Origin of the sequence: Actinoplanes auranticolor (assembly GCF_018332655.1) — a bacterium.
Taxonomy (GTDB): Bacteria; Actinomycetota; Actinomycetes; order Mycobacteriales; family Micromonosporaceae; genus Actinoplanes; species Actinoplanes auranticolor.
In genome coordinates, this window is sequence record NZ_BOQL01000024.1 from 53,959 (window position 1) to 108,950 (window position 54,992).

The following is a 54,992-nucleotide window of genomic DNA, read 5'->3' on the forward strand; positions in this document are numbered from 1 at the left end:
GGAAGAACTCCTCGATCTGCGCGGCGGGCGGCGGCTCCGGAATCAGCGGTGGCGCTGTCGCACTCTCCACGTCGGGCGTGTCGTGCGTGCCGTGCGCGTCGGGCACCGATGTCTCCGTTCGCCGTTGAACTCCCACCTAGTTAGGTCCGTGGGAGCCGGTCGGCGTGACATCGACGATCAAGATTCTTTTCAGCGGCGGGCGCGGGCCTCCCGCATCGCCGGGCAGAGCCGGACGGTGGCCGCGAGGTCGGTGCGCCCGTCAGCCGCGGCGGCCGCCACCCCGAGCCGGTAGGTGACCCGTTCGCGCGCGGTCATGGTGCCCCGACGATGTTCGAGCACCGGCACGGCGGCGAGCACCTCGGGCACGACAGCCGGGCCGGCGGCCCCGGCCAGGCGCAACGCGGTCAGTTCCCGGTCGAAGCGGCCGGCCGCGCCGGCGCCTCCGACGAGCTGTTCGACGACGGCGGGCGTACCGGCGAACCCGGCCCGCGAGCGCGGGCTGCCGGCGATGCTCCGCGGCCGGCCCAGCCGGTCGCGCAGCGCGGGCCCCAGCGGCAGGGCCCGCGGAAGATCATTCGGCGATCATCCGGATGATCGCGTTGCCGCCGAGCATGAGCACGTCGGCCCCGGCGACCAGGGCCATGGCCAGGTGCATCCGGCGGCTGGTCAGCTCGGGATCGGAGCCGGTCAGCCCGAGCCCGGCGATGACCAGGGCCAGCAGCACCAGCGGGATGCCGAAGATGAGCAGCACCCCGACCGAGCCGGGGGTCCGGCCCTGCACGACGAGCAGCGTGAGCATCACCGCCGGCCCGATGCCGAAGAAGAGCACGGCGAGCCCGCCGTACCACCGCAGCGACCGCGTCGCGTCCGTCACCATGCACCTCCGATGCGGGGGTCATGGTATCGAGTGCCGATCACCGTCCGGGCCGCCACCACGGCCGGTGGCCGCGGCGGGTCAGTGGGTGCGAGTGCGGAACATCGACCGGTATGCCTGCGGGGTCGTGTCCAGCCGGTGTCCGAAGTGGTGCCGCAGGGTCGCGGCGCTGCCGAAGCCGGCCCGGACCGCGATCGTGTCGACGCCCAGGTCGGACTCCTCCAGCAGCCGGCGGGCCAGCAGCACGCGCTGGCCGGTGAGCCAGTCGTGCGGGGTCGCGCCGGTCTCGGCCCGGAACTTGCGGGCGAAGGTGCGCGGTGCCATGTGGGCCTGCGCCGCCAGGGTGTCCACCGTGTGCGGCTGGTCCAGGGTCGCCAGTACGTGGGTGAGCAGGGGCTGCAACGTCTCGCAGTCGATCGGCTGCACCGGCGTCTCGATGAACTGGGCCTGGCCACCGTCGCGGTGCGGCGGCACGACCATCCGGCGGGCGAGCTGGGTCGCCACCGCCGAGCCCTGTTCCTCGCGGATCAGGTGCAGGCCGCAGTCGACCGCCGAGGCCGTGCCGGCGCTGGTGACGATGTTGCCGTCGGCCACGTACAGCACGTCCGGGTCGACCTTGGCCAGCGGGAAGCGGGCGGCCAGCGCGTCGGCGTGGCGCCAGTGGGTGGTGCAGCGGCGGTCGTCGAGCAACCCGGCCGCGCCGAGCGTGAACGCGCCGGTACAGACGCTCATCACCCAGGCGCCGCGGGCGTGGGCGCGGCGCAGTGCGTCGAGGACCGCGGCCGGCGGTTCCCGGTCGTTGGTGCCGGGCACGACCGCGACCAGGTCGGCCTGGTCGGCCGGGCCCAGGTCGTGGGCGGGCGAGATGGAGAAGCCGGCATGGGTACGGACCGGAGCGCCGTCGACGCTGCAGACGGCGAACTCGTAGCTCGGCAGTCCCTCGGCGGTGCGGTCGTAGCCGAACAGCTCACAGAGCACGCCGAGCTCGAAGACGGCCACGTCGGGAAGGGCGATCACAGCGACACTGCGCAACATGCGGACAGCCTACGGCGCACTGGCAGGATTTTGAAGATGTATGGCATCCCTGCCACTGTCCGGGACTCCGGCGCGGGTCCATGCTGGTAACAAGCAACCCGGTGCGCACCGGCAAACGAACCGCCGGAACAAGGGTGTGAACGTCATGGGAATCGCCATCCTCCTCTTCTTCGTCGCCATCGCCATCGCCTCGGGCGCCGGGCTCACCTTCGACAGCCGGGACAGCGGCGACTGGAAGCCCACCACCGACGGTGTGCGTACGCCGGACAGATTTTGAAACTCGGCAGTGACGGCACCGGCCCGCCCGCGGGATGACCGCGGAACGGGCCGGTAGCCGTTCGGTGCTCAGACGTCAGTTCTTCTTCTCGGCGCCCTGCTCCTCGGCGCCCTGCTCCTCAGCGCCCTGCTGCTCCTCGGCACCGGCTTCGTCCCCGGCACCGGCCTCCTCGCCGGCACCCGCGTCACCGGCGGCCTCGCCCGCGGCGGCCTTGGCGGCGGAGAGGTCCAGGCAGGCGACCAGCAGAGCCGCACGAGCGTCCGTGACAGCGGCGTCGAGCTCCTCGGCGCCGGCACCCTCCTCGGCAGCGCCCTCTTCGGCAGCGCCTTCCTCAGCGGCGGCGCCCTTCTTCTTGCCGGCTGCCTTCTCCTCGCCCATGCCCTTGGCGTACTTCTTGGCCACGGCCTTCTTGGCCTTCTTGGACATCTCGGCCGGAGCGGCCTCGTCCCCGGCGGCGCCCTCTTCGGCAGCGTCGTCCTCGGCGGCGCCGGCGGCTTCGGAATCGGCCGCGGCCTGATCGATCGCGAACTGGTCGCATGAATCCTCGAGCGCCTGCGCCGATGCGGCGGCCGCCTCGGCGGCACCGATCTCTTCCTCCGGCGCCAATGGTTCGCCGTCACAGACAACGGCGCCCACGTTGATTTCCAGCTTCTCGCAGCCGGCGACGTCGAAGTCCTGGCCGTCGACCACCACGATCTCCGACGCCTGCGCCTGCTCGCCCGCCGAGGCCAGCTGCAGTCCGGTGACACCGCCCACCACCAGCACGCCAGCGATGACCGCGCCGCCGATCGCCTTACGGTTGATCCCGGTCCTGCCGGTTCCGATGCGTCGTCGCTGTCGCAGTCTCATCAGCACTCCTCGTCGTCGGACATCAATGTCGTTCCGGCAGCAAGTACGCGACCGCACCGCGATCGGGTTCAGATCTTCGGCGAATTCAGCCGGTTCAAAATATCGGCGACTTTTTTCGGCACAATCTGCGCACGCGTCCGGCGTCACACCCGCGATACGCCGATCCGCGATTAGCCGGGCCCCGAACGGTGAATGCTCAGACCATGGCGACGAAGACCGTGTTCGTACTGTTCGGGGCCACCGGCGACCTGGCGAAGCGGATGGTGCTGCCCGCCTTCTACACCCTGGCCATCGAGGGGCTGCTGCCCGCCGACTGGGTGCTGGTGGGCAACGGGCGCGGCGACGTCGCCCACGAGGACTTCCGCAAGCACGTGCACGACGTGCTGGTCGAGTTCGGACCGCACCCGGACAAGGGCCCGTGGCGCGAGTTCGAGCGGCGGCTGCTCTTCGCCGGCGGCGGCTTCTCCACCGACTCCCCCGGCAGCCTGCTCGACGTGATCGACGGCGCCCGCAGGAAGCTGGGCCCGAAGGCGGAGCTCGTGCACTACCTGGCCGTGCCGCCGCAGACCTTCCCCGAGCTGACCCGGGCGCTCGGCCGGCACGGCCTGGCCGAGGGGGCTCGGGTGGTCTACGAGAAGCCGTTCGGCACCTCGCCGCGCGACTTCCGGTCGCTCAACCGGACCGTGCACAGCGTGCTGGACGAGTCGCAGGTCTACCGGATCGACCACTTCCTCGGCAAGGAGGCCACGCAGAACCTGCACGTGCTGCGCTTCGCCAACGAGCTGTTCGCGGCGATGTGGAACCGCGAGCACATCGAGAGCGTGCAGATCGACGTGCCGGAGGACCTCGGGGTGGACGACCGGGCCGGCTTCTACGACGCGACCGGCGCCGTGCTCGACATGCTCGTCACCCACCTGTTCCAGGTCGCCGCCGAGGTCGCCATGGAGCCGCCGGCCAGTCTCGCCGCCGGCGACCTGCAGTCCGCCCGGGAACGGGTGATCCGCTCGTTCCGGCCGCTGGACCCGGCCGAGGTGGTGCTGGGCCAGTTCGACGGCTACCGCGACATCGAGGGCATCGATCGCCGGTCGAAGACCGACACCTTCGTCGCCGCCAAGCTGTGGATCGACAACGCGCGCTGGAAGGGCGTGCCGTTCCTGCTGCGCACCGGCAAGCGGATGGCCGCGAGCGAGCAGCGGGTCACCATCGTGCTGCGGACCCCCGACCGGCCGCTGCCGGGGCTGCCGGCCCAGGCGAACGCGCTGACCTTCGCGCTGTCCGGTGACGGGCAGATCGAGCTGCGGCTGCTGGCCAAGAAGCCGGGCACCGAGCTGCGGGTCGAGCCGGCGACCATCAAGCTGCCGCTGGCCGAGCTGCCGGACGCCGAGCCGCTGCCGCCGTACGTGCGGCTGATCCACGACGTGCTGCTCGGCGACCGGTCATTGTTCACCCGGCCCGACGGACTGTCGGCGGCGTGGCGGGCGGTGCAGCCGGTCCTGGACACGCCGCCCCGGCTGGCGAAGTACCCGCAGGGCTCGTGGGGACCGCCGGCGGCCAAGAAGCTGGCGGCGCCGTACCGGTGGCTGTCAGGTCAGTGAGGCCGCCGAGCGGAGGTCGAGCGCCACGAGGATCGCGCCGCCGACCCGGTTGATCACCCGCCGGGCCCGGTCGGTGCGCAGCAAGCGCGCACCGGCCGACGAGACGGCGACCCAGGCGCCGAGCCAGCGGACGATGAACAGCGCGTGCGCGGTGACCAGGACGATCATCGGCGCCCGCACCGGGCGCTCTGGCACCGGGAACTGCGGCGCGAGGGTCAGGTAGACGGCGGCGACCTTCGGATTGAGCACGTTGCCGAGCAGCGCCTGGCTGTACGGGTGGCGCAGGCCGACGCGCCGCGGCCGGGGCGGCGGTTCCCGGCGGCGGACCGTCGCGCACGGCTCAGATCACGACGCGGTAGTGGGTGGTGAGCCGGCCGGTGTCGTCGTGGACGTGGAAGGCCACGCCGGGCGGCTGGCTGCGGGTGGCGAGCGGGCTCGGGCCCTTCCAGGGCATCCGCAGCGTGGAGATGACCCCGGGCACCACCAGCAACGGCCGGCCCGCGAAGGTGCTCACCGCCGCGGTGTGCGCGTGTCCGGTCAGCACGGCGACGACCTGCGGATGGGCTGCGATCAGGGCGGCCAGCGGCTCGGCGCCGAACAGGCGGATCGAGTCGGGCGACAGCGCGGTCGTGCTGCCGCTAGAGTCCTGCGGCGGCGGGCCGTAGCGCAGAGGTCGTCGCGCCGCACTGCGGATGCGGAGGACGCCGGTTCGATTCCGGCCGGTCCGCCACCTGCGGCAGGCGGGCGGGCGACGGGAGAGATCGGCGTGGAGCGGCGACGGGAACGCCTGCGGTACCGGCGCGAGCTGAACCTCTGCGCGCCGCCCGCGATGATCGCCGCGGCCACCGAGCGGCGGCTCGCCGGCGACTGGCGGGGAGCCTGCGCGGCCGCGCTCGTCGACGTGGATCTCGACCTGCGGAAGGTGGCCTCGGCCTACGGCGCCGGGCACGCCGAGCGGATCGAGGCCGAGCTCCTCGGCTTCGCCCCCGAACTGCTGCGCCGGTTCCTGCCCCGCTCGGAGGGCCGGCTGGTGCCGCGGGCCGCCGTGGTGCTGTCCCGCTTCGACGAGCCCTGCCGCGGCGCCCGGGAGGGCTCCCGCCGGCACGGCCCGGTGCTGGTCGCCACCCAGCCGCAGAGCTGGCAGGTCGTCCGGCAGGGCCTCACCCTGCAGGTGCTGCACAAGCTGCCCACCCACTTCCACGACATGCCGGAGTGGACCTGGCGCGCCGACGCCGTCGCCGACCGGCGCTGGGTGTACGGCGCCGGCCCGGACCGCCTGCCGTGGCACTTCGCCGACGGGTCGCCGTACCCCCAGGGCACCGTGACGCCCCCGGAGCAGGCGGCGGACCGCACGGGTGAGATCGAGCGGATCGCCGCGGCGCTGGTCGCCGGGCGGCCGGTCGAGGCCTTCGAGGTCGCGGGCTTCGAGGTCGACACGACCCCGACCCGCCACTACGGCCCGGAGCTGCCCAAGCTGCTGGCCCGGATGGGCCGGGCCCTGCCGGTCGCCCGGGCCGAGCTGCTCCGGCTGACCCGCCGGTACGAGCAGGAGCGCTTCCGGGCGCAATGGGGCCTCGTCGGCATCTCGCGGTTCACCGTGCGCCGGCAGGACTACTCCCGCGCCGACTCCGGTCCCTGGATGTTCGACGTGCCCGCCCCGGCCGAGGTGAGCCTGCTGCGCTTCGGTGACCTCGGCCCGGACGAGCTGCATCCGCTGGTGCACGAGGCGCTGTTCCCCGATCGCGTCCAGCAGTGGCGGGCGCAGGTCCCGCACGTGCCGGAGCTGATCCAGGTCCGCTGCGGCACCGAGTGGCACACGGTCGTCGCCACCGGCGGGCACCTGCGCACCCCGCACCACGGCGACGCCGCTCCGGACGAGCCCATGCACGGCTGCGCGGCCGCGGTCCGGGGCTGGCGCACCGGCGTCCGGCCGATGCCCAAGGACGTCCGCCGGGACCGGCAGGCGCTCTTCGCCCTGGCCCTGCACGGCGACACCGACGGGCTGCTCGCGCGGCTGGCGGACGGTCTCGACCCCGGCCTGCGCGGCCCGGGCGGCGGCACGCTGCTGCACTGGCTCGCCCACCTGGACCACGCCCGGCTGCTGCCGGTGCTGCTGGGCGCGGGGCTGTCGCTCGAGGACCGCGACCACGAGGGGCGTACGGCGCTGCACGCCGCGGCCGAGTCGTGCGCCGAGGCCACGATGGCGGCGCTGATCGCCGCGGGTGCCGACCCGGATTCCCGTGACCAGCAGGGACGGATCCCGGCGCGGGTGCTGGCCGAGGTACGCGGCCCGTAGCGGCGGTTGGTTATGCTTCCGCGCGGCGAGGCCGTAGCGCAGAGGTCGACGCACCCGCCTCTCAAGCGGGGGGACGCCGGTTCGATTCCGGTCGGTCTCGCCCCCGGCCACAGGAGGGCGCAGTGTCGGTCGACCGTACGGAGCTGGCCGTGTGCCTGTCCGTGCTCTCGCGGCTCGGCGACCCGGGGCTGGACGACGCCACCCGGCTGGAGCTGGAACGCGCCGTCACCGCCGCCGCCCGCGATGTGAAGCGCCGCGCCAAGGCTCGCCGCGTCGGGGAGACCCGGGCCGCGGACCGGGCGGTGCTGGCGGCGGCCACCCGCTTCCACACCGAGATCCCGCCGGTGCTGCCCAGCCCCTCCCCGGCCGCGCCCACCCCCGCCGGCACCCTGCGGCGTGAGCGCCGGTGCTACGTCTGCAAGTCGGCGTACCGGGCGGTCGACGCCGACTATCACCTGCTCTGCCCGCCGTGCGCGGAGGAGAACAGGGTCCGCCGGCACGCCCGCTGCGACCTGTCCGGGCGTACCGCGATCGTCACCGGCGGGCGGGTCAAGATCGGCTTCCACACCGCGCTGAAGCTGCTGCGCGACGGCGCCGAGGTCGTCGTCACCACCCGCTTCCCCCGCGACGCCGCCCGCCGGTACGCCGCCGTGCCCGACTTCGCGTCCTGGGGCCACCGGCTGTCGGTGCACGAGCTGGACCTGCTGGACCTGAACGCCACCCTGGAGTTCGTCGCGCTGGCCGGGCGGCGCTTCGCCGGGCTGGACATCCTGGTCAACAACGCCGCGCAGACGCTGTACCGGCCGGAGGCGTACCACGGTGAGGTGCGCGAGGCCGAGACCGCGGCCCTGTCCGGACCGGCCGCCCGCATCGCGATCACCGCCGGCGACCCGAGCGTGCCGGTGGCCACGGGCGACCCGCTGTTCCCGGCCGGGCACCGTGACGAGACCGGCCAGCAGCTGGACCTGCGCGCGGTCAACTCCTGGGTGCTGCACGACGGTGACGTCAGCCCGCACGAGTGGCTGCAGGTGCACGTCGTGAACGCGTTCGCGCCGTTCCTGCTGACCTCGCGGCTGCGCCCGCTGCTGGCCGCCGCCCGGCAGCCGCAGCGGCACGTCGTGCAGGTGTCGGCGATGGAGGGCAGCTTCTCGCGGCGGGGCAAGACCGTGCGGCACCCGCACACCAACATGGCCAAGGCGTCGCTGAACATGCTGGTCCGCACGGTGGCCGCAGATTACGTGCGGGACGGCATCCACATGAACAGCGTGGACACCGGCTGGGTCACCGACGAGCGCCCGCACCCGGCCAAGGTGACCGTGCGGGAGGCCGGCTTCCGTCCCCCGCTGGACGTCGTGGACGGCGCCGCCCGGGTCTACGACCCGATCGTGCGCGGGGTGCGCGGCACCCCGGTGAGCGGCCAGTTCCTCAAGGACTACCGGAGTGTGCCCTGGTGAGCGACGCGACCCCGGTGCGCTGCCCGGCCATCACGGACCCGGGCACCGGCCTGGCCGATCCCGGGGACTTCACTCCCCTGCTCGCCCGGCTCGCCGACACCGCGGCGGTCGCACAGCCGGAGGAGTTCCCGCGCGGGACGGTCCAGCCCGACGGCCGGCTCGACCTCTGCAAGCAGGGCCTCGGCCCGGCGCAGACAGCCCGGATCCTCGCGGCGGCCGTCGGCTCGCCGCTGGTACGCCACCTGCTGCTCGGCACCAACGGCCTCGGTCCCGACGGCGCCCGCGCGGTCGCCGGCGCTCTGCGGCCCGGCCACCACGTCGAGACGCTCTACCTCGGCTGCAACCTGATCGACCCGGACGGCGTGGACGCGATCGCCACCCGGCTGGCTCAGGACGACACCGTGCGGGCGCTCTGGCTCAAGCGGAACCCGGTCGGTGACGAGGGCGTGGCCCGGCTGGCCGCGGCACTGACCACCAACACCACGATCCGTACGCTCGACCTGGTCAACGTCGGCATGACCGGCCGCGGCCTGCGAGTGCTGGCCGCCGCCCTCGCCGCCCGCCCCGCCCGGTTGCAGCGGCTCTACCTGGGCGGCAACGGCTTCGGGCCGGACGTCGTCCCGGCGCTCGGCACGCTGATCCACGAGGCCGGGGTGCACGAGATCTACCTGGCCGCGAATCACCTCGGTGACGCCGGGGCGGCGGCGCTGGCCGAGCTCGCGGACGGGGTGGCGCTGACCCTCGGGCTGGGCGGCAACGGCCTGAGCCCGGCCGGGACGGCGGCGCTGGCCCGGCACCTGGGCGCCTGGACGGCGCTCGACCTGGCCCGGCCGCCGTCGGAACGCTCGCTGGGCGCGCACGGCAACGTGGTCGGCGACGAGGGCGCGTACGCGCTGGCCGACGCCCTCGCCGGGGCCCGGTTGCAGCGGCTGGACCTGCGGCGGACGGAGATCGGCGGGCGTGGCGCCCGGCGGCTGGTGGCGGCGGTGCAGGGGCATCCGACGCTGGCGTACCTGGGGCTCAACGGCGGGGTGCCGCGCCGGCAGCGGCGTAAGGCGGCGGAGCTGCTCGCGGGGCAGCCGGCGCCGGTGCCGCACGCCGACGTCCGGGCCATCGCGAGCGTCTACCGGTAGTCCGGACGTGGAATAACCGGCCTCCCCCTGCGTTCTACCCGCTGGATCCACTGGGAGGACTGAGACATGAAGACCGGTATCCACCCCACCTACGGTTACGTCGTCTACCGCGACCGCAGCGCCGACTACTCGTTCCTGACCCGGTCCACGGCGACCAGCGACAAGACGGTCGAGTGGAGCGACGGGAAGACCTACCCGGTGCTCGACGTCGACATCTCCAGCGGCAGCCACCCGTTCTGGACCGGCAAGCAGCGGCTGCTCGACACCGCCGGCCGGGTCGAGAAGTTCCGCGCCAAGTACGCCCGGGCCCGCGGCGGCAAGTAGCACGTCACCGGATACCGGCGGCACCCCTCACCGGGTGGCCGCCGGTTCTGCGTCTCCGGCCCGGTACGCCTGCCTGATCTCGGCCAGCTGCCGCTGCTCGGCGGCGTAGTCCCGCGGGCGGGGCTCGTCCGGGTTGGGATCGAGGATCACCTCGCTCGCGCCCAGCTCGGCCAGCGCCTGCACGTCCCCCACGACCTGGTCCAGCGTGCCGACCCCGGCCGGACGCCCGGGTCCGGCCGGTTCGGCCTGCAGCCGCGCCTTCACCCGGACGACCAGCTCCGGCACCGGCCGGTCCTGCTCGGCCGCCTCCTGGCGCAACGCCGGCAGCCCCTTGTCCCGCAGCCAGTCCAGGTCGGGGTTGATGGGATGCCAGGCGCTGCCCGAGCGGACCGCGCGCCGGACGGCCCGGCGCGACGCTCCGCCGACCCAGACCGGCACCCGGCCCTCCGGCGGCCGCGGCCCGGTCTGCACCCCCTCGTATCCGGGCCCGTCCACCCGGGCCGCGGCCCACGCGCCCGTGATGATCTCCAGGTACTCGTCGGTGACCGGGCCGCGCCGGGTGTGGTCGGCGCCCAGCGCGGCGAACTCGGTGGCCGACCAGCCGGCCCCGACGCCGAGCACGAACCGGCCGCCGCTCATCAGGTGCAGCATCGCGCTCATCCGGGCGGTGTGCAGCGGATGCCGGTACGGCAGCAGCACCACCGAGGTGCCCAGCCGCACGGTCGAGGTCTGCCCGGCCAGCCAGGCGAGCAGCACGAACGGGTCGTGGAACGGCTCGGGATAGATCGCGGCGACCTCCGGGGTGAGCACCACATGGTCGGAGACCACCAGGGTGTCGAAGCCGCCGTCCTCGGCGAAGCGGGCCCAGCCGAGCAGCGCGTCGTAGCTGGATTCGGGCCCGAAGTTGGGCACGTTCACGCCGAACCGGATCATCGGGCGACCGCCTGCTCGTAGATCCGGAAGGGGGCGGCGGCGTCGGCGTCGGTGTGCCCGGGGCGGGCGATGCCGGGCAGGACCGCCGTGACGGCGTCGATGAGCCGGGCCGTGGTCGCCGCGTCGCCGTCGATCGCCGCCGGGACCAGGGACTTGTCCGCGGCGTACACGATCTCGCCGATCCCGGCCGCCGCGGCGACCAGCCGGCAGATCGCGCACGGCTCGCAGCTGGAGTAGACGACGGCGCCGGACAGGTCGGCCGTGCCGAGCCGGCGGGTGGCGTCGCGGACGGCGACGACCTCGCCGTGCCCGGACGGGTCGTGGTCGTCCACGACGGTGTTGGCGCCGCCGCCGAGCACGACGCCGCCGCGCACGACGAGCGCGGCGAAGGGCAGCCGGCCGGTGGCCGCCTGGTGCAGAGCCAGTTCGACGGTACGGGCCAGCGCCGCCCCCTCGTCGAGCGGAACGCCGATCAGCGCATTGACATCAACGGTGGTCATCCGATGAGACTAGAAGTTGACATCGGTGTGAGGGGCAAGGGAGTTGTGATGCGGATCGGTGAGCTGTCGGCCCGGACCGGCGCGAGCACCCGTTCGATCCGCTACTACGAGGAGCAGGGTCTGCTGACGTCGGTGCGCTCGGGCAGCGGTCAGCGCACGTACCCGGAGGCCGCGGTCGAGCGGGTGCTGCTGATCCGGCGGCTCTTCGACGCGGGCATCGGCAGCCGTACGATGTCCGACCTGCTGCCCTGCCTGAGCGATCCGGCGATCCGGACGCCGTGGCTCACCGACCGGCTGCGCGCCGAGCGGGAACGGATCGTCGCCGAGATCACCGAGCTGACCGCGACGGTGGCCGCGCTCGATGCCGTCATCGGCGATCTGGCGATGCCGGGAACACCACCTCGGTGATGGTCGCCGTGCCGGTCGTCGCGCCCCGCTCGTGCATGGCGATCCGGTCGCCGGGCTCGAGGTGATGCCAGCGTACGGCGGTCAGCGGCGCCAGCCGGACCGGACCGGCGCCGCCCGGCGGCAGCTCCTGGGCGTACTCGACCCAGATCAGGGCGACGGCGAGGTCCGGCGCACCGGCGGGCGTGACCAGACCGAGGTCCCAGAGGGGCCGCACCCGGGCGTCACCCGGGATCGCCGTGCTCCGGGTGCCGGGGATCAGCCGCAGCTCGGCCCGGATGACGCCGTGCAGCACCTCGCGACGCCGCCACGCGCACCAGGCGGCGCTGCGGGCCAGCCCCATCAGGTGCGCGGCCTCCTCGAGGATCTGGAAGTAGGACGTGGTCGCCGGATGGTCGTCGCCCCGGTCGAGCAGCACGTCCAGGGCGAGCTCCCACTCGTGGTCGGCCAGGTACCCGTCGAGGTCGGCCCGGGGCAGCCCGGCGGGCAGCTCGCCGGCCGCCTGGCGCAGGAGTCCGGGCACATCCACGTCAGCGATTGTGCCCGGGAGACGATCGCCTCCGGTGACCGGACAACCGGGTGGTCCTCCGCGCCCGTCTGAGAGGTGATGACCCGACGGAGGGCGGCACGATGCGGGACGGTTCGCAAGCGGAGTACGTCGACTACGTCACGGCGCGGATACCAACGCTGCGGCGGCTGGCGTTCCTGCTGGCCGGCGACGAGCACCGCGCCGACGACCTGGTGCAACAGACCATCACCACGCTGTACGTGAAATGGCAGCGGGCGTCCGCCGCGACGCACCTGGACGGCTACGTGCGCACCATGCTGGTCCGCACGTTCGTCGACGAGCGGCGGCTGGCTTGGGCCCGGGTCCGGCTGCTGCGCGAGCCACCGGAACCGCTGCCGGTGACCGGGTCCGGCGGCATCGAGGAACGCCAGGTCGTCCGGGTCGCCCTGGCCCGGCTGCCCCGCCGGCAGCAGGCCGTGCTGGTGCTGCGCTTCTTCTACGACCTGCCGGTCGACGAGGTGGCCGCGATCCTCGGCTGCTCCACCGGCACCGTCAAGAGCCACACCTCCCGGGGACTCACCACCCTGCGACGCCTGCTCGGCGAGCGGGAACTGACGGGCTTTTCCACCCAGGAACTGAGGAGCCGATGATGCCGTCCGACTTCGATCTGCTGCGGTCTCTCGACGACGAACCGCGTACCCCGTCCACCGTGGACATCGACCGCGCGATCGCCGACGGGCGCCGCCGGCACCGCACCCGCCGGGCGGCGGGCTACACCGGCGCTGCGGCGGTGACCGCGCTCGCCGTCGCCGGCGCGTCGGTCGCGGCCGGATCGACGACCGGAACCCCGCCGACCGTGGCCGCCCCGACCTCGGCTTCGGCTTCGGCTTCGGCTTCGGCTTCGGCTTCGATGAAGCCCAAGGCGCTGTACACGATTCCGGGGGCGGCCGGCTGGACCGCCCCTCCGGCCACGCCGCCGACGAGCTGCACGCTGCACCGGCTGCCCGTGCCCGACGGGGCACCGATGGCCCTGGTCTCCGGGGCCGATCCCACCGGGCGTTACCTCGTCGGCCGCTCGTACCCCGAGGCCGGCGGCTACCAGGCGGTCATCTGGCACGACGGCCGGGCCCGCAAGGTGATGCTGCCGGGCGACCTGGAGGAGTCCCTGCGCGACGTCAACTCGTCGGGCACCGCGGTGGGGTGGAGCTACGCCGGCAGCGGCCCGGTGCCGTACGCCTACCGCGACGGCAAGGTGACCAAGCTGGCGGGGGTCCGGCGCGGATCGGCGCTGGCGATCAACGAGGCCGGCGCCATCGTGGGCGACGACGACACCGGCAACGCCGCGCTGATGTGGCGGTCGGCGACCGCCGAGGCGGTCCGCCTGCCGGTGCCCGCCGGCACGTCGCGGGCCCAGGCGACGGACATCGACGAGGACGGCACCGCGGTCGGCACCCTCGACAACGAACGGCCGTACGTCTGGTTCCCGGACGGCACCCACCGCGAGCTGCCGATGCCGGACTTCGGCGGGAAGCCGGCCGCCACCGCCCGGGCCTTCAGCATCCGCAACGGCTGGGCGACGGGGGTGGCCACCGACGGCGGCGGCCGCGACGGGAGCAAGCCCTACCCGAAGACCACTGGCGCGGGCGGGAAGACGGCGCCGGACCGCATGACGGCTGTCCGCTGGAACGTCCGCACCGGTGAGGTGCGGCTGATCGACGGCCTGGACATCGGCGCCAACACGGCGAACGCCCACGGCTGGCAGGTCGGCACGGACAAGCAGGGCCGCGCGGTGCTCGTAGCCGACGGGAAGACGGTGGTGCTGCCGGATCTGGCCGCGCACGAGCCGGGCGGCCTGGCCAACATCCCGAACACCCTGAGCGACGACGGCCGCACCATCGGCGGCCAGTCGGACGACGCGACCGGCACGATCCAGGCTGTGGTGTGGCGCTGCCGGTGACCCAGGCATGGTGCAGAGTGCTGGCATGACCGACGACGATCTCCTGGCCCACGCGCGGGGCATCATCGCCAGCAACCGCTACCTCGTGCTCGGCACGACCGGGCCGGACGGGCATCCGTGGACCTCGCCGGTCTACTTCGCCCCGTCCGGTGACCGGGACTTCCTCTGGGTGTCCGAGCGGGACGCCGTCCACTCCGGCCACCTCGCCGGGCATCCGCGGGTGAGCATGGTCGTCTTCGATTCCACCGTCGCGCCCTATCACGGCCGGGCCGTGTACGCGGTCGGGGAGGCGCGCGAGGTGTCCGGTGCGGATCTCGATCACGCGTTGCGCAGCTATCCCCGGCCCGATGGCGACGGTGCCGCACCGGTGACCCGGGAGGACGTGACCGCGCCTTCGGCGTACCGCCTCTACCGGGCGACGGTGTCGGACCTGTGGGTGCTGTGCCCCCGGGAGCCCCGGGAGCCGTGCCCGCGGCACGGCCTGGCCAGGGACCACCGGGCCCGGGTCACGGTGCGGTGAGCCGGCGGTCCGTGTCGGCGATCCGGGCCACGGTGCGGTCCAGCAGGTCGAGCACGTCCTCCCGGGTCCGGTAGGGCCGGTCGTTCCAGGTGGTCAGGTCGCGGACCCGGGCGACGCGCACCGGCGGCGCGGAGAGCGGTCCGACCGGGTCGGCGCCCGGGGTGCCGCCGCCGAGCAGGGTGCACCAGAGCGCATCCACGGCGGGATAGGCGTGCTCGGGCCGGGGACTCTGCTGCCAGGCCGCGTGCACCACGGCACCGACCAGGCAGGCCTCGACGACCCGGGTGCGGTCCAGGCGGCCGGGGAGGACCGACGACATGGTCCGGCGGCGTCCGGCGGGCGTCCGCATGACGTACCAGGTGTGCTGGGTCCAGCCGCGCCGGACCACCGCGCGGGCAGCGGTCAGCACGGCCAGGGCGTCCTGGTGGCGGTGGCTGCCGGGGGCCGGATGCGGTGCCGGGGCGGGCGCCGCGGGTGATCGGGAGGACAGCGCCTCGATCGCGGCGCCGAGCCAGGCCGGCCGGCCCCGCGGCCGGCGGCGGGTGACCGCTTCGTTCATGTCCGCCTCCGGGTGCGAGCAGCGTGACCCCGGCCGATTCTCCCCCGCCCGGGCGCGGCCGGGAAAGACGACCTGTGTGCCATCCCGTACGGGCGCTGCGAAGCTGAATGACGTGACCCTCTTCTCCACGCCGCCCACCATCGTCGCCGGTGCCCTCGCCGCCGGCCCGCAGCCCGTCCTGTCCGCCCCTGGTGACCTGCTGCTCCGGCCCTGGAAGGCGATCGACGCCGGGGTCTTCCTCGACGCCTACAGTGACCCGGAGATCCGGCGCTGGCACACCCGCCGGCCCTCGTCGCCGGACCAGGTCCACGAGTGGTTCGCGCAGTACGGCGAGGACTGGGCGCAGGAGCGGGGCGCGCACTGGGCGGTGACCCGTGCCGGTGGTGTCGTGCTGGGACGTATCGCCCTGCGCGGCTTCGACTTCGCCGACGGTGTGGCCGAGTGCGCGTACTGGGTCCTGCCGGCCGCCCGGGGCGCCAGGGTGGCCTCCCGGGCGCTCACCGCCGCGAGTGACTGGGCTCTCGGCCCGGCCGGGTTCCACCGCCTGGAGCTGGACCACTCGACCGGCAACCGGGCGTCCTGCCGGGTCGCCACCGGGTCCGGCTTCCGGCTGGAGGGCACCAGGCGCAGCGCCGCCGTGCACGACGACGGCCGGCACGACATGCACCTGCACGCTCGCGTGCGGGGCGATTGATCGCAAACGGGAACTGCCCGGCGGATGGCGGTCCGCCGGGCAGTTCACGTGTCACCGCTAGCGGGACCGTCTCGTGACCAGGCGCTGCAGCACGATGAACGCGAACAGCAGGATGCCCACCACGATCCGGGTCCACCAGGAGCTGAGCGTGCCCTGGAAGGTGATGATGGTCTGGATCAGGCCCAGCACCAGCACACCCAGCACGGTGCCGAACAGGTAGCCCGAGCCGCCGGTCAGGATCACGCCGCCGATCACCACGGCGGCGATCGCGTCGAGCTCCATGCCCTGGGCGTGCAGGCTGTACCCGGACAGCATGTAGAAGCTGAGCAGCACACCGCCCAGCGCCGACAGGAAGCCGCTGATTGTGTAGACCGCGATCCGGGTCCGGCCCACCGGCAGACCCATCAGCAGGGCCGAGTCCGCGTTGCCGCCGATCGCGTAGACGGTGCGGCCGAACCGCGTGTACGCCAGCACGAACGCCCCGGCCAGCACCACCACGAGGGCGATCACCACGCTGGTGGAGATGAAGATGCCCGGCCCGAACCGGATCCGCTCCTGGGCCATCGAGGTCCAGAACGGGTCGGTGATCGGGATGGAGTTGCGGTTGATCAGCAGGGACAGCCCGCGGGCCAGGAACATGCCGGCCAGCGTGGCGATGAACGGCTCCACCTTGAAGTAGTGGATGACCGCGCCCATGCCCAGTCCCAGCGTCGTGCCGATCAGCAGCACCAGCGGCAGCACCAGCGCCGCGGGCCAGCCGTCGTTGAGCAGCGTCGCGGCGACCACGGTGGTCAGGGCGACCACCGCGCCCACCGACAGGTCGATGCCGCCGGTGAGGATCACGAACGTCATACCGGCCGCGACGACCAGCAGGAAGGCGTTGTCGACGAAGACGTTGAGCAGGACCTGGGTGTCGGAGAAGTTGTCGTAGTTGGCGACGCCGAGGCCGTACATCAGAGCGAGCAGGGCCAGGGTGGCCAGCACCGGGATGTGCCGCCGGTCGGCCCGGCGCCGCTTGTGCGGCGCGGTCACGGTGACCGCCGGCTGGGGCGGAGCCTTCACGTCGGTCATGCGGGCACCTCGGCTGCGGGAGTGACGGCGGGGGTACGCCGGCGGCGGAACACCGCGGCGCGGAAGGCGGCGGACTGGCTCAGACACAGAATGACGACCACGACGGCTTTGAACAACAGGGTCGTCTCGGCCGGCACGCCGATGGTGTACGTCGTGATGTCCAGCGCCGAGATCAGCACCGCGCCGAGCACGCTGCCGGCGATCGAGAAGCGGCCGCCGGTCAGGGCCGTACCGCCGATCACGACCGCGAGGATGGCGTCCAGCTCGATGAGGTTGCCGGCCGCGTTGCTGTCGGCGCTGGCCACGTTGGAGCTGAAAATCAGACCCGCGATGCCGGCGCAGACCGCGGCGAACACGTACGCCCCGATCGTCAGGCCGCGGGCCCGGATGCCGGCCAGCCGGCTGGCGGTCGGGCTGGCGCCCACGGCCTCCACCAGTACGCCCAGCGCCGAACGGCGGATGAGCAGCACGGCGGCGGCCACCACGACCGCCACGATGATCACCGAGACCGGGATGGCCAGCGCGTAGCCGGCGCCGATCACCCGGAACGGCGGTGAGGACACGTTGATGATCTGGCCGCCGGTCAGCAGCTGGGCGATGCCCCGCCCGGCCACCATCAGGATCAGCGTGGCGATGATGGGCTGGATGCCGATCACCGAGACCAGCACGCCGTTCCAGAGCCCGGCCACGAGCGCCAGGACCAGGGCCAGGCCGACGGCCAGCAGCACGCCTCCGACGCTGCCCTGATTGCTCAGGTCACCGATGAACAGACAGGCCACGGCGCCGGAGATGGCCATCACCGAACCGACCGACAGGTCGATGCCGCCGGTGGCGATGACCATGGTCATCCCGAGGGCGACCAGCGCCAGCGGGGTGGCCGAGCGCAGCACGTCGATCAGCGAGCCGTACAGGTGGCCGTCCTGCAGGGTGATCGTGAAGAAGCGCGGGGCGAAGAAGACGTTGCTGACGAGCAGCAGGACGAGCACGACGGCGGGCCAGAAGAGCCGGTGCTTGACGATGGCGGTCACGGGTTGGCTCCACTCGCGATGGCCTGCATGACGCGGTCGGCATCAACGCCGCCGCCGGTGTTGTCGAGTTCCCCGACCAGGTGCCGCTCGCGCAGCACCTCGATCTTGTGGCTGAGCCGCAGCACCTCCTCGAGCTCGGCGCTGACGAACAGCACGGCCATCCCGCCGTCGGCCAGCTCGACCAGCAGCCGCTGGATCTCGGCCTTGGCGCCGACGTCGATGCCGCGGGTCGGCTCGTCCACGATGAGCAGCCGTGGCTCGGTGATGAGCCAGCGGGCCAGCAGCACCTTCTGCTGGTTGCCGCCGCTGAGGTTGCGCACGGCCACGTCCGGGTCGGCCGGGCGGATGCCCAGGGTCTTGATGTAGCGCTCGACCAGCTCGTCCTGCTTGCGCCGCGGGATCGGCCGGGACCAGCCCCGGGACGCCTGCAGCGCGAGCACGATGTTCTCCCGCACGCTGAGCTCGCCCACGACGCCCTCGGTGCGGCGGTTCTCCGAGGAGAACGCGATGCCGTGGTTCATCGCCACCCGCGGGGTCCGCAGGGTGACCGGCTTGCCGTCGATCTTGATGGTGCCCTGGTCGGGGCGGTCCGCGCCGAACAGCAGCCGGGCCAGCTCGGTCCGCCCGGAGCCCAGCAGCCCGGCCAGCCCGACGATCTCCCCGCCGTGGATGGCCAGGTCGAACGGCTCGATGGCACCCGCCCGGCCCAGCTCGTGGGCCTCGACGACGGGTTCGCGGGGCGCGTCGGCGGCGACCTCGCGCGGCTCCTCCTCGAGGCGCTCCAGCACCGTCAGTTCCTTGCCGATCATCTTGGTGACCAGCTGCATCTGGGTCAGCTCGGCGGTGGCGTACTCACCGATCAGCGTGCCGTTGCGCAGCACGGTCATCCGGTCGGCCACGGCGTAGACCTGGTCCAGGAAGTGCGAGATGAACAGGATGGCCACGCCGTCCCGCTTGAGCCGGCGCATCACCTCGAACAGCCGTTCCACCTCGGAGGCGTCCAGGCTGGAGGTGGGCTCGTCCAGGATGAGCACCTTGGCCGAGACGTCGATCGCCCGGGCGATCGCCACCATCTGCTGGATCGCCAGCGAGTACGTGCTCAGCGGCGCGGCCACGTCCAGGTGCAGGTCCAGCCCGGCCAGCAGAGCGGTCGAGCGGCGGCGCATCTCCGACCAGCGGATCTTGCCGAACCGCCGGGGCTCCCGGCCGATGAAGATGTTCTCCGCCACCGAGAGGTTCGCGCAGAGGTTCACCTCCTGGTAGACCGTGCTGATGCCGGCCTGCTGGGCCTGCAGCGGCCCGCCGAAGCGCACCGGGTCACCGTTGAGCCGGATGTCGCCGGCGTCGATGTCGTACACCCCGGTCAGGACCTTGATCAGGGTCGATTTGCCGGCGCCGTTCTCACCCATCAGGGCGTGGACCTCGCCCGGACGCAGGGAGAAGTCGACGCCGTCGAGCGCGACCACGCCCGGGAAGGCCTTGCGGATGCCGGTCATCTGCAGGATCGGCGGGTCACCCATCGTTTTTGCTCCTTGTCGACGGCGGACCGCCCCGGCTTGCCGGCCGGGGCGGTGCCGCTCGTACGTGCTCAGTACCGACGGACCGCTCAGTACTTGCGGTCCGGCAGAGCGGCCTTGGCCTGCTCCTGGGTGAACGTGGTCTCCTCGGTGACCACACGCTGCTCCACCGTCTCGCCGGCCTTGACCTTCTTGGCCAGGTCCATCAGCTGTGGGCCGAGCAGCGGGCTGCACTCCACGATGTAGTTGATCTTGCCCGCGGCGAGCGCCGTCATGCCGTCCTTGACCGCGTCGACCGTGATGATCTTGATGTCGGTGCCGGGCTTCTTGCCGGCCGCCTCGATCGCCTCGATCGCGCCCAGGCCCATGTCGTCGTTGTGCGCGTACAGCACGTCGATGTCCTGGTGGGCCTTGAGGAAGGCCTCCATGACCTCCTTGCCGTCGGTCCGGGTGAACTGACCGGTCTGCGAGGCGATGACCTTGAACTTCGGGTCGGCCTTGATGACCTCGGCGAAGCCGGCCTTACGGTCGTTGGCCGGGGCCGCGCCGGGCGAGCCCTGCAGCTCCACGATGTTGACCGGCTCGGGCTTGCCCTCGTACTCCTTGACCAGCCACTCGCCGGCCTTCTTGCCCTCGAGCACGAAGTCGGAGCCGATGAAGCTCTTGTACAGCGTCTTGTCCTGCGAGTCCACCGAACGGTCGGTGAGAATCACCGGGATGTTCGCGTCCTTGGCCTCCTTGAGCACGGTGTCCCAGCCGGACTCCACGACCGGCGAGAAGGCGATCACGTCGACGCGCTGGGCGATGAAGGACCGGATCGCCTTGATCTGGTTCTCCTGCTTGCCCTGGGCGTCGGAGAACTTCAGGTCGATACCGGCCGTGGCGGCCGACTCCTGGATCGACTTGGTGTTCGCCGTACGCCAGCCGCTCTCGGCGCCGACCTGGGAGAAGCCCATGGTGATCTTGCCACCGCCGCCGCCGCTGTCGCCGCTACCGGCGTCGTCACCGCCACCGCATCCCGCGAGGGCGCCGACCGCCAGCGCGCCGGCCAGGACCGCAGCGGACCATTTCTTGAGCACAACGTCCTCCAGGTATCTCACTTGTTAGCGTTCACAATCTGAACTTCGCGAAGCTGGTGTTCAATTGACAGGAAGGAGAGCGACCACCCCGCAACGTCCGGGGGTGGGAACGCGCGGAGCAGCCAGACGACAGCCACACCGCTCAATGCAGTGGCTCCCGTCACACGGTGCGTTTCAGGAGTGTTACCGTTCCCAATCCCGGCGTCAAGAGATCGTTCCGTATCGTGACCCAGAAAGCACCGAGCGGTCGCCGACACCGAGGTCAGGGGCACTGTTCGGAAACTTGAAAGAACTACACTGTGGCCGACACCGGTGCGGGAGCGACAAGGGGAACTGCGTGCCATCGAAGAAGCCGGCGGCGGTCATGCGTGACGTCGCCAAGCTCGCGGGCGTCTCTCACCAGACGGTGTCGCGGGTCCTCAACGAGCACCCCAACGTCCGGCAGGAGACCCGCGCCCGGGTGCTGGAGGCGATGGAGTCGCTGGACTACCGGCGCAACCTGGCCGCCCGTACGCTGGTCACCCGCCAGTCGCACACGCTGGGCATCATCGGCTTCGAGACCACTCTGTTCGGGCCGGCCTCCATGCTGTACGGCATCGAGGACGCCGCCCGCACCGCCGGCTACCTGGTCAGCATCGCCACCTTCCGCAACCTGGAACGCCGGCCGGTGCTCGAGGCGGTCGACCGGCTGCGCCAGCACGCCGTGGACGGCATCATCGCCATCGCCCCCAAGCACGCGGTCACCGACGCCCTGACGCAGGCCCCGGCCGGCCTGTCCTGTGTGGCGGTCGGCGGGGCCGGCGGCGGCGACGGGGTCCCGACCGTACGCGTGGACAACGCCGGCGGCGCTCAGCTCGCCACCCGGCACCTGCTGGACCTGGGCCACCGTACGGTGCACCACGTCGCCGGGCCGGGCGACTGGCCCGAGGCGCAGGAGCGCATCGCCGGCTGGCGCGAGACCCTGACCGCGGCCGGCGCCGAGGTGCCGCCGATCCTGCCGCAGTCCTGGAACGCCGAGACCGGCTACGTCCAGGGTCAGGCGCTGGCCCGGGACCCGGCGGTGACGGCGATCTTCTGCGCCAACGACCGGATCGCCCTGGGCGTGCTGCGGGCCCTGCACGAGGCCGGCCGCAAGGTGCCCGAGGAGGTCAGCGTCGTCGGCTTCGACGACATGCCCGACTCGGGATACTTCCTGCCCCCGCTGACCACGGTGCGCCAGGACTTCGCCGAGCTCGGCCGGCTCAGCCTGGCCCTGCTGCTGCAGCACATGGCCGGTCCCGAGTCCCCGGCCCATGTCGTGGTCACCCCCGAGCTGGTCGTGCGGGCCAGCACCGCCGCCCCGCCCAAGCGCCGGTCCCGCCGGTAGGCGCGGCCGGACACGCGGAGGCCCGGAGCGCTTCCGCGCCCCGGGCCCCCTCGTCTCACGCGGTGGTGCAGCTCAGGTTCTGCACCGTGGCCGGCACCGATCCGGTACCGGTGAAACCGAACGTGGTGTGGCTGTTGGCCGCGATCGAGCCGTTCCACGACTCGTTCGACACCGTGGCCAGGGATCCGCTACCGGAGTACTTGCCGCTCCACAGCTGACTGACCGTCTGCCCACCGGGGAACGTCCAAGACACCTTCCATTTGCTCACCGGCGTGGTGCCGGCATGGACCATGACCTCGCCCTGGAAGCCACCGCCCCAGGAGCCCGTGACGTTGTACATCGCGGAGCAGCCGCTGTCGGTGCCCGGCGGCGGGGTGGTCGGGCCGGGCGGCGGGGTCGTCGGGCCCGGCGGCGGGGTCGTGGGGCCCGGCGGCGGGGTGGTCGGGCCAGGCGGCGGGGTCGTCGGGGTGGTCCCGTCACCGATGCCGGTCACCTGTCCGTTGCCACCGTCGAAGTTCACGTCCGAGCAGCCGTAGAAGGTCTCCTGGCTGTCCGACCGCGACCACACCGAGTAGATGATGTGCTTGCCGCTCTTGTTCGAGGGCAGCCGCGCCGTCCACGAGTAGCGGCCGTCGTTGGTGCCCGGGCCACCGATCGACTCGGGGTTGACCACCTGCGAGAACGGGGTGGACTCCAGGTCGCTCCAGGCCAGCGGCCGGGTCGGGCTCCAGCTGTCCTTGGTGACGTACAGCGAGAACGTGCCCGGGTGCTTGGCCCAGTTGTTGTAGTCGAACCGCAAGCTGGCGCCCGCCGTGAGGTGGGTCTCCGGCCAGTCGGTGCGGGCCGCGTTGTAGGCCGTGAAGTTGTACGGGCCCCCGGTGCCGCCGCTGCACAGCTGGCCGTCCGGGATGAAGCCGGTCGTCCGGCCGCCCCCGTCCGAGCGCAGCACGGCGAACCAGTTGTAGAGCGGGGTGGTGCCGCCCTGGGCCACCGCAGCGGCGCAGGCCGGGTTCTTCGGGACGATGCCGCCGTTGGATCCGGACAGGCCGTCCTTCCAGCAGAAGTAGGTGCGGCTACCGGGGACCATCATGGCCCCGTGCGCCTGCGCCTGCGACTGCACCACGGTCACGCCGACGCCGGTGGCGAGCAGCACCGCGGCCGCGTACAGGAGTTTTCTCTTCATCTCGGTCCTCTCAGCCGTTCGGGAAGAGGCGGGCGAAGTCCGCGTAGCCGGTGGCCACGTCGACCTGGGCCCAGAATCGGTGGTAGTTGAAGGTCGGGGCCGGGCCACCGTTGAGGTAGGCCTCGAGCTTCGGGTAGTCCGGGTCGTTCTTGTAGAAGGACCGGATGTCCAGGAAGGACACGCCCGGCTTGATCTCGTCGCCGTTCGGCATCTTGCCGCTCCAGCCCGGCGGGATGTAGATGCCCTGACCGGTGGCCGCGTCGTAGCGGTCGTCCATCCGGTTGTAGTCGGCCCGGGTCTCGGCGACCGAGACACCCTTCGGGTCCTTGTACGCCCAGATCGCGTCCAGCAGGCCCTTGGCGGCCGCCTTGGCCTCGGCGTTGCCCGACTTGGCGGCGTAGTAGGTGAGCAGCTTGGCGTACGAGCCGGCCACACCGAGGTCCTGGCCGTAGCTGGTGACCTCGACGTGCAGGTTGGTGTTGGCGGCCGGGCTGGCCGCGTTCCAGGTGGCCGGCGCGCCGGTCCACTCCATGTCCGACGGGATCCGGAAGCTGGTCGCCGTCAGGGTGGTGTGCGACAGCGCCCACGGCACCCACTTGTCCAGGACCGCCTTGGCCTTGGCGTTGCCGGTCAGGTAGTAGTACTCCGCCAGCCGCTCCAGCGACCAGGTCTGCATGCCGAACCAGCGGTTCGACGGCGGGTCCTCGTACACCGGGGCCTCGACGTAGGCCAGGTCGTAGAAGGTCGGCGTGCCGGCCGGCGGCGCCGAGTAGTTGCCGTTCCAGTTGTTCGTCGCACCGCCGGCGATGGCACCCTCGGACGACTGCAGCCACTGGTAGAACTCGACCTGCCGGTTGAGGCTGGCCGCCCAGTCCGCCTTGGCGGTCGGTGACTTCGGGGTGAACGCCGTGTTGTTGGACAGCACCCACGCGGCCATCGGGTTCTGGTAGCCGAAGTGGTTGTGGCTGGAACCGATGCGCCAGGCCCAGCCGGCCGAGGTGTCGGTCGCGCCGCCCCACGCGTAGTACCAGGACATCAGGTTGTTCGAGCTGTTCTTGCCCGAGCCGGCCGGGCAGGACTTCGAGGTGCAGCCCGGCGTCTTGAAGTACTTGTCGTAGAACGAGTACCGCAGGTAGTCACCCATCTTGGCGGCGTTGGCCACCGCGGTGGAGACCTGCGCCTGCTTGCCCTGCTCGGTCGCCCAGGTCAGCGCCCAGTAGGCGGCCTGCACGGCACGGGCGTCGGCGTCCGGCGCATTGGTGTACTTCCACTGCTTGGCCGGGGCGTTGGTGTCCTTGGTGAACAGGTCCAGGTAACCGTTGGGGCCACCGTGCTTGAACGTGTCGCAGGACGGCTGCGGCACGGTCTCGAAGGTGGACTCCTGCGGGCCCCGCTGGAACGTGTTGATGTAGACGTTCTTGCTGGTGCCGTCACCGCAGCGGCCGAAGCCGTAGACGTTGTCGACGTCTAGCAGCCAGTGCATGCCGTAGATGTCGGAGGTGCCGTACGCGGCCTTCAGCTCATTGGCCAGCGGGTCGCTGCCGACCGTGACGCTGGGCTCCAGCTGCGACGGGTACTGCGACGGCAGCGGGTACTCCGATGCGTACGTGGCCGGCTTGCTGGGGTCGTACTTGTCGTTGGTGGGCTGGTCGGCGTGCGACGGGATGATGTACTTCTCCATCGTCGTCCACGCCGCGTTGAACGGCGCCCAGTCACCGCTGACGCGGCCCTGCTGCGCCTCCAGCCACAGCCAGTAGCTGAACGCCTCCGAGGTGGTCTCGTGACCGTGGTCGGGCGCCTCGTCGATCAGCGTCTCGATCGAGTGGTACGGCACGCCGTCCGGGCTGAAGTAGCCGTTGGCCGGGTTCTTGATGTCGCTGTAGAGCTGCGCGAACCGGGCCTGGGCGTCGCCCGCGCGGGCCACCGTCACCGCGACACCGGCGGCCGTGTGGCCGGTCGCGGTGGCCGAGATGGTGGCGGTCGAGTTGAGAGCCGCTGCGGCGGTCGCCGCGACGGTCACGGTCTGCGCCGTGTTCCAGTTCGCCGGGGTGAACGTCAGCGACGCGGGCGTCGCCGACACCGTGGTGGCTCCGGTGGTGCGGGCGATCGCCACGGTCGTGTCGGCCGTCGGCGCCTTGGAGAGGGCCACCTTGAAGGTCGCGGTCTCACCGGGAGCGACGGTCAGCGAGGTCGCGTCGGCGACGACCGCCGGCGAGGTCGAGGGGTCGACGAACACCGGCACGTCGGCCGTCGCGCTCTTCGCCCCCGTCGAGTCGAAGGAGATGGCCTGCAGGCGGTAGGCCGCCGTCTGGGACGGGACGCTGTCCCAGGTGTACGCGTACGGGGCGGTGGTGTCGGTGCTCAGCAGCAGGCCGTCGTGGTAGAACTCGACCTTGCTGATGGTCCGGCCGCTCGTCGCCGTGGCGGTCGCCGCGATCGGGATCGAGGCCGGCGCGGTGAACCGGGTGTTGGCCGCCGGGCTGCTGATCGACACCGTCGGTACGGCGGCGGTCTGGTTGCAGGCGGTGCCGTTGAGGGTGAACGCCGTCGGGACCGGGTTGGCCGAGCCGAAGGTGCCGTTGAAACCCGTGCTGACCGAGGCGCCGGTGCCCAGCGTGCCGTTCCACGCCACGTTGGAGACCGTCACGTGCTGGCCGCTCTGTGCGTACGTGCCGCTCCAGCCCTGGCTGACCTTCTGCGCCGCGTCCGGGAAGTCGTACTCCAGCTTCCAGCTGCTCAGCGGGTCACCGGAGTTGGTGATGGCGATGTCACCGGTGAAGCCGCCGCTCCATTGGCTCTGGACACGGTAGACGACCGTGCAGCCGGCGGCCGCTTGCGCGGGCGACGACCCGGCGACGACCAGGCCGGCGGCGAGTAACACCGCAGCCGAGGCCGCTAGACCGCGTCGATAACGCGATCGGGTGGACAGGGGGGATCTCATCGCGGGTCCTTCCTGGGGGTGGGGCGGGTCATGACGTGGCCGCACAGGTGATCGGCGACGGAAGGGGGTTGGTGCCGGTGGTGGTGGCGAGGAAGCCGAACGTGGTGGTCGCGTTCGCGGCCAGCGCGCCGTTCCAGCCGGCGTCGCGCACGGTCACGGCCGTGCCGGTCTGACCGCCGGTGCCGCCCCAGACCTGCGACACGACCTGGCCGGAGGAGTAGTTCCAGCCGACGGACCAGTTCTTGGTGGGCGTGCTGCCGCTGTTTCTGACCGTCACCTCGCCTTGGAAGCCACCGCCCCACGAGCCGGTGATCTTGTAAGTGGCGGCGCAACCGGAGGCAGGCGGCGGCGTGGACGGCGGCGGGCTTGCCGAAGCCGAGGCGGACGGGGTCACCGGCGGTGGCGTGGACCCGCCGGTGCGGTCGGCGTAGAGGATGCCGCGGCCGTTGGTGCCGAGGTAGACCCGGCCGTACACCCGGGGGTCACCGGCCAGCGCCTCGCCCGCGTTGCCGTACTGGTGGGCGTCGTCGTTGATCCGGACCCAGGCCGAGCCGCCGTCGTCGGAGCGGAACACCCCGGCCACGCCGCCGACCGTGCCGATCGTGAAGAGCGCGGGGTACCCGGCGCCCGGTGCGGCCTTGCCGGTGGAGACGTTGATCGCCTTGCTGACGCCCGCCACCGCCGTGAACGTCGTCCCGGCGTCGGTGGAGTGCAGCAGGCCCGTCTCGCCGGCCAGCCACACATCTCCGCTACGCCCGGCGACGGTGTGCAGCTTGACGTTCCCGCTGGCCGGTACGGTGGCCGCCGAGGCGGTGAAGGTGGCGCCGCCGTCCTTGCTGACGTAGACCTTGCCGGCCGCGTACCCGTAGAAGCTCTTCGGGTCGGCCCGGTCGCTGACGATCTCGGCGCCGGCCGGGATGCCGGTGGACGCGGTCCAGGAGCTGCCGCGGGTGGTCGAGTAGTGCACGCCGGCCCCGGCCGGAGCCCAGACCACGGCGTTGGCGTCGGCCCCCACGGCCACCTTGCCACCGCCGGTGACGCCCGCCGGTTCCTGGCCGTTGTACCAGGTCTTGCCCCCGTCGTTGGAGACGCCGAGGTGCGGCGCCGCGTCGGCGTTGCCGGCCCGGACGAAGAAGGCCGGGCTCAGCTCGGCGAAGTCCAGGCTGGTGTTGCTGCCCAGGCTCGGGGTGTCGTGGAAGCTCGCCGGCACGGTGTCCAGGTCGGCGTGGTGGAATCCGCCGATGTCACCGAGCGCGCTGACCAGCGGCGCCCCGGACGGCGGGCTGGCCAGGTCGAGCACCGCGGTCTCCTCGAGACCCTCGGCCATCGGCCGGATGGTGAACGTGGTGTTCCGGTCCCAGTTGGTCAGCTGGGTGGTGCCGTAGACGGTGGCACCGGTGCCGTAGAGCAGCCGGTCGGAGTCCAGCGGGTCGATCTCGACCGACTCGTTCATCCAGCCGAGCTTGGGCGTGGCCTCGGGCGGCTGCGGGCTGGCGTTGAAATCCAGCCACGGGTTGGCCGAGATGTCCATGGTGTAGCGCTTGGACTGGCTCGGATAGCTGGTGAAGTCCCAGATCCGGGTCCAGGTGGCGCCACTGTCGGTGCTGCGGAAGAAGATCGCGTCCGGCCACCAGGAGATCTGGGTGGCGACCATCAGCGTGCCGGGCCGCTGCCGGTCGACGGTCAGGCCGGAGTAGCCGAAGTAGAGGTCGTCACCGGCGCTGAGCTTGACCGGGCTGACGTCGGTCCACTCCCCCGTCACCGTGTTGAGCCGCGAGACCTGTCCCTTGCCACCCTCGTACGGGCCGCCGGTGTCGCTGGTGGCCACGTAGAGGTAGTGGTTGACCGAGTCCAGGACCCCCTTGTGCGGGATGTAGCCGGTGGGTTGCCCGGGGACCCGCGCCCAGGTGGCCCCGCCGTCGGTGGAGCGGTAGACGGGGTTCTCCTTGTCCGCCACGCCGACGTAGACGTCGCGGCTGACGTCGTCGAACGTGACCCAGGTCAGGCCCTGGTTCTGGCTCAGGTAGCCGTTGGCGTCGGCCGGGTCCTGCACGTAGTTGCCGGCGTTCGGGAACGCGGTGACCTTGGCCCAGGTGACGCCGTGGTCGGTGCTGCGCCAGAGGCCGTTGCCGCCCTCGGCGGCGTAGTAGACGCGGCTGTGGTCGTGCGGGTCGATGGCCAGCCGCTCGCCCATGCCGCGGCCCGGCATGTTGCCACCGTTCTTGAACGGCAGCGTGGTGATCTGCCAGGTGGCGCCGCGGTCGGCCGAGCGCAGGATCGCGCCGTTGTTCGGATCCCAGCTGTTGGTGTACATGCCGACGGCCGCATAGACCCGGTCAGGATCGACCGGGTCCGTCGCGATGCTCGTGACGCCGTTGTAGCCCCAGTTCTCCTGGCCCACCCAGTCCAGGAGCGGCACCCAGTTCTGCCCGGCCTGGTTCCACCGGTACGCGCCGCCGATGTCGGTGCGCGCGTAGATCAGGTTCTTCTCGGTGCGGTTGAAGATCAGGCCCGGCACGAAGCCGCCGCCGTCGATCCGGACGTTCTTCCAGCTGTACGCGTCGACAGCGACGGCCGCGGTGGCCGGCCGGGGCCGGTCGGCCGCGGTGGCCACGAAGCTCGTCACGCCGATGAGCAGCGCGGCGGCGGCCACCGTGGTGAATCTGCGTCGTCGCAAAGGGGTTCCTCTCCGGGCACGGCTGGGACGCCGCGGATGCGCCATCGACGGTCATGAACATGGGAGCGCTCCCATGAATGTGGGCCGTTGACATTTCGTTGTCAAGAGCCGGAAACAAATGACCCTTCGGTCACGCCATGGTTTCCGCCGTGTTGACAAGCACTGAACCGAGTAGGTAGGAAGATGTCGGTCGATCGATCGTGGGAGCGCTTCCGACATCGATGGAGGACCATATGAGACCCAGATCCACGCGACGCAGACTTCTCGGCGGCCTGGCCGCCTTCCTCATCGCGGTGACCGGCCTGGTCACCGTGGCGGCCCAGCCCGCGCAGGCCGCGGCCGGCTTCACCGTCAGCGGCAGCCGCATCCTGGACGCCAACGGCAACACGTTCGTCATGCGCGGCGTCAACCACGCCCACACCTGGTACCAGGACCGCACCCCGCAGGCGCTGGCCGACATCAAGGCCCTCGGCGCCAACACGGTGCGGGTCGTGCTCGGCAGCGGGCAGCGCTGGGGACCTGACAACGCTGCCAACGTCTCCGCCGTGATCACCCAGTGCAAGGCGAACCGGCTGATCTGCGTGCTGGAGGTGCACGACACCACCGGGTACGGCGAGCAGGCCGGCGCCGCGACCCTGGCCCAGGCGGTCGACTACTGGATCAGCATCAAGAGCGCGCTCGCCGGCCAGGAGCGCTACGTCATCCTCAACATCGGCAACGAGCCGTACGGCAACACCAACGCCGCCGGCTGGGTCGCCGACACCAAGGACGCGATCGTCCGGCTGCGCGCCGCCGGCTTCGAGCACTCGATCATGGTGGACGCCCCGAACTGGGGCCAGGACTGGTCCTTCACCATGCGCGACAACGCGGCCTCGGTGTTCGCCGCCGACCCGCAGCGCAACACCATCTTCTCGGTCCACATGTACGGCGTCTTCGACACCGCCGCCGAGATCAACGACTACCTGGGCCGGTTCATCACCGCCGGGCTGCCCATCGTGGTCGGCGAGTTCGGCCACAACCACTCCGACGGCGACCCGGACGAGGACACCATCCTGGCCACCGCCCAGGCCCGCGGCATCGGCTATCTGGGCTGGTCGTGGAGCGGCAACGGCGGCGGCGTGGAGTACCTGGACATGGTCACCGGCTTCAACGCCGCGGCGCTGACCTCGTGGGGCCAGCGGCTGTTCAACGGCGCCAACGGCATCAAGGCGACCTCCCGGGAGGCGTCGGTCTTCGGCGGCGTGCAGCCCACGACCCCGGCGACCTCACCGCCGACCTCACCGCCGGTCTCGCCCACTCCCAGCGCGTCGACCCCGCCGCCCACGGGCAAGGCGTGCACGGCCACCTACACGGTCGGCGGCCAGTGGGGCGGCGGCTTCCAGGGCGCGGTCACCGTCAAGGCCGGCAACGCCGCGATCGCCTCGTGGACGGTGACGTGGACCTGGCCCAGCGGCCAGCGCTTCACCAACACCTGGAACGCCACGGTCACCACCTCCGGTGACGCGGTGACCGCCCGCAACGCCCCGTACAACGGTGCGCTGGCGGCCGGCGCGAGCACCAGCTGGGGCTTCACCGCCAGCTCCACCGGGACCAACACCGCGCCGACCGTCACCTGCGCGGCTGCCTGACCCCGGCCGGCACCGCCGTTCCCTGACCGCACCAGTCACCACCGCCGCCTGCGCGGCCGCCTGACGCCCCGTGCCAACCGGGGTTCCCACAGCGGCCCGGTCCGTCACCCCCGGACCGGGCCGCTCCTCGTTCGACCACCCCCGCCACGGACGTGCCGCCGGCCATACGGCCACTGTTCCGGACCTGTACGCCATGGGATTTCGCAGTGTCCTCACGCTGGAGGAAGGCGGTCACTGCTGCGGCGTGAAGTTCCCGCTCACCTTCGCGTCCTTGCCGTCCCCGGTGACCTTCGCCCGGTAGCTGTCGGCCGTCGGGGGCCGCTTGCCGGCGGCGTGGTTGAACTGCCCCGCGAACGTGTACTTGCCCGGCGCGAGCGTGGCGCCCGGCCGCAGCGTGAAGCGGAAGACCAGGTGCTTGCTGGTGCGGTTGATGCTGATCGTCAGCAGCTCGGTGGAGACCGTGGTCCACTTGCCGGTCTCGGCGACGCCCGGGGTGAGCGCGACCTCCACGGTCACGTCCAGGGCGGTCAGCTTGCGGGCCGACTCCAGCGTCACGCTGTCCTGCGACCAGCCGTCGCTGGTGTTCGGGTCGAGCTGGCCGGTGGAGCTGAGGTAACCGTCGCGGTCGGTCTCGGCCGGGCGGCTGGACGGCGTGGCCGGGGTGGTCGACGCCGGGGACGACGTGCCCGTGGTGGTACGGGGTGGTTTGGGCGCCGTCGACGTCGCGGTCGCGGTGGACGGCTTGGGCGCGCTCGTGGTGGCCGGCGCCGGAGTCGTGGCCGGTACGGCCGAAGGGGCCGCCACCGGGGCGTCGTCCACCTCAGGCTCCCGGCTGCTCAGCCGTACCCCCGCGACGGCCAGCACCAGCACCACCGCCACGGCCAGCGCCGCCGCGGCCGGACGCACCAGCGCGAACAGCCGGTCGATCGGGCGGCGGGCGTACGCGGCGCGGCCCTGGGCTATCCGGTCCAGCATCGCCTGCCGGTCCGGCCGGTGCCGGTCGGCCTCCTCGCGCAGTGCCGTGCGGAGGTCACGCTCGTCGTGCTGACGCACTCAGTCCTCCCGTCGTCACTGGCAGATCCTTCAGGTACTGGCTGAGCTGGGCCGCTCCCCGCGACGTCAGGCTCTTGACCGCGCCGACCGAGATGCCGAGGATCTCGGCGACCTCACGCTCCGGCACGTCGAACGCGTACCGCAGCACGACGCACTCGCGGCGGCGCAGGGGCAGGTGCCGCAGGGCGGCCCGCACGTCGAGCACCGCGGGGGTGTCCGGTTCCGCCCGGTCCCGGCGCAGCAGGCCGAGCCCGAGCAGCCCCAGCCGCTCCCGGCTCTGCCGCTTGATCCACTGCCGGGCCAGGTTGGCCAGGATGCCCCGGGCGTACGCGATCGGGCTGTCCGCCGCCTGGACCCGCTCCCAGTGCCGCCACACCTCGACGAACGCGTCCGCGGCCAGGTCGTCGGCCACGCCGGACTCCCCCGTCACGAGGTACGCCAGCCGTGAGAGGTCCGCGTGGTGCTGCTCGAAGAAGCGCCGGAAGGCACGCTCGTCGTCCAGGTCCGTCACACGTTCCTTTCCGGTCATCGGTGCGGGTGGAGGCCGGCTGCCCCGGCTGTGGGGGTAAACGGAACCGGAGCAGCCGGGGTTCAGTGGATCGACACGAAATACTCCGAGGTACGGGGGACGGCGTCAAGAAACCCGCGAGGAGGCCGGGTGAGGTCCTGATGGAACGGCCTCCTCGCAGGTCACTTGCCCCCTAGTGGGCGCACGGCGGCAAAAGGTTGCCGGCCCCGGCGAAGTTTTTTCTCCCGCGGCATCCGTCGCTCAGGACGGGCGGCGCAGGACCGTCACGCCGCGGGGTTCCAGCAGGTCAGGGTGGCCGTGCAGGACCTCGCCGGGCAGGCCGGCCAGTTCGACCGGTTCCGCCGTCCGGTTGATCAGGAAGTGGAAGTCGCCGCGGACCGCCAGCTCCACCCGTCCGCGCAGCTCCGCCGGCAGCTCGCTCGGCACGCCGGCCCGGCTGAGCAGGTCGCGCAGCACCGGCGCCAGGCCGTCCGGGCCGAGGCGGGTGGAGACGTACGCCGCCGAGCCCGGGCCCACCGTGCGCCGGGTGATCGCCGGCGTGCCGCCCTTGTACGACGCCAGCACCTCCACGTCCGGCCCGGTGACCGTGATGCCGTCGGTCCACACCGTGCCGGTCAGGCCGTTGTCCAGCTCGGCCCGCTCGTCGTCGGCCAGCGGGGCGAACTCCTCGATCCGGATGCCCAGCAGGTCGCGCAGCGGTCCCGGGTAGCCGCCCAGCCAGACGTGGTCGTGCTCGTCGACGATGCCGGAGAAGTACGTGGTCACCAGGTGGCCGCCGCCGGACACGTACGCCTCCAGCCGCTCGCCCAGGGCGGCCGGCACGACGTGCAGCACCGGGGCCACCACCAGCTCGTAACCGGTGAGGTCCGTGCCGGCCGGGACCACGTCGGCGCGTACGCCCAGGTCGAGGAACGCCGAGTACCAGTCCAGGGCCTCCTGGCGGTAGCGCAGCCGGTCCGTGGGGTGCGAGTCCTGCTCGCTGGCCCACCAGGAGGTCCAGTCGAACAGGATCGCCGCGCGGGCCGGGGTCTGCGCCGTACCCGCGACCGGGGCCAGCTGCCGCAGCGTCTCGCCCAGCCGGACCACCGAGCGGTAGACCTCGCTGTCGGTGCCGGCGTGCGGCAGCATCGCCGAGTGGTACTTCTCGGCCCCGGCCCGGGACTGCCGCCACTGGAAGAAGCACACCGCGTCGGCGCCGTGCGCCACGTGGGTCAGAGAGTCGCGGGCCAGCTCGCCCGGTTTCTTCGCCACGTTGATCGGCTGCCAGTTGACCGCGCTGGTCGAGTGCTCCATCAGGAACCAGGGCCGGCCGCCGGCGATGTGCCCGGTCAGGTTGGCCGAGAACGACAGCTCGTCCTGGGCCCGGGGGCCGCGCTGGACGTAGTGGTCATTGGCCACGAAGTCGACCTCGGCCGCCCAGTCGGCGTAGTCCATCGGCTTCTGCTCGCCCATCACCATGAAGTTGGTGGTGGCCGGGATCTGCGGGGTCAGCTCGCGCAGCACGTCGCGTTCGGCGCGCAGGTAGTCCTTGAGCGCGTCGGAGGAGAACCGCTTGAAGTCGAGCTGCTGGGTCGGGTTGGGGTGGGTGGCCGCCTGGCGGGGCGGCAGGATCTGCGCCCAGTCGCTGTAGTGCTGCGACCAGAACGCGGTGCCCCAGGCGGCGTTCAGCGCGTCCAGGTCGCCGTAGCGCTCGATCAGCCAGGTGCGGAACGCCGCCGCCGCGTCGTCGGAGTAGTCGTAGACGTTGTGGCAGCCCAGCTCGTTGGAGATGTGCCAGGCGGCCAGGGCCGGGTGGTCGCCGTAGCGGGTGGCCATGGTGCGGACCAGCCGCAGCGCGTGCTCGCGGAAGACCGGAGAGGTCGGGCGCCAGTGCTGGCGCCCGCCCGGCCAGATCGTCGCGCCGTGCGCGTCGACCGGCAGGATCTCCGGATGCTTCGCGGTCAGCCACGGCGGCGGGGACGCCGTCGCCGTGGCCAGGTCGACCGCGATGCCACCGGCGTGCAGCAGGTCCATGACCTCGTCGAGCCAGCCGAGGTCGTACTCGCCCTCGGCGGGCTCGAGCCGTGCCCACGAGAAGATCGCGAGCGAGACGATGGTGACGCCGGCGGCCTGCATGGCCCGGACGTCCTCGTCCCACGTGGAGCGCGGCCACTGCTCCGGGTTGTAGTCGGCGCCGTAGGCCAGGGCGGGTGCCCGGTCGTGCAGGCGCAGCCAGCGGTAGGGGGTTTGCACGCGATCTCCTCGGGGGGACGTCACTTGACGGTGAAGCCCTGCTCGTTGCCGTACTTCGCGGACTGGTCCTGCCACGCCTTCAGGCCGTCGGCCAGCGGCGTCGCGGACACGTAGGACTTGCCCACGGTGTCGTTGAAGATGCTGTTGGCGTACACCTGGAAGGGCAGGTACGACCAGCCCGGCACCACGTTCTGGGCGGACTGGGCGAAGATCTCGTTGGCCTTCTGGCCGCCGAAGTACTTGAACTCGGCGTTGAGGAACTCGGGCTTGGCGATGTCGGCCGTGGTGGCCGGGAACGCACCCTCCTTGATCCGGGAGTCCTTGCCCTCGTCGACCGCCGCGTACTTCAGGAACGCGTAGGCCAGCGCCTTGTCGGCGGACTTCTCCGGTACGGCGAGCGAGCTGCCGCCGTTCTCCGCGCTGGCCTTGCCGCCGGCCTCCCACTGCGGCATCGGGGCGACGCGCCACTTGCCGGACGCGGCCGCCGCGCCGGTGACCAGGTTGCCCGGCATCCAGGCGCCGGTGGGCAGGCTGGCGATGGTGCCGTCGCCGAGGGCCTTGAACCACTCGTCGGACCACGGCGGGATCGACGCGACCAGCTTCTCGGTGATCATCGGCTGCCAGGTCTGGGCGAACTTGGCCGAGCCCGGGTCCGCGAGGTTGATGGTGACGTCGGTGCCCGAGGTCTGGAACGGCTTGCCGCCGGCCTGCCAGATCATGCTGGTGGTGAAGCCGGCGTCACCGCTGTCGCCGGTGATGTAGACCTTGGGGTCGGCCTTGTGCAGCTTGCGGGCGGCCTCGACGTACTCCGCCCAGGTGGCGGGCACGGTGATGCCGTGCTTGTCGAAGACCTCCTTGTTGTAGAACAGCGCCATCGGGCCGGAGTCGATCGGCAGGGCGTAGACCTTGTCGGCGCCGAGCGTCACCGCGTTCCACGGGCCCGGGGTGAAGGTGCTCTGCAGACCGGACGCGCCGTATCCGCCCACGTCGGCGATCGACATGGCCAGAGCGAACTGGGGCAGCGCGTAGTACTCGATCTGCGCCACGTCGGGCACGCCGCTGCCGGCCGCGATGGCGTTCTGCAACGCCGTGTACTGCTTGTCGCCGGTGCCGGCGTTGACCAGCTCGACCTTCACGTTGGGGTATTTGTTCTGGAAGGTGGAGACCACGTTCTTGAGCGTGTTGTCCCACGCCCACACGGTCAGGGAGCCGCCCTTGGCCAGCGCGGCGTCGACATCGGCCGCGGAGACGTTGCCGCCGGACGTACCGGTGCCGGAACTGTCGTCGTTGCCGCCGCAGGCGGCCAGCGCCAGCGTCGCGGCGGTCGCCGCGGCGACCACCTTGAGGAATCGTGTCATCTGGTGTCCTTTCGGGGGAATGTCATTCTTTGACGCTGCCGGCCGCCAGGCCGGACTGCCAGTAGCGCTGCAGCAGGAGGAACGCCGCGAGCAGCGGCAGGATCGTGAGGAGCGATCCGGTGATGACCAGGTTGAACACGGCCTCGCTGCCGGCCGTCTGGGCCTGCTCGTTCCAGGCGTTCAGGCCGATGGTGAGCGGGTACCAGTCCGGGTCCTTCAGCATGATCAGCGGCAGGAAGTAGTTGTTCCAGGTGACGACCATGTTGAAGAGCAGCGCCGTGACGATGCCGGGACCCAGCAACGGCACGGAGATCCGGAAGAAGGTGCGGAACTCCCCCGCCCCGTCCACCCGGGCGGCCTCCAGCATCTCGTCCGGGACGGCCTGGGCCGAGAAGGTCCACATCAGGTAGAGCCCGAACGGCGAGACCAGGGACGGGATGATCACCGACCACGGGGTGTTGGTGAGGCCCATCTTGCTGAACATGAGGAACGTCGGCACGGCCAGCGCGGTGCCGGGCACGGCGACGGCCCCGATCACGATGGCGAAGACCGCGCGCCGGCCGGCGAAGGCGAACTTCGCCAGGCCGTAGCCGGCCAGGGTGGCCAGCAGGGTCGCGCCGCCCGCGCCGACCACCACGTACATCACGGTGTTGCCGAGCCAGCGGAGGAAGACGCCGTCGTCGTAGGTGAAGGTCTGGCGCAGGTTCGACCAGAGGGCGAACTCCCCGTCGGCGAACCACAGGCCGAACGAGGACAGCAGGCCCTGCTGGGTCTTGGTCGCGTTGATGACCAGCCAGACCAGCGGGATCAGGCTGTAGACGGCCACCAGCCCGGTCAGCAGCGTCAGCGTGGTGCTGCGCCGCGGGGCCCGGCGGTACGGCCGGACCTTCCTGCGCGGGGCGGCGGCGGTACGCCCGGAGGACGACGACTGCACTGTGGTGGTCATCAGCTCTCCCTGGTGCCGCGCAGCTGCACGACATAGGCGATGACCATCGTGATCAGGCCCATGATGATCGCCACGGTGGCCGCGTAGTTGTACTGCTGGCCCGAGAAGGACAGCTGGTAGGCGTACATGTTGGGGGTGTAGCTGGTGGTGAGCACGTTCTTGGCCAGCGGGCGCAGGATGGCCGGCTCGTTGAAGAGCTGGAAGCTGCCGATGACCGAGAAGATGGTGGCGATCACCAGCGCGCCGCGGATGGCCGGCAGCTTGATCGCCGTGATGATCCGGAACTGCCCGGCCCCGTCGATCTCGGCGGACTCGTAGAGCGAGGCCGGCACCACGCGCAGCGCGGAGTAGAAGATCAGCATGTTGTAGCCGACGAATTCCCAGGTGACGATGTTGCCGATGGAGGCAAGGGCCAGGCTGCCGCTCAGTGGGTCGGGCAACGTGACGTTCAGCGCGTCGTTGATGTTGCCGACCAGGCCGAACTGGGGGCCGTACATGAAGCCCCACATGAGCGTGGCGACCACGGCGGGCACCGCGTACGGCAGGAAGATCGTGACCCGGAAGAACGCCTTGCCGAAGAGCCGGCCACTGTCGATGGCCAGGGCCACCAGCAGGGCCAGGATCAGCATGATGGGCACCTGGACGACCAGGAAGAGCGTGACCCGGCCGAACCCGGACCAGAACTGCGTGTCCTGCAGCGCCTGGGTGTAGTTGTCGAGCCCCACGAACGAGTTCCCGCCGACCAGCCGGTTGCGGTACAGGCTCAGGTAGATCGAGTATCCGATCGGGGCCAGGAAGACCAGGGCGAAGACCGCCATGAACGGGCCGACGAATTTCCAGCCGGCCCAGGAGCGGCGTTTCCGGCCCACGACGAGGGTGTCGGCCATGCGTTGTCATCCTTCCCGCCGCTCGGCCGGTGCCGCAGCGACTCCCGGATGTTTGCGTTAACATCACGCTCCGCACGAGCTCCGCCAGCCGATGTCTCATGGAGATGAGCGAAGAGATGTTTACGTAAACATCGGGGTGATAGTTTCACTGCGTTTCCGGCTCGTCAAGAAGGAGTTGCCAACGATGACCGCTGGCCGAACCCGCCGCCCGGGACGAGGGGTCTCGATGGCGGACGTCGCCCGGCTCGCCGGCGTCTCGTCGCAGACGGTCTCGCGCGTCTCCACCGGACACCCCGGCGTGGTGGAGTCCACCCGCCAGCAGGTGCTGGCGGCCATGCGCCAGCTCGGCTACCGCCCCAACAGCGCCGCGCGGGCGCTGAAGCGGGGCGAGTTCCGCACCCTCGGCGTCATCCTGTTCACCCTGGCGACCACCGGCAACAGCCGCACCGTCGAGGCCATCGCCGGCTACGCCGCCAAGGAGGGGTACGCGATCACGCTGATCCCGGTGGCGGCGCCGACCCAGGACGGCGTGCTGGGCGCGTTCAGCCGGCTCGGCGAGCTGGCGGTCGACGGCATCATCGTGATCATGGAAGTGCACCTGCTCGACGCGGCCAACCTGAACCTGCCGCCGGGCGTGCAGGTGGTGGTCGTGGACTCCGACGCCGGTGACCGCTACCCCGTGGTCGACACCGACCAGGCCGACGGCGCCCGCCAGGCCGTGCGGCACCTGCTCGAGCTGGGCCACGAGACGGTCTGGCACGTGACCGGGCCGGCGGAGTCGTTCGCGAGCGAGCGCCGCACCCAGGCGTGGCGCCGCACCCTGCTGGAGGCGGGCCGCGCGGTGCCGCCGGTACAGCGCGGGGACTGGACGGCGGATTCGGGGTACCGCGCCGGGCTGGCGCTGGCGGCGGAACCGGAGTGCACCGCGGTGTTCGCGGCCAACGACCAGATGGCGCTCGGTCTGCTGCGGGCGTTCCACGAACGCGGCCGGACGGTCCCGGGGGACGTGAGCATCGTCGGCTTCGACGACATCCCGGACTCGTCGTCGTTCATCCCGCCGCTGACCACGGTGCACCAGGACTTCGCCGAGGTGGGCCGGCGCTGCGTGCAGGGCCTGCTGCGGCAGATCCGCAACGAGCCGGAAGGCCCGGGAACGGTGCTCGTGCCGACCCGCATGGTGGTGCGGGCCAGCACCGCGCCCCCCGGTTCCCGCCGCGGCTGACCCCCGGGCCGGGCCCGGCCACGGTACGGTGCAGCCATGTCGGCACAGGGCGTACGGCCCACGGCGTGGTGGCGCCGGTGGGCGAGCCTGCCGGTCCTCGTGGCGCTGCTGTTCGTCACGACGGCCGTGGCCGCCGGCGCCGAGACACCGACGGCGAGTGGCCCGGGCCGCGTACCGATGGCGCTGCAGGCCGTCAGCGCCTCGGCCCAGCCGGCGATCGGGCACGGTCTCGATGTCAGGTTCGCCGTCCGCGACGCGTCGGGCATCGCCGCACCCCTGCTGGGAGCGCTCGCCTGGCTGCCGACCCGGGCCGGCACCGGTGTCGCCGCGTGGTGGCAGCAGCGGCAGGACGTCGACGGGCACCGGGCGCAGGCGCGCCGGGAGACCTACCCGGGCCGGGGACCCCCGGGACGGCGAGCGGTAGACGCCCCGTCCTGATCCCGGCGCGCGGTCGAGCGCGCCACCCTGCCCGAGGAGAAACCCCATCGTGACGCGCGCTACTGCCGTGCGCGCATTTCTCGCCCTTGTCGTGCTCGTCGTATCCGGGTGGCTCGTCGCCACCCGGCCGGCGCGGCTCGGGCTGGACCTGCGCGGCGGAACCCAGATCGTGCTCCAGACCCGTGACGGCGACCAGAGCAAGGCCGACGCCGCCACCACCGACCAGGCCATGGAGGTGCTGCGCCGGCGGGTCGACGAACTCGGCGTGGCCGAGCCGAGCCTGGTCCGCTCGGGCGACCGGCGGATCATCGTCGAACTGCCCGGCGTCACCGACCCGCGCGAGGCGGCCGAGGTCATCGGCCGGACCGCGCAACTGACCTTCCGGCCGGTCCTGGGACCGGCCGCCTCGCCCACCGCGACCCCGGCGACCGGTGAGCTGGTCCGGCCCGACGAGCGCGGCAACCCGCTGCGGCTGGGGCCGGCGGCGCTGTCCGGCCGGCAGATCGACGGCGCACAGGCCGGTGTGCAGCCACCGGGTGGCTGGGAGGTGGCCGTCGAATTCGCCGGGGACGGCGCCCGGGACTGGCAGCGGCTGACCGCCGCGGCCGCCTGCTCCCCCGTGGGCGACCCGGCCCGGCGGGTCGCCATCCTGCTGGACGACGAGGTGATCAGCTCGCCCGAGGTGAGCCCGGAGGCGACCTGCGAGGTCGGCTTCGCCGGGGCGGCCATGCGGATCACCGGCTCGTTCGGCGCGGCCGAGGCCCGTGACCTCGCCCTGTTGATCCGGGCGGGCGCGCTGCCGGTACCCGTGGACATCATCCAGCAGCAGGTGGTCGGGCCCACGCTGGGGCGGCAGGCGATCGAGGCGTCGGCGCAGGCGGCGCTCATCGGTGCCCTCCTGACCATCGCGTTCATCGTGGCGGTGTACCGCGTGGTCGGTGCGCTGGCGGCGGTGGCGCTGGTGGCGTACGGGTTGATCTCCTATGCCGCGCTGCTCGCGATCGGCGCCACCCTCACCCTGCCCGGCCTGGCCGGGTTCGTACTGGCCATCGGGATGGCCGTCGACGCGAACGTGCTCGTCTTCGAACGGGCCAGAGAGGAGTACGGCGGCCGGCCCACCCTGCGCAGCGCGATCCGGGGCGGCTTCGCGCGGGCCTGGTCGGCGATCATCGACTCCAACGTGACCACGCTGGTCGCCGCCGCCCTGCTGTTCCTGCTCGCCTCCGGCCCGGTACGCGGCTTCGGCATCACCCTCGGGATCGGCGTGCTGGCGTCGATGTTCACCGCGCTGGTGCTGACCCGGCTGCCGGCCGAGGCCCTGCTGCACCGGCGGTGGCTGGTCCTGCGCCCCCGGTGGAGCGGCATCGCCCACGCCGGCCGGGTGCGCCGGGCCATCGAGTCCCGCGGCCCGGACCTGATGGGCCGCCGGCGACTGTGGCTGGCCGTCTCGGCGGCGGCGGTGCTGCTCGCGCTCGGCGGCGTCGCCACCCGCGGGCTGAACCTCGGGGTCGAGTTCACCGGCGGCCGGATGGTCGAGTACACCACCAGCCGGCCACTGTCGACGGATGCGGCCCGGGCGGCGGTGGCGGCCGCGGGTGTCGACCGGGCGGTGGTCACCCAGGTCGGCCAGGGCAACGTCTCGGTCCGGGCGGGCACCTTCGACGACGCCACCGAGCAACGGGTACGCGACTCGCTCGGCACCGCCGGCGGTGGCGACGTCGAGCCGGTGCGCGACGACAAGGTCGGGCCCAGCCTGGGCGCCGAACTGCGCGACAAGGCGCTGCTGGCGCTGGCGATCGCTCTGGGCGCGCAGATGGCGTACCTGTCGGTGCGGTTCCAGTGGCGCTGGAGCGCGGCGGCGGTGCTGGCGATGGTCCACGACGTGGTCATCCTGATCGGGGTGTTCGCCTGGCTCGGCAAACCCGTCGACGGGGTGTTCCTGGCGGCGGTGCTGACCGTGGTCGGCTACTCGGTCAACGACTCCGTGGTGGTCTTCGACCGGATCCGGGAGCTGGTCCGCGGCCAGCGCAAGATCAGCCCCAAGCTGCGGGTGCCGTTCCCGCGGCTGGCCAACACGGCGTGCCTGCAGACGGTCCCGCGGACGGTCAACACCGGGCTGGGGGCGGTGTTCATCCTGGCCGCCCTGGCCATCCTGGGCGGCGCGTCGCTGGTGGACTTCGCCGTGGCGCTGCTGGTGGGAATCGTGGTGGGCACGTACTCGTCGGTGTTCCTGGCCACGCCGCTGGCGATCACGTTCCGGTCCCGCTGAACCGGGCAGCGGGGTGGGCGCCGCGGGGCGCCCGCCCCGCTGTGCCGCGCGATAGGGTTCCGGCCACCGGCTGATGCTCCGCCGGCAGCGGAAGGACGAGCCCGATGACGGATCCCGCGCAGCTCAACACGGACGTGCCGCACTCGGCACGGGTCTGGAACTACCTGCTCGGCGGCAAGGACAACTTCGCGGCGGACCGGGAGGCGGCGGACTACGCCGTCCGGCTGATGCCCGAGCTGATCCTGTCGGCCCGGGCGAATCGGCAGTTCCTCGGCCGGGCCGTGCGTTTCCTGGCCGGCGAGGCCGGGATCCGCCAGTTCCTGGACGTCGGCACCGGGCTGCCCACGGCCGACAACACCCACGAGGTGGCCCAGGGCGTCGCCGCGGACGCCCGCGTCGTCTACGTCGACAACGACCCGCTGGTCCTGGCGCACGCCCGCGCGTTGCTGACCAGCAGCCCGGAGGGAGCCACCGACTACCTCGCGGCCGACGTCCGTGATCCCCAGGCCATCCTGCGGGCCGCCGCCACCACTCTGGACTTCGGCCGGCCCACCGCCGTGGTGCTGTCCGGCATCCTCAACTTCGTCATGGACGACGCCGAGGCCCGGTCGGTGGCCGCACAGTTCCTGGCTGCCGTGCCCGCCGGCAGCTACCTGGTGATCTCGCATCCGACCACCGAGGTCAACGGCGCAGCCGTCGAGGAGTCGATGCGGCAGTGGAACGCCAGCGGCGCGGCGCCGATCAGGACCCGCACCGTCGAGGAGATCCGCGGCTTCTTCGCCGGGCTGGAGCTGCTCGACCCCGGCGTCGTGACGTGCACGGCGTGGCGGCCGGACCTCGAGCACCCCGGCATCACCGAGGTCGTGTCGGAGTTCGTCGCGGTGGGCCGCAAGCCGTGAGCGCCGGTGGGAGGCCCGGCTGCCCCACGGGGGTAAGGCAGCCGGGCCGGCTCATCACAGCGACAGCCGCTGACCGGGGAAGATCAGGTTGGGGTTGCCGCCGAGCTGCGCGCGGTTGAGCTGGAACAGCGCCCGCCAGCCGCCCTTGACGTGCTGGGCCGACGCGATCCTGGCGAGCGTGTCGCCGGACTTCACCGTGTAGTGCTTGCCGGTGGCCTTGACCGAGGTGCGCTTGGTCGCCGCCGACTTCTTGTGCGTGCTGGTCCGCGAGGCCGTGGACTTCTTGGCGCCCGACGACGAGCCGCCGGTGTTCTTCGCCTTGTAGGACTTCGTCGAGCCGGCCTTCTTGCCGCACGTCGGCCAGGCGCCGATGCCCTGGCCGTCCAGCACCTTCTCGGCGATGCGGATCTGCTCCGCGCGGCTCGCCTTGTTGGCGGTGCCGGCGTACTTGCCACCGCCGTACGCCTTCCACGTGCTGCGGCTGAACTGCAGGCCGCCGTAGTAGCCGTTGCCGGTGTTGATGCTCCAGTTGCCACCGGACTCGCACTGCGCGATCGCGTCCCAGTTCACACTGGACTGCGCCGTGGCCGGGGAGGCCGGGCCCAACAGGGCGACGGTGCCCGCGGCGCCGGCCACGACCAGGCCGAGGGCGCGCAGGGACTGCTTGTGGATCTGTGCCATCGATTGAACCTCCACGCCTGCGAGGTCAGCTGTCGGGTTCGGGCTGAGGTTGCCCGGCCGCTGTGGTGCCGCGGCTTCACCCCGAGGCGCGCGATGAGCGCGCCGGAGAACCTGTGGGTCCCCCGCTCCATGCCTGAGTTCGTGTCCCGGCCGGTCGGCGGCAGGACTCGGCGTTACCGACCGCGGGGCCCGCGTCAGCGGACCGGCCGACGGTAACCACGTTGACCGCCCCAGGGCCAACCTCAGAAGGCCCAACGTGACGTTGTTCTCAGCTTTTGCCCACCTTTGATCTTGGCCAGAAACCGGTCAAAGGGGTCGGATTCACAGCGGCAGCCACTCGGTGGCCGTGGTGACGGCCCGCAGCACCTCGGGCAGCGGCTCGACGCCGAGACCGGGCCCGGCCGGCACGCTCAGGTGGCCGTCCCGCAGCACGAACGGCTCGGTCAGGTCGGTGCCGAAGTAACGGTCGGACGCCGACGTGTCGCCGGGCAGGGTGAAACCCGGCAGAGCGGCCAGGGCCACGTTCGCGGCCCGGCCCAGGCCGGTCTCGAGCATGCCACCGCACCACACCGGTACGCCGTGGGCCGCGCAGACGTCGTGGATCCGGCGGGCCTCCAGGTAACCACCGACCCGGCCCGGCTTCACGTTGACGATCGCGGCGGCCCCCAGGCTGATCGCCGCGGCGGCGGTGCGGGCCGAGGTGATCGACTCGTCCAGGCAGACCGGGGTGGTGATCAGCTGGGCCAGCCGGGCGTGCCCGAGGATGTCCTCCTCGTCCAGCGGCTGCTCGATCAGCACCAGGCCGAACGGATCGAGCCGGGCGAGGTGCCGGGCGTCCGCGACCGTGTACGCCGCGTTCGCGTCCACCTGCAACAGCACCTCGTCGCCGAAACGCTCCCGCACCGCCCGCACCGGCGCCACGTCCCAGCCGGGCTCGATCTTCAGCTTGATCCGCAGGTAACCGGCCGCCAGATAGCCCGCGACGGCGTCGAGCAGCTCCCCGATCGAGGACATGATGCCCACCGAGACGCCGCACGGGACCCGCTCGTGCACCGCGCCGAGCTCTCGGGCCAGCGACCGGTCCCCCGCACGCAGCTCGGCGTCGAGCACGGCGGTCTCCAGAGCGGCCTTGGCCATCCGGTGGCCCCTGAACGGCGCGAGGGCCGGGCCCACCGCGTACGCGTCCAGCCGGGGCGTGGCGGCCAGCGCCGGGACGAGGTGACGGCGCAGCACGTCGGCGGCGGCCTCGGTGTATTCGGAGGAGTAGCGGGGATCGGCCATCGCGACGCACTCGCCCCAGCCCTGCGCCTCGCCGGTGACCACGCGCACGAGCAGCACGTCGCGGGTGGTCTCGGTGCCGAACGAGGTGCGGAACGGCGTGACCAGCGGCATGCTCACCCGGCGCAGCTCGACGCCCTCGAGTCTCACCGCCCGTACTCCCCGGTGCCGCGGGTGAGGACGTACCAGCCGTCCCGGTCGAAACCGGCGAAGCGCAGCCGGTCGGCGAGCAGAGTGCTCAGGGTCTCCCGCATCGCGACCCGCCAGTCCTTGGCCGCGCCGGGAGCCCGGCGGCGCAGTGCCTCGACGTCCTCCGGGACGGCCACCACCAGCGTCTGCCCACGGAACGAGCCGGGCATCGGCCCGCCGGTGCCGGAGCGGCGCAGCGCCACGGTGGCGGTCGGCGGCCGTACGCAGCGCACCGGCTTGCCGGCACTGGCCGAGACGACGGCCGGGGCGGCCAGGTCCCAGCGCACGAGGAGCCGGTCGCTGTCGTCGTCGCCGTTGATCCGGTCGTGCATCGGGCCGTAGAAGTTCGGCAGGTACTCGGCCGGCATCGCCCCGAGCTTGGCCAGGTTGAAGTAGGCGTTGCGGGCCACCAGCGGGTCGAAGGTCCAGCTGATCGTGCTGATCCCGCGCTGCAGCGCCCAGACCCGCTGGTGCTGCTTGAGCGCGAAACCGACGCTGCGCCCGGCCGCGGCGGCGGACACCCCGGTGATGTGGCTGTGCAGCTCCCGCTCGCCCGGCGCGGCGAAGAACGCCACGGCGGCGCCGACCAGGGTGCCGCCGTCGAAGGCGCCGGCCACGTAGTTGCCCGACTTCGCCAGCGCCCGCAGCAGCTCGGTGCCCAGCTGCGGGGCGCTCGTGTCCTCCTGCCAGATCCCGGCCAGCGTCCGGTCCAGCGTGGTGAGCTCGGCCAGGCTGCTCACCGGGCGCACCAGCACACGCGCGGCCCGCGCGGCCGACCCGGCCGCCTCCAGCGCCGCCGCGATCACCCGGCTCACGGCCGCGGCTCCGCGGCGAGCAGGCGCGGCAGCCGGCGCGTCATCCGGGTCACGAGATCCATGGGTGCTCACCTTCGCCGGTGCCGGTCTGCTCAGCGTAGGCCCCGGCCGGGCCGGCCGGGGGGCGTCGGCGGTGGCCCGGGCGCCCGGCAGCTCTGCCCGCGTTGACCTGGCTTTCCGCCCGAAGGTCCAGAAAGGGGGGACAGCAAATGATCTCTTGTGGGCCGGCTCGCGTATCTTGACGTACCGGTCGGCCCCGTGGCCACCGGCATTCCCCACGGCAGGACGACGAGATGGCTGACGATTCCGAGCGCGACGACCCGGTGCTGGTCCGCCCGTACATCACCACCCAACCCCTCGAGCCCGACGAGCGGCCCGCGCCGACCTGGCCGGCGACCGCCGACCTGCCCGAGGACGGCACCCGGGAGCTGCCCGGCGTCGTTGCCCCCGTATCGGCCACCGTTCCCGACCCGGCGGCCAAGACCACTGCGCTGCGCCGTCAGAAGCTCCTGGTGCTGGCCGGGACGGGAGTGCTGGCGCTGCTCGGCGGGGCCGGCCTGTTCCTGCTGCAGCCGTCCGGCGACGAGAATCCGCCCGCGACGGCCCGGCCCGCTCCCTCGGCGCCGGGGGTGACCCGGCCGGCCGGGGCAGCGCCGGTGGCGAGCGCGGGCACCATCACCGCCTCCGCCGGCAGCAGCATCGTCAGCCGGCCGGCCACGACCACCCGGCCCACGGCCACGCCCGGCACCGAGGGAGCCGCCGTCGGGGGAGCCGCCGGACCCGGACCGGCCAGGACCACGACGCCCGCACCCGGCGCGCCGAGTCCGACGCTGTCACCGCCGCCCGGCACGGCCAGGACCGGGGCGATCACCGCGGCGGGCGGCCGGTGCCTGTTCCTCGGCGGGATCCTCGGGCTCGACGGCGCTCCCGTGCAGACCTCCGGCTGCGCCGACGTCAGCTACCAGCGGTGGACGCTGGCCACCGACGGCACACTCATGGTCGCCAACCGGTGCGCCGCGGTGAGCGGTGACGGCTCCGTACGGATCGGCGACTGCGACGACCGGCCCGCGGCCCAGTGGCGGGCCGGACCCGGCGGCTCCCTGGTCAACCCGCAGACCGGCCGGTGCCTGACCGACCCCGGCGCCCTCGCGACGCCGGTCACCGTCACCGACTGCACGGGCGCGGCGACCCAGACCTGGACCCTGCCCTGACTCCGGGTGCCGGGCAGCGGGCCTTCGGACCGGCAACCCGGTCATGCAGGACAGCCGCCCCGACCGGACCGGTCGGGGGCGCACCGGCTGATAGAACGGCGTCTGTCCCTCTTGGACAGCCGGCGGCGCCGGCAGCACCCCAGGAGTCGTGATGCCCGATCTGTCCCGCCGTTCCCTGCTGCTCACCGGGGGCGCCGCCGCGCTGAGGAGTTCGGCAGCCCGCTGATCGCTACGACCTCGACACCGGCCGGGTCACGCTGGTGAGATAGCCCGCGCACCGGGCTATCGTTCCCGGGTGCCCGCCGAGCCGTATGCCCCCGCCACGCCGGCGACCGACCGGCTGGCCTGGCTCGACGGACTCCGCGCCGGGGCGGTTCTGCTGGTCGTCTACGCCCACCTCAGCCGTGTGCTGTTCCGCGGCGCGCGGGAGGTCTCGGCCGAGTGGCTGCACGCCGGCACCGCCGGCGTCATGCTGTTCTTCCTGGTCAGCGGCTACATCATCCCAGCCTCGCTGGAACGGCACGGGAGCCTGCGCACGTTCTGGGTGAGCCGGCTCTGCCGGCTGCTGCCGCTGTACCTGGCGGTGTGCGCTCTCGTGGTCGCGCTGGGCGCCGCCGGGCTGATGCCGCTCGACCCCGTCCTGCGGGCCGATCCGCTGACCGCGGCCGTGGCCCATGTGACCATGCTGCCGCACCTGCTGGGCGTACCGCTGATCACTCCGGTGATCTGGACGCTCACCTTCGAGATGGCGTTCTACCTGCTGGTCGGGGCTCTCTTCGCGGTGCGGCGGCACCGCGCCGGGTCCGTGGTGGCAGCGGTGGTGCTGGCCGTGGCGGCCGTCGGCACCGCTCCGCTGGCGCCGAAGCTGCTGGTGGCCACGCCGGAGGCCGCGCGGGAGGTGACCCTGGTCGTCGCGCTCGTCCTGGTGCTGGGGCTGGGCGCGGTGGCGACCGGGCGGCGTGCCGCCGTGGTGAGCGGCGCGTTGCTGCTCGGCGGGGTGGCGGTGACGCTGCTGGTGGCCGGTCAGGACCCGGCACACGTCTGGGACGGCCTGCTGATCGTCTCGGTCATGCTGGTCGGCACGGCGCTCCACCGCGCCGACCACGGCCGGATCCGCTGGTGGCAGGCCGGGGTGGTGGCCGCGGTGGTGGCCGCCGCGCTGCTGGTGAACTGGATCGCCGCGCTGGAGTCCATGGGCGGGCTCACCCTGCGGTCCGCGACCCGCTTCTTCGTCACCCTGCTCGTCATCGCCGGCGCATTCGCTCTGGGCCGGCTCACCCGGCACCGGCGCACGCCACGCTGGCTGGCCCGCCTCGGGCTGATCAGCTACTCCGTCTACCTGGTGCACTATGTGCTGATCGAGCTGCTGCGGCCGGTGCTGGCCGGTCTCGGTGAGCGGCTGCCCGCGCCGGCCGAGGCGCCGGTCGTGGCCGCGTACCTGGGCCTGGTGATCGGGATCTCGTGGCTGACCCACCGGTTCGTGGAGGTGCCCGGCCAGCGGTTCGGGCGCCGGGCCGCCCGGTGGATGACCGCGCGGTGGGGCTCCGACGCCCGGCCGGTGGACGTCGCCGGGGTGCCTCAGCCGGCGAAGCGGGACCTGCGCGCCATCGCCCGGTAGGCCGCGAGGGCGGCGCTGTCGGTGTCGGGGCGGAAGTTGTGCGGGCTGCCGGCCTGGATGTCGGTGTCGAACCAGACCACGGCGCCGACGGCCGGGGTGTCCTCGACCCAGGAGGCCAGCTGCCGGATCCACGCGGCCTTGCTGCCCCGCCCGTGGTCCACCGCGGCGGTCTCGCTCAGGATGATGGGCTTGCGTTCGCCGTACGCCGCGACGACGGCACTGAACAGCGTGCGCGGCGACTCGGAGAAGAAGTCGTAGCCGGAGACCCCGACCCAGTCGACGTGGTCGTCGCCGGGGTAGTACTAGCCGGCCGGGTCGTCGCCGTTGTGGCTGCCGTCCCACTCGAACCAGTCGCCGTTCATCTCCCAGCCCCACCGCAGCAGGACGGGCCGCTTCATCCCGGCGAGCTTGCGGGCCACCCGGGCGATGACGCGGTCCGACGAGCCGTCGATGATCCGCCGGTACGGCGCCCCGTGCCACGACACCATCAGCGTGCTGGAAGCGGCCACGGCCGGCTCCGACGAGGGCACGTAGCCGCCCCACGGGTAGAACACGTGCGCGGCTGCTCAGGTTTCTGTGGGCAGTTTTAGGGTTACTCCGCCGAGGCAGAGGTAGATGGCTGCAGTGAGGGCGTCGAGGTTGCGGAAGCCGAAGCCACGCCGCTGAATGAGCCGGATCTTGGCGTTGATGCCTTCGAGACGGGAGTTGGACAGGCCGAGTTCGACGGCGGCGACGATGGCGTCGGCGTGTTTCTCTGTCCGGCGGACGAGGTTGCGGAAGGCAGGAATCCGGCTGCGTTTCGCGGCGGTGCCCCAGCGTTTGAGGTATGCGCGGGCCTCGGCGGGATCGGTCGTGCGGTAGAGATCGCGGAGTTGCTCTTTGAGTTCCCAGGTGCGCCAGAGCCGGTAGCGGTGACGCCGGAGCAGGCGCAGGATCTGCCGGTGCTCGTCGTCGAGGTTCTCCCGGCGGGCGCGTACGGCGAAGCGGGCGCGGCGCCAGTGGCGCCGTTCGGGCATGCCGGGACCGCAGGGCATGGTGGGTGCTTCGGCCCGGTAGACCGATTCGACGACCTCGTCGGTCCACTTGATCACGTGGAATTTCGTCTACGCCGATGCGGTAGAGCTGGTCGAGGCGTCGGTCGTCGATGTGGTCGGCCACGACCCGGGTGACGATCGCGTCGACCGCTTCCCACGAGCAGCGCAGCAGCCGGGCGATGCTTGCCTTGTCCATGCGCTGGGCCAGCCACGCGGCGACGTTCTCGAAGTCGGTGGTGTGCCGCGCGTTCGGCCTCGCCCACGGCACCTGCTCGGTGCGCACTCGCGAGCAGGAGCGGCAGTCGATGCGGTGGATGTCAGCTTCCAGCCAGGCCTGGCAGGCACCGAAGTCCAGATGCCGCCACCGGCGCCGCGACGTGTCGTAGCGGGCCATCGTCGGTGCCCCGCACGGGCAGATCAGACGTCGTCGGCGCCGACGCAACCCGATCACGAGTCCCCGGTCGGTAAAACGCCACCGCCTGCACTGTCGCCCCGGTAAGGCGAAGGATTCGATTGAATGCCGTGGTAAGTCGCACAAGTTGATCAACGAGTGCCCGGCAATGCCAGACGCCCGCCGTGGTCGGGCGGATCGATGCCCGTCCGCCGCGTGAGCCGCCGTACTCAACCGTGCCGATGTATCTCACGCTGGGTCTAGGGTGTCGCCGTGCGCAAGCAGTTGGTACGTGATGCCTATTCGTCCATGTCAGAGCAGTACATCGCCCTGTTTGACGGTGACTGGCATTCCCCCGAGAGCGACACTGCCCTTGTCCGGGATCACCTCGCCGGCCTGGACGGCACGGTGTTCGATCTCGGTTGCGGCCCCGGTCATTGGACCGCCTACCTGCATTCGCTCGGCGCCGACGTGACGGGCATCGACCTCGTCCGTGAGTTCATCGACCATGCCCGGACGAACTTCCCTGGGCCGGAGTTCCGGCTTGGCTCGATGACCGAAATAGACATTCCCGACCATTCGGTGGCCGGCATCCTCTCCTGGTATTCGACAATTCACCTGCCGCCACAGGAGCTGGACCGAGTGCTCACCGAGTTCCGCCGGATGCTGGTTCACTCCGGGAGGTTGGTGATCGGCTTCTTCGACAGCGACGACGAGGTGGCCGAGTTCGACCACAAGGTCCTCACCGCGTACCGCTGGCCAGTAGACGAATTCTCCGCCCGACTAGCAAAGGCCGGTTTCACCGAACTCCAGCGCCTGCAACAGCAGGTCCCGGACCGCAAATACGCGGCCATCGCCGCAAGCGCCAGCTGAGTCCGTGGCGGCACGTCTGGATCCGTAGACGACTCAGCGACGCGTCACGATCGCGTTGACAACCATGACTATCCGGATGGCACCTATCGCCGTCCGTCACGGGATCCTGTAGCCGCTCCAATGCCCACACAAACCTGAGTAGTCGCACACGTGCACGATGCGGTGCTCGCGGCCCAGCTGCCGGCGGCGCAGCGCGAGACTCTCCCGGAGCGACATGCCGCCCAGCGCCAGTTACGAGCCGAACATCGCCTTGCCGGTCTCGGCCGGCACCGGTCCGCCCCGCCGGGTCGCCGCCTCCCCGGTGGGCGACGGTGAGGGCTTCCGTGAGGGTGAAGGCGACGGCGAGGGGCTGACGGCAGGCGGGCCGACGCCGCGGTGGTGGGGATGGCCGGGATGGCGGGCAGAGCGGCCGGCGGGGCCGCGGACGGCGCGGTGGAACAGGCCGCCGGCAGGGCCAGCGCCGCCAGCGCCAGCAGCCGGCGACGGGGCAGCCCGCGGCCGCCGGGTGATTCGGCGGTCATGGCGGACTTCCTCTCACCGGTACGCGGACGCGGCGCTCACATCCGACCCCACGATGCCCGCGCCCGCCCGCCCCGACGTCCGCCGAACGCCCGTAAGACCCGGCCTGACCAGGTCTTTTACCGGCACGCAGCACGGTCAGGCAGGCCCGCCGGGTCAGCAAAGGGGCGAAACGGCCACCCGCCTAGCCGTCGGTACGGGCCTCGATCGCGCGCACCACCGCCGCCATGTCCTCCGCGCCATGCCCGAGCGTCAGCGCTTCCCCGAACAGCTGATGGCACGCGTCCAGCAACGGCGACGCGATCCCCGCCGCGCGCGCCGCCTCGGCGATCAACCGGTTGTTCATCAGCACGTCGCGGATCGACGCCTGCACGCTGAAGTCCCGGCTGACCAGCTTGTCCACCTTGACCCGGGAGACGGCACTGGCCATCGGGCCGGCGTCCAGCACGCCGCGCAGCCGCTCCAGGTCGAGCCCGTGGCGTTGGGCGAAGTGCGTCGCCTCGGCCAGGCCGGTGACCATGCTGATCAGGAACAGGTTCACCGACAGTTTCATCAGCAGCGCCTGCGGGACCGGGCCGCACTCGACCACCTCGCGGCACATCGGAGCCAGCAGCGGGCGTACCTCCTTGACGGCCGCGGGGTCGCCGGCCACCATCGCGACCAGCTCCCCGGCCACCGCCGGGGTCCGCGACCCGGACACGGGTGCCTCCACGTACCGCCCGCCGGCCGCCACCACGTCGTCGCGCAGGGCGGCCGAATACTCCGGCGCGGTGGTGCCCATGTGCACGATCGTGTGCCCGCGCACCAGCTCCGCAAAGGTCGGGCCGCCGCGGCTTAGGACCTCGTCGATCGCCTCGCCGCCGGCCAGCATGAGCAGCACGGTCCGGGCCCGGGCGAAGACCTCGGCCGGCCGGGCCGCGAGACTCACCCCGGGCACTTGCCGAGGGGTACGCGACCAGCCGACCACCGGCACCCCGGCCGCGGCGAGGTTGCGGGCCATCGGCTCGCCCATGATGCCCAGCCCCAGAAAACCGACGTTCCCGCTGTGATCCATGGCCGTACCGTAGAGCGCCGCGACCGCCCCCGGCTGCGGCCAATTCACGACTCCTGGCTCAGCTGCGGCCGTTGGCGTAGACGACGCGGAAGCCCAGGTGGTCCGACAGGGCCGTCCAGCGCGACGAACGCATCAGGCGTTCCGCGCTGTCGATCTTGCCGCCGTTGACCAGGGTGTTGAGGACCACCGTTTCGAAGGCCGCCGACTCCACCCAGTCGATCGACTTGGTGAAGCCGCAGAGCATGGCCGCCTTCGTCTCGTGCAGGAAGTCCTTGAGCACCCGGTCCGAGGCGCGCAGGACCAGGCAGCTGCCGAAGTAGAGGATGCGGCCCGCGCACCGGCCGGACATCCACGCCGCGATCTCGTCCAGCTCCACCGTCTGCTTGCTGGTCAGGCACAGCTGGGTCGGCTGGCCGTGCAGGGCGAAGAAGCCCACCTTGTAGTCGGCGTACTTGCGGGACAGCCAGGTGTCCAGGTAGTAGTGCAGCTCCTCGGCGGTGGCCGTGTCCCGGTGGATGTAGCGGATGCTGTTGAGGCGTTCGAGCAGCTCCAGCGTGGGCAGCACAGACCCGCGGTTGTTCAGGTCGTCCTCCCACTGACCCTCGACGCAGAACACTCCCCCGGCCTTCGCCACGACTCCCCCTGACAGCTCGGCACGAAAGCTCGACGCTAGCCCACCCGCGGTCGAATGACAGGACCGCCCGACCTATCGGGCGAATGCCTCACACCGGAGGGTCGGTTACCCGGAAGTGCCTTCTTAACGATCTCCGATTCCCGGCGCATGATGGATCGGTGACCGATGTGCAGAAGCAGCCCGCTCCCCCGCCCCCACCGCCTCCGGCGCAGCCCGCGAGCACCCCGCAGCCGTTGATCGTGCTGGGCGCCGAGGATGCCGCGACCTGCACCGACGGGATGTGTGGCTGAGATGGCCGGCGTCCTGGTGGAGATCTGGTCGGACATCGTCTGCCCGTGGTGCTACATCGGCAAGCGGCGGCTCGAGACCGCGCTGCGCACGTTCGAGCACGCCGGCGACGTCGAGCTGGTGTGGCGCAGCTTCCAGCTCGACCCGACGATCGGAAAGGGCACGACCGAGCCGGTCTACGACGCCCTGGCCAAGAAGTTCGGCGGGTCGAAGGACCAGGTCAAGGCCATGACGGCGCAGGTCGCCGCGCTCGCCGAGGCCGAGGGCCTGCACTACGACTTCGCCAGCGCGGTGAGCATCAACACATTCGACGCGCACCGGCTGATCCACCTCGCCAAGGCGCACGGCCTGGGCGCGGAGGCGCACGAGCGGCTGATGCGGGCCAACCTGATCGAGGGCGAGACGCTGGACACCGCGACGCTGGTCCGGCTGGGCGCCGAGATCGGCGTCCCGGCGGCGGAGGCGCAGCGGGTGCTGGCCGGCGACGACTACGCCGCCGACGTCGAGGACGACATCCGCCAGGCCCGCCGGTACGGGGCCTCCGGCGTGCCGTTCTTCGTGCTCAACCAGGCCTACGGCGTCTCCGGCGCCCAGTCCGCCGACGTGTTCCTGCAGGCGCTGCGCACCGCGTACGAGGCGGCGCCGGCCCGCTGAGTCAGCCCGTGGGCCGGCCCAGCACGAAGTCCGCCCGGCCCGAGCGCACGCCGTTGACCTGCAGTTCGACGGCGTGCGCGCCGGGGTGGTAGCGCCGCGTGGTGATCTCTCGGAACGAGTGCCGCCGATCCAGCGTCAGCCGCTCTCCCGGCCCGAGCGTCGCCGTGGTCAGCTTGAACGTCTTGCCGGTCTGCTTGCCGTTGGCCTTCAGGTGGTGCACGACGTAGTCGATGGCCAGCGTCGCCGCGGCGTCCCCGGTGTTCGTCACAGTCGCGGTGAAGGCGAGCTCACCGCCGAACGGCACCTCGTCGAGCGCGAGGAGCGGGCCGGCGACCTCGACGGTGGCCGGGGCGAAGCCGAGCAGGGCCAGCGCGCCCGGGTGGCCCCGCTTGACCAGCGTGCGCAGGCCGTGCCGGACCAGCCGGGGAGTGTGCGGGCCGGGCTCCGCGAGCCAGCCGGCCGCGGTGCGGACCACGAGGTCGCCGTGGTGGCGGCTCAGGTCGTTGAGGTGGTTGGCCACCGAGCGGCGCACGTACTCGCTGTCGTCGCGGTAGAGAGCGCCGATGATCTCCAGGGTGTGCCCGGGGCGGTCCAGCAGCGCGGGCACCCGCTTGGCCCAGGGCAGGAACGGCCGGGTGCCCTCGGAGGCGAGCCGGCGGACGTGCTCGTCGGGCGAGTCCGTCCAGGTGTCCACGATGGCGAGGGCCCGGTCCGGGTCGTGGTCCAGCAGCGTCCGGATGGCGAACTCGGCGGTCAGCCGGCCGGTGAGGGCGGCCAGCAGCGCCATCGCGTCGTCGAACGCCGTACCGCCGCCGTCGGCGACCGCGCGGGCCGCGACCGCGCCGGTGACCGGCCAGATCAGCCAACCCTCGAACGGCAGCGGGCCGGCCGCGGCGGCCCGGACCGTCGCCGCCAGCCCGGGATAGCCACCCGGGAGGTCGGCCAGTAGGGCATCGCGCAGCAGGTCGCTGCGTTCGCGCAGCGGGCGCCCGGCCAGGTCACCGGCCGCGGCCCGCAGCGACGGCAGCCCGTTGCCGGGCGCCGCGGCGGCGAGCGCGGCGATCAACGCCTGCGCGGTCTGGTCCCCGATGAGCTCGTCGGCGAACGGCACGTCGTCTCCCCTGGTCGGCTTCGTGACGCTGCCATCGTGCCAAGCGCCGCGCCGGGGTGGACCGGCGCGCCCCGGCCGCACCGGAAAGCCGGCACGGCCCGGCCGCCGGGCTCACAGCAGGCCGGAGCGCCGCCACAGGGCCAGGCCGGGCCCGCCGATCAGGTCCAGCTCCCGCAGGTACGCGACGATCCGCTCCCCCGCCCAGCGCATCGTCTCGCGGTGGTACGGGTTGGCCCGGGCCGCCCGCCGTCCCACCCCGGGCTCGATGCCGACCGACCGGTAGACCTGCGGGGAGATGATCCGGGTGCCGGTCAGGTACGCCGCCCGGGCGATCACCACCCGGTCGAACGCGAGCCGCCGGGTGCCCGCCGCGCGGACCTGGCGGGCCAGCTCCTCGCGGGCGTAG

General features: G+C 72.1%; 56 protein-coding genes, 2 tRNA genes, 1 pseudogene and 1 riboswitch (2 of these 60 only partly in view). Of the genes and pseudogenes, 24 read left to right on the forward strand and 35 right to left on the reverse strand.

The genetic code is table 11. The annotated features are described in order from the left end of the window. The 4 genes from Aau02nite_RS14635 to Aau02nite_RS14650 form a co-directional block, all read right to left on the reverse strand. Positions 1–106: the start of an RNA polymerase sigma factor gene (locus tag Aau02nite_RS14635; RefSeq protein ID WP_212988959.1), read on the reverse strand. Its footprint begins 620 nt before the window's first position; the window shows 106 of its 726 coding nt (coding positions 1–106); the start codon lies at positions 104–106; its stop codon lies beyond the left edge, outside the window. Positions 107–189: 83 nt separating this feature from the next. Then, positions 190–399, reverse strand: coding sequence for a hypothetical protein (locus Aau02nite_RS14640; RefSeq protein WP_212988960.1), 210 nt, complete (start codon positions 397–399; stop codon positions 190–192). A gap of 172 nt (positions 400–571) precedes the next feature. After that, positions 572–877 carry a hypothetical protein gene (locus tag Aau02nite_RS14645; protein ID WP_212988961.1) on the reverse strand — a complete coding sequence of 102 codons (306 nt, stop codon included), beginning with the start codon at positions 875–877 and terminating at the stop codon, positions 572–574. A 78-nt stretch (positions 878–955) separates the two neighbouring features. After that, the gene (locus Aau02nite_RS14650) at positions 956–1,909 is read right to left on the reverse strand and encodes a GlxA family transcriptional regulator (protein WP_212988962.1); all 954 of its coding nucleotides are present in this window, start codon (positions 1,907–1,909) and stop codon (positions 956–958) included. A gap of 145 nt (positions 1,910–2,054) precedes the next feature. On the opposite strand from Aau02nite_RS14650, the gene Aau02nite_RS47365 reads away from it, so the two are divergent. Beyond that, positions 2,055–2,186 (forward strand): hypothetical protein, encoded by a 132-nt coding sequence (locus Aau02nite_RS47365; RefSeq protein ID WP_281420987.1) that lies wholly within the window; start codon positions 2,055–2,057, stop codon positions 2,184–2,186. Between the two features lie 75 nt (positions 2,187–2,261). Here the strand turns inward: Aau02nite_RS47365 and Aau02nite_RS14655 are convergent, their stop codons facing one another. Then, entirely contained in the window at positions 2,262–3,035 is a 774-nt protein-coding gene (locus tag Aau02nite_RS14655; RefSeq protein WP_212988963.1) for a hypothetical protein, read from the reverse strand. A 203-nt stretch (positions 3,036–3,238) separates the two neighbouring features. Here Aau02nite_RS14655 and zwf point away from each other — a divergent pair, with 203 nt between their 5' ends. Continuing rightward, positions 3,239–4,630 carry a glucose-6-phosphate dehydrogenase gene (zwf, locus tag Aau02nite_RS14660; protein ID WP_212988964.1) on the forward strand — a complete coding sequence of 464 codons (1,392 nt, stop codon included), beginning with the start codon at positions 3,239–3,241 and terminating at the stop codon, positions 4,628–4,630. On the opposite strand, the gene Aau02nite_RS14665 is transcribed toward zwf, so the two are convergent. Then, on the reverse strand, positions 4,619–4,915 hold the full coding sequence (locus Aau02nite_RS14665) for a LysE family translocator (protein ID WP_212989069.1): 297 nt from the start codon (positions 4,913–4,915) through the stop codon (positions 4,619–4,621). The genes zwf and Aau02nite_RS14665 overlap by 12 nt on opposite strands. Before the next feature lie 55 nt (positions 4,916–4,970). Continuing rightward, the gene (locus Aau02nite_RS14670) at positions 4,971–5,174 is read right to left on the reverse strand and encodes a hypothetical protein (RefSeq protein ID WP_246595150.1); all 204 of its coding nucleotides are present in this window, start codon (positions 5,172–5,174) and stop codon (positions 4,971–4,973) included. 112 nt (positions 5,175–5,286) lie between these two features. Here Aau02nite_RS14670 and Aau02nite_RS14675 point away from each other — a divergent pair. The 6 genes from Aau02nite_RS14675 (at position 5,287) to Aau02nite_RS14700 (ending at position 9,837) form a co-directional block, all read left to right on the forward strand. Further along, positions 5,287–5,360: transfer RNA gene (locus Aau02nite_RS14675), tRNA-Arg, on the forward strand. 36 nt (positions 5,361–5,396) lie between these two features. Continuing rightward, positions 5,397–6,926 carry an ankyrin repeat domain-containing protein gene (locus tag Aau02nite_RS14680; RefSeq protein ID WP_212988965.1) on the forward strand — a complete coding sequence of 510 codons (1,530 nt, stop codon included), beginning with the start codon at positions 5,397–5,399 and terminating at the stop codon, positions 6,924–6,926. A gap of 27 nt (positions 6,927–6,953) precedes the next feature. After that, a tRNA-Glu gene (locus tag Aau02nite_RS14685) sits at positions 6,954–7,026 on the forward strand. Positions 7,027–7,048: 22 nt separating this feature from the next. Continuing rightward, positions 7,049–8,380 carry an SDR family NAD(P)-dependent oxidoreductase gene (locus tag Aau02nite_RS14690; RefSeq protein WP_212988966.1) on the forward strand — a complete coding sequence of 444 codons (1,332 nt, stop codon included), beginning with the start codon at positions 7,049–7,051 and terminating at the stop codon, positions 8,378–8,380. Next, the gene (locus Aau02nite_RS14695) at positions 8,377–9,513 is read left to right on the forward strand and encodes a leucine-rich repeat domain-containing protein (RefSeq protein ID WP_246595151.1); all 1,137 of its coding nucleotides are present in this window, start codon (positions 8,377–8,379) and stop codon (positions 9,511–9,513) included. Before Aau02nite_RS14690 ends, Aau02nite_RS14695 begins: the two co-directional genes overlap by 4 nt. A 66-nt stretch (positions 9,514–9,579) precedes the next feature. Further along, on the forward strand, positions 9,580–9,837 hold the full coding sequence (locus Aau02nite_RS14700; RefSeq protein WP_212988967.1) for a type B 50S ribosomal protein L31: 258 nt from the start codon (positions 9,580–9,582) through the stop codon (positions 9,835–9,837). A gap of 27 nt (positions 9,838–9,864) precedes the next feature. Here Aau02nite_RS14700 and Aau02nite_RS14705 read toward each other — a convergent pair whose 3' ends face one another. Further along, positions 9,865–10,770 carry a TIGR03619 family F420-dependent LLM class oxidoreductase gene (locus Aau02nite_RS14705; protein WP_212988968.1) on the reverse strand — a complete coding sequence of 302 codons (906 nt, stop codon included), beginning with the start codon at positions 10,768–10,770 and terminating at the stop codon, positions 9,865–9,867. Further along, a complete protein-coding gene (locus Aau02nite_RS14710) occupies positions 10,767–11,270 on the reverse strand; it encodes a deaminase (protein ID WP_212988969.1) in 504 nt (167 codons plus the stop codon). The genes Aau02nite_RS14705 and Aau02nite_RS14710 overlap by 4 nt, the downstream gene beginning before the upstream one ends. A 48-nt stretch (positions 11,271–11,318) precedes the next feature. On the opposite strand from Aau02nite_RS14710, the gene Aau02nite_RS14715 reads away from it, so the two are divergent. After that, positions 11,319–11,678 carry a MerR family transcriptional regulator gene (locus tag Aau02nite_RS14715; RefSeq protein WP_212988970.1) on the forward strand — a complete coding sequence of 120 codons (360 nt, stop codon included), beginning with the start codon at positions 11,319–11,321 and terminating at the stop codon, positions 11,676–11,678. Here the strand turns inward: Aau02nite_RS14715 and Aau02nite_RS14720 are convergent. Then, entirely contained in the window at positions 11,638–12,204 is a 567-nt protein-coding gene (locus Aau02nite_RS14720; protein ID WP_212988971.1) for a hypothetical protein, read from the reverse strand. The two genes, Aau02nite_RS14715 and Aau02nite_RS14720, sit on opposite strands and share 41 nt — an antisense overlap. A 101-nt stretch (positions 12,205–12,305) precedes the next feature. Between Aau02nite_RS14720 and Aau02nite_RS14725 the strand changes: the two genes are divergently transcribed. The 3 genes from Aau02nite_RS14725 to Aau02nite_RS14735 are packed head-to-tail and all read left to right on the forward strand — an operon-like array spanning position 12,306 to position 14,660. After that, positions 12,306–12,833 carry a SigE family RNA polymerase sigma factor gene (locus tag Aau02nite_RS14725; RefSeq protein WP_212988972.1) on the forward strand — a complete coding sequence of 176 codons (528 nt, stop codon included), beginning with the start codon at positions 12,306–12,308 and terminating at the stop codon, positions 12,831–12,833. After that, positions 12,833–14,140 carry a hypothetical protein gene (locus Aau02nite_RS14730; RefSeq protein ID WP_212988973.1) on the forward strand — a complete coding sequence of 436 codons (1,308 nt, stop codon included), beginning with the start codon at positions 12,833–12,835 and terminating at the stop codon, positions 14,138–14,140. The genes Aau02nite_RS14725 and Aau02nite_RS14730 overlap by 1 nt, the downstream gene beginning before the upstream one ends. 25 nt (positions 14,141–14,165) lie before the next feature. Next, positions 14,166–14,660 carry a pyridoxamine 5'-phosphate oxidase family protein gene (locus tag Aau02nite_RS14735; RefSeq protein ID WP_212988974.1) on the forward strand — a complete coding sequence of 165 codons (495 nt, stop codon included), beginning with the start codon at positions 14,166–14,168 and terminating at the stop codon, positions 14,658–14,660. On the opposite strand, the gene Aau02nite_RS14740 is transcribed toward Aau02nite_RS14735, so the two are convergent. Then, the gene (locus Aau02nite_RS14740) at positions 14,647–15,219 is read right to left on the reverse strand and encodes a DUF6197 family protein (protein ID WP_212988975.1); all 573 of its coding nucleotides are present in this window, start codon (positions 15,217–15,219) and stop codon (positions 14,647–14,649) included. The two genes, Aau02nite_RS14735 and Aau02nite_RS14740, sit on opposite strands and share 14 nt — an antisense overlap. A gap of 112 nt (positions 15,220–15,331) precedes the next feature. Here Aau02nite_RS14740 and Aau02nite_RS14745 point away from each other — a divergent pair, with 112 nt between their 5' ends. Then, positions 15,332–15,913 (forward strand): GNAT family N-acetyltransferase, encoded by a 582-nt coding sequence (locus Aau02nite_RS14745; protein ID WP_246595152.1) that lies wholly within the window; start codon positions 15,332–15,334, stop codon positions 15,911–15,913. 57 nt (positions 15,914–15,970) lie between these two features. Here the strand turns inward: Aau02nite_RS14745 and yjfF are convergent, their stop codons facing one another. The 4 genes from yjfF to Aau02nite_RS14765 all read right to left on the reverse strand — a co-directional run bounded on the left by yjfF (position 15,971) and on the right by Aau02nite_RS14765 (position 20,629). Continuing rightward, a complete protein-coding gene (gene yjfF / locus Aau02nite_RS14750) occupies positions 15,971–16,984 on the reverse strand; it encodes a galactofuranose ABC transporter, permease protein YjfF (protein ID WP_212988977.1) in 1,014 nt (337 codons plus the stop codon). Beyond that, positions 16,981–18,012: an ABC transporter permease gene (locus Aau02nite_RS14755; protein WP_212988978.1), complete on the reverse strand. Its 1,032-nt coding sequence runs from the start codon at positions 18,010–18,012 to the stop codon at positions 16,981–16,983. The genes yjfF and Aau02nite_RS14755 overlap by 4 nt, the downstream gene beginning before the upstream one ends. After that, the gene (locus Aau02nite_RS14760) at positions 18,009–19,532 is read right to left on the reverse strand and encodes a sugar ABC transporter ATP-binding protein (protein WP_212988979.1); all 1,524 of its coding nucleotides are present in this window, start codon (positions 19,530–19,532) and stop codon (positions 18,009–18,011) included. The genes Aau02nite_RS14755 and Aau02nite_RS14760 overlap by 4 nt, the downstream gene beginning before the upstream one ends. Before the next feature lie 86 nt (positions 19,533–19,618). Beyond that, positions 19,619–20,629 carry an ABC transporter substrate-binding protein gene (locus Aau02nite_RS14765; protein WP_438841133.1) on the reverse strand — a complete coding sequence of 337 codons (1,011 nt, stop codon included), beginning with the start codon at positions 20,627–20,629 and terminating at the stop codon, positions 19,619–19,621. Positions 20,630–20,972: 343 nt separating this feature from the next. On the opposite strand from Aau02nite_RS14765, the gene Aau02nite_RS14770 reads away from it, so the two are divergent. Further along, positions 20,973–21,974 carry a LacI family DNA-binding transcriptional regulator gene (locus Aau02nite_RS14770; protein ID WP_212989072.1) on the forward strand — a complete coding sequence of 334 codons (1,002 nt, stop codon included), beginning with the start codon at positions 20,973–20,975 and terminating at the stop codon, positions 21,972–21,974. Positions 21,975–22,029: 55 nt separating this feature from the next. Here the strand turns inward: Aau02nite_RS14770 and Aau02nite_RS14775 are convergent, their stop codons facing one another. The 3 genes from Aau02nite_RS14775 to Aau02nite_RS14785 are packed head-to-tail and all read right to left on the reverse strand — an operon-like array spanning position 22,030 to position 28,775. Further along, positions 22,030–23,157 (reverse strand): lytic polysaccharide monooxygenase, encoded by a 1,128-nt coding sequence (locus tag Aau02nite_RS14775; protein ID WP_212988980.1) that lies wholly within the window; start codon positions 23,155–23,157, stop codon positions 22,030–22,032. A gap of 10 nt (positions 23,158–23,167) precedes the next feature. Further along, entirely contained in the window at positions 23,168–26,098 is a 2,931-nt protein-coding gene (locus Aau02nite_RS14780; protein WP_212988981.1) for a glycoside hydrolase family 48 protein, read from the reverse strand. A 28-nt stretch (positions 26,099–26,126) separates the two neighbouring features. Then, positions 26,127–28,775: a cellulose-binding domain-containing protein gene (locus tag Aau02nite_RS14785; RefSeq protein WP_281420988.1), complete on the reverse strand. Its 2,649-nt coding sequence runs from the start codon at positions 28,773–28,775 to the stop codon at positions 26,127–26,129. Between the two features lie 233 nt (positions 28,776–29,008). Here Aau02nite_RS14785 and Aau02nite_RS14790 point away from each other — a divergent pair, with 233 nt between their 5' ends. Further along, positions 29,009–30,403, forward strand: a complete 1,395-nt coding sequence (locus Aau02nite_RS14790) for a cellulase family glycosylhydrolase (protein WP_212988983.1) — start codon at positions 29,009–29,011, stop codon at positions 30,401–30,403. 231 nt (positions 30,404–30,634) lie between these two features. Here Aau02nite_RS14790 and Aau02nite_RS14795 read toward each other — a convergent pair whose 3' ends face one another. The 6 genes from Aau02nite_RS14795 to Aau02nite_RS14820 form a co-directional block, all read right to left on the reverse strand. After that, positions 30,635–31,456 (reverse strand): hypothetical protein, encoded by an 822-nt coding sequence (locus Aau02nite_RS14795; protein ID WP_212988984.1) that lies wholly within the window; start codon positions 31,454–31,456, stop codon positions 30,635–30,637. Continuing rightward, positions 31,434–31,985 (reverse strand): SigE family RNA polymerase sigma factor, encoded by a 552-nt coding sequence (locus Aau02nite_RS14800; RefSeq protein WP_212988985.1) that lies wholly within the window; start codon positions 31,983–31,985, stop codon positions 31,434–31,436. Before Aau02nite_RS14800 ends, Aau02nite_RS14795 begins: the two co-directional genes overlap by 23 nt. Before the next feature lie 240 nt (positions 31,986–32,225). Beyond that, positions 32,226–34,217: a beta-galactosidase gene (locus Aau02nite_RS14805; protein ID WP_212988986.1), complete on the reverse strand. Its 1,992-nt coding sequence runs from the start codon at positions 34,215–34,217 to the stop codon at positions 32,226–32,228. 20 nt (positions 34,218–34,237) lie between these two features. Further along, positions 34,238–35,575: an ABC transporter substrate-binding protein gene (locus tag Aau02nite_RS14810; RefSeq protein ID WP_212988987.1), complete on the reverse strand. Its 1,338-nt coding sequence runs from the start codon at positions 35,573–35,575 to the stop codon at positions 34,238–34,240. Between the two features lie 22 nt (positions 35,576–35,597). Further along, the gene (locus Aau02nite_RS14815; RefSeq protein ID WP_212988988.1) at positions 35,598–36,521 is read right to left on the reverse strand and encodes a carbohydrate ABC transporter permease; all 924 of its coding nucleotides are present in this window, start codon (positions 36,519–36,521) and stop codon (positions 35,598–35,600) included. Then, the gene (locus tag Aau02nite_RS14820; protein ID WP_212988989.1) at positions 36,521–37,408 is read right to left on the reverse strand and encodes a carbohydrate ABC transporter permease; all 888 of its coding nucleotides are present in this window, start codon (positions 37,406–37,408) and stop codon (positions 36,521–36,523) included. The genes Aau02nite_RS14815 and Aau02nite_RS14820 overlap by 1 nt, the downstream gene beginning before the upstream one ends. Positions 37,409–37,592: 184 nt before the next feature. On the opposite strand from Aau02nite_RS14820, the gene Aau02nite_RS14825 reads away from it, so the two are divergent. The 4 genes from Aau02nite_RS14825 to Aau02nite_RS14840 all read left to right on the forward strand — a co-directional run bounded on the left by Aau02nite_RS14825 (position 37,593) and on the right by Aau02nite_RS14840 (position 42,236). Then, complete coding sequence (locus Aau02nite_RS14825) at positions 37,593–38,630, forward strand: LacI family DNA-binding transcriptional regulator (protein ID WP_212988990.1); 1,038 nt, start codon at positions 37,593–37,595, stop codon at positions 38,628–38,630. A 36-nt stretch (positions 38,631–38,666) separates the two neighbouring features. Beyond that, positions 38,667–39,068 carry a hypothetical protein gene (locus Aau02nite_RS14830; RefSeq protein WP_212988991.1) on the forward strand — a complete coding sequence of 134 codons (402 nt, stop codon included), beginning with the start codon at positions 38,667–38,669 and terminating at the stop codon, positions 39,066–39,068. 49 nt (positions 39,069–39,117) lie between these two features. Beyond that, positions 39,118–41,337, forward strand: a complete 2,220-nt coding sequence (secD, locus tag Aau02nite_RS14835) for a protein translocase subunit SecD (protein WP_212988992.1) — start codon at positions 39,118–39,120, stop codon at positions 41,335–41,337. A gap of 104 nt (positions 41,338–41,441) precedes the next feature. Beyond that, complete coding sequence (locus Aau02nite_RS14840) at positions 41,442–42,236, forward strand: SAM-dependent methyltransferase (protein WP_212988993.1); 795 nt, start codon at positions 41,442–41,444, stop codon at positions 42,234–42,236. 54 nt (positions 42,237–42,290) lie between these two features. Here the strand turns inward: Aau02nite_RS14840 and Aau02nite_RS14845 are convergent, their stop codons facing one another. From Aau02nite_RS14845 to Aau02nite_RS14855, 3 genes are all read right to left on the reverse strand, one after another. Further along, positions 42,291–42,917 (reverse strand): LysM peptidoglycan-binding domain-containing protein, encoded by a 627-nt coding sequence (locus Aau02nite_RS14845; RefSeq protein WP_212988994.1) that lies wholly within the window; start codon positions 42,915–42,917, stop codon positions 42,291–42,293. Then, positions 42,917–43,097: riboswitch (cyclic di-AMP (ydaO/yuaA leader) on the reverse strand. (Overlaps the previous gene by 1 nt.) A 141-nt stretch (positions 43,098–43,238) precedes the next feature. Beyond that, the gene (menC, locus tag Aau02nite_RS14850; RefSeq protein ID WP_212988995.1) at positions 43,239–44,345 is read right to left on the reverse strand and encodes an o-succinylbenzoate synthase; all 1,107 of its coding nucleotides are present in this window, start codon (positions 44,343–44,345) and stop codon (positions 43,239–43,241) included. Then, entirely contained in the window at positions 44,342–45,199 is an 858-nt protein-coding gene (locus Aau02nite_RS14855) for a GNAT family N-acetyltransferase (protein ID WP_246595153.1), read from the reverse strand. The genes menC and Aau02nite_RS14855 overlap by 4 nt, the downstream gene beginning before the upstream one ends. 293 nt (positions 45,200–45,492) lie before the next feature. Between Aau02nite_RS14855 and Aau02nite_RS14860 the strand changes: the two genes are divergently transcribed. Continuing rightward, positions 45,493–46,410 carry a ricin-type beta-trefoil lectin domain protein gene (locus Aau02nite_RS14860; RefSeq protein ID WP_212988996.1) on the forward strand — a complete coding sequence of 306 codons (918 nt, stop codon included), beginning with the start codon at positions 45,493–45,495 and terminating at the stop codon, positions 46,408–46,410. A gap of 295 nt (positions 46,411–46,705) precedes the next feature. Then, positions 46,706–48,028, forward strand: coding sequence for an acyltransferase family protein (locus tag Aau02nite_RS14865; protein ID WP_212988997.1), 1,323 nt, complete (start codon positions 46,706–46,708; stop codon positions 48,026–48,028). Here the strand turns inward: Aau02nite_RS14865 and Aau02nite_RS14870 are convergent. The 4 genes and pseudogenes from Aau02nite_RS14870 to Aau02nite_RS47855 all read right to left on the reverse strand — a co-directional run. Then, complete coding sequence (locus tag Aau02nite_RS14870; RefSeq protein ID WP_212988998.1) at positions 47,989–48,189, reverse strand: hypothetical protein; 201 nt, start codon at positions 48,187–48,189, stop codon at positions 47,989–47,991. The two genes, Aau02nite_RS14865 and Aau02nite_RS14870, sit on opposite strands and share 40 nt — an antisense overlap. A gap of 141 nt (positions 48,190–48,330) precedes the next feature. Next, positions 48,331–48,582: a hypothetical protein gene (locus Aau02nite_RS14875; RefSeq protein ID WP_212988999.1), complete on the reverse strand. Its 252-nt coding sequence runs from the start codon at positions 48,580–48,582 to the stop codon at positions 48,331–48,333. 12 nt (positions 48,583–48,594) lie between these two features. Continuing rightward, the gene (locus Aau02nite_RS14880) at positions 48,595–49,119 is read right to left on the reverse strand and encodes a transposase (protein ID WP_212989000.1); all 525 of its coding nucleotides are present in this window, start codon (positions 49,117–49,119) and stop codon (positions 48,595–48,597) included. Positions 49,120–49,243: 124 nt separating this feature from the next. Continuing rightward, a pseudogene (locus Aau02nite_RS47855) lies at positions 49,244–49,456 on the reverse strand (helix-turn-helix domain-containing protein); the annotation flags it as partial. Positions 49,457–49,726: 270 nt separating this feature from the next. Between Aau02nite_RS47855 and Aau02nite_RS14890 the strand changes: the two are divergent. Next, on the forward strand, positions 49,727–50,326 hold the full coding sequence (locus tag Aau02nite_RS14890; RefSeq protein ID WP_246595155.1) for a class I SAM-dependent methyltransferase: 600 nt from the start codon (positions 49,727–49,729) through the stop codon (positions 50,324–50,326). A gap of 703 nt (positions 50,327–51,029) precedes the next feature. Here Aau02nite_RS14890 and Aau02nite_RS14895 read toward each other — a convergent pair. Further along, positions 51,030–51,899 carry an NAD(P)-dependent oxidoreductase gene (locus tag Aau02nite_RS14895; protein WP_212989001.1) on the reverse strand — a complete coding sequence of 290 codons (870 nt, stop codon included), beginning with the start codon at positions 51,897–51,899 and terminating at the stop codon, positions 51,030–51,032. Positions 51,900–51,957: 58 nt separating this feature from the next. Then, entirely contained in the window at positions 51,958–52,533 is a 576-nt protein-coding gene (locus Aau02nite_RS14900; RefSeq protein WP_212989002.1) for a DUF6642 family protein, read from the reverse strand. A gap of 158 nt (positions 52,534–52,691) precedes the next feature. Between Aau02nite_RS14900 and Aau02nite_RS47370 the strand changes: the two genes are divergently transcribed. Together Aau02nite_RS47370 and Aau02nite_RS14905 are read left to right on the forward strand one after the other, a co-directional pair. Continuing rightward, positions 52,692–52,823: a hypothetical protein gene (locus Aau02nite_RS47370; protein ID WP_281420989.1), complete on the forward strand. Its 132-nt coding sequence runs from the start codon at positions 52,692–52,694 to the stop codon at positions 52,821–52,823. Between the two features lies 1 nt (position 52,824). After that, a complete protein-coding gene (locus Aau02nite_RS14905) occupies positions 52,825–53,475 on the forward strand; it encodes a DsbA family oxidoreductase (RefSeq protein WP_212989075.1) in 651 nt (216 codons plus the stop codon). A 1-nt stretch (position 53,476) separates the two neighbouring features. Here the strand turns inward: Aau02nite_RS14905 and Aau02nite_RS14910 are convergent, their stop codons facing one another. Next, positions 53,477–54,586, reverse strand: coding sequence for a DNA alkylation repair protein (locus Aau02nite_RS14910; protein ID WP_212989003.1), 1,110 nt, complete (start codon positions 54,584–54,586; stop codon positions 53,477–53,479). 111 nt (positions 54,587–54,697) lie between these two features. Beyond that, positions 54,698–54,992 carry the end of an AurF N-oxygenase family protein gene (locus Aau02nite_RS14915; protein WP_212989004.1) on the reverse strand. It continues 590 nt past the right edge of the window, so the window shows 295 of its 885 coding nt (coding positions 591–885); the start codon falls outside the window, past its right edge; it ends in the stop codon at positions 54,698–54,700.

Excerpts from the sequence above, each read along its gene's own strand:
- Aau02nite_RS14645 (WP_212988961.1), bottom strand. The coding sequence starts at position 877 with ATGGTGACGGACGCGACGCGGTCGCTGCGGTGGTACGGCGGGCTCGCC.
- Aau02nite_RS14650 (WP_212988962.1), bottom strand. The coding sequence starts at position 1,909 with ATGTTGCGCAGTGTCGCTGTGATCGCCCTTCCCGACGTGGCCGTCTTC.
- Aau02nite_RS47365 (WP_281420987.1), top strand. The coding sequence starts at position 2,055 with ATGGGAATCGCCATCCTCCTCTTCTTCGTCGCCATCGCCATCGCCTCG.
- Aau02nite_RS14655 (WP_212988963.1), bottom strand. The coding sequence starts at position 3,035 with ATGAGACTGCGACAGCGACGACGCATCGGAACCGGCAGGACCGGGATC.
- zwf (WP_212988964.1), top strand. The coding sequence starts at position 3,239 with ATGGCGACGAAGACCGTGTTCGTACTGTTCGGGGCCACCGGCGACCTG.
- Aau02nite_RS14700 (WP_212988967.1), top strand. The coding sequence starts at position 9,580 with ATGAAGACCGGTATCCACCCCACCTACGGTTACGTCGTCTACCGCGAC.
- Aau02nite_RS14705 (WP_212988968.1), bottom strand. The coding sequence starts at position 10,770 with ATGATCCGGTTCGGCGTGAACGTGCCCAACTTCGGGCCCGAATCCAGC.
- Aau02nite_RS14710 (WP_212988969.1), bottom strand. The coding sequence starts at position 11,270 with ATGACCACCGTTGATGTCAATGCGCTGATCGGCGTTCCGCTCGACGAG.
- Aau02nite_RS14715 (WP_212988970.1), top strand. The coding sequence starts at position 11,319 with ATGCGGATCGGTGAGCTGTCGGCCCGGACCGGCGCGAGCACCCGTTCG.
- Aau02nite_RS14725 (WP_212988972.1), top strand. The coding sequence starts at position 12,306 with ATGCGGGACGGTTCGCAAGCGGAGTACGTCGACTACGTCACGGCGCGG.
- Aau02nite_RS14730 (WP_212988973.1), top strand. The coding sequence starts at position 12,833 with ATGCCGTCCGACTTCGATCTGCTGCGGTCTCTCGACGACGAACCGCGT.
- Aau02nite_RS14735 (WP_212988974.1), top strand. The coding sequence starts at position 14,166 with ATGACCGACGACGATCTCCTGGCCCACGCGCGGGGCATCATCGCCAGC.
- Aau02nite_RS14740 (WP_212988975.1), bottom strand. The coding sequence starts at position 15,219 with ATGAACGAAGCGGTCACCCGCCGCCGGCCGCGGGGCCGGCCGGCCTGG.
- yjfF (WP_212988977.1), bottom strand. The coding sequence starts at position 16,984 with ATGACCGACGTGAAGGCTCCGCCCCAGCCGGCGGTCACCGTGACCGCG.
- Aau02nite_RS14760 (WP_212988979.1), bottom strand. The coding sequence starts at position 19,532 with ATGGGTGACCCGCCGATCCTGCAGATGACCGGCATCCGCAAGGCCTTC.
- Aau02nite_RS14770 (WP_212989072.1), top strand. The coding sequence starts at position 20,973 with ATGCGTGACGTCGCCAAGCTCGCGGGCGTCTCTCACCAGACGGTGTCG.
- Aau02nite_RS14775 (WP_212988980.1), bottom strand. The coding sequence starts at position 23,157 with ATGAAGAGAAAACTCCTGTACGCGGCCGCGGTGCTGCTCGCCACCGGC.
- Aau02nite_RS14780 (WP_212988981.1), bottom strand. The coding sequence starts at position 26,098 with ATGAGATCCCCCCTGTCCACCCGATCGCGTTATCGACGCGGTCTAGCG.
- Aau02nite_RS14790 (WP_212988983.1), top strand. The coding sequence starts at position 29,009 with ATGAGACCCAGATCCACGCGACGCAGACTTCTCGGCGGCCTGGCCGCC.
- Aau02nite_RS14800 (WP_212988985.1), bottom strand. The coding sequence starts at position 31,985 with ATGACCGGAAAGGAACGTGTGACGGACCTGGACGACGAGCGTGCCTTC.
- Aau02nite_RS14810 (WP_212988987.1), bottom strand. The coding sequence starts at position 35,575 with ATGACACGATTCCTCAAGGTGGTCGCCGCGGCGACCGCCGCGACGCTG.
- Aau02nite_RS14815 (WP_212988988.1), bottom strand. The coding sequence starts at position 36,521 with ATGACCACCACAGTGCAGTCGTCGTCCTCCGGGCGTACCGCCGCCGCC.
- Aau02nite_RS14820 (WP_212988989.1), bottom strand. The coding sequence starts at position 37,408 with ATGGCCGACACCCTCGTCGTGGGCCGGAAACGCCGCTCCTGGGCCGGC.
- Aau02nite_RS14825 (WP_212988990.1), top strand. The coding sequence starts at position 37,593 with ATGACCGCTGGCCGAACCCGCCGCCCGGGACGAGGGGTCTCGATGGCG.
- Aau02nite_RS14830 (WP_212988991.1), top strand. The coding sequence starts at position 38,667 with ATGTCGGCACAGGGCGTACGGCCCACGGCGTGGTGGCGCCGGTGGGCG.
- Aau02nite_RS14840 (WP_212988993.1), top strand. The coding sequence starts at position 41,442 with ATGACGGATCCCGCGCAGCTCAACACGGACGTGCCGCACTCGGCACGG.
- Aau02nite_RS14845 (WP_212988994.1), bottom strand. The coding sequence starts at position 42,917 with ATGGCACAGATCCACAAGCAGTCCCTGCGCGCCCTCGGCCTGGTCGTG.
- Aau02nite_RS14860 (WP_212988996.1), top strand. The coding sequence starts at position 45,493 with ATGGCTGACGATTCCGAGCGCGACGACCCGGTGCTGGTCCGCCCGTAC.
- Aau02nite_RS14895 (WP_212989001.1), bottom strand. The coding sequence starts at position 51,899 with ATGGATCACAGCGGGAACGTCGGTTTTCTGGGGCTGGGCATCATGGGC.
- Aau02nite_RS14905 (WP_212989075.1), top strand. The coding sequence starts at position 52,825 with ATGGCCGGCGTCCTGGTGGAGATCTGGTCGGACATCGTCTGCCCGTGG.